This window comes from Halovibrio variabilis (genome assembly GCF_007991175.1).
GTDB lineage: Bacteria > Pseudomonadota > Gammaproteobacteria > Pseudomonadales > Halomonadaceae > Vreelandella > Vreelandella variabilis.
Map to the genome: position 1 here is coordinate 172,595 of NZ_BJXV01000009.1, position 57,671 is coordinate 230,265.

The 57,671-nt window shown below is 57.8% G+C and carries 48 protein-coding genes and 1 tRNA gene (1 of these 49 cut by a window edge); 22 read left to right on the forward strand and 27 right to left on the reverse strand.

Annotated features, from left to right (window positions below):
• Positions 1-113: 113 nt before the first annotated feature.
• The 3 genes from HVA01_RS09055 to prfB form a co-directional block, all read right to left on the reverse strand.
• Positions 114-500: a hypothetical protein gene (locus HVA01_RS09055; protein WP_146874988.1), complete on the reverse strand. Its 387-nt coding sequence runs from the start codon at positions 498-500 to the stop codon at positions 114-116.
• Between the two features lie 95 nt (positions 501-595).
• Positions 596-2,107: a lysine--tRNA ligase gene (lysS, locus tag HVA01_RS09060; protein WP_146874989.1), complete on the reverse strand. Its 1,512-nt coding sequence runs from the start codon at positions 2,105-2,107 to the stop codon at positions 596-598.
• A gap of 33 nt (positions 2,108-2,140) precedes the next feature.
• Positions 2,141-3,239 (reverse strand): peptide chain release factor 2 gene (gene prfB, locus HVA01_RS09065; protein ID WP_146874990.1). Its coding sequence is split into 2 segments (ribosomal slippage): positions 2,141-3,163 and positions 3,165-3,239, totalling 1,098 coding nucleotides; the frame shifts between segments, so codons are not numbered across the junction.
• 242 nt (positions 3,240-3,481) lie between these two features.
• Between prfB and HVA01_RS09070 the strand changes: the two genes are divergently transcribed.
• From HVA01_RS09070 to HVA01_RS09085, 4 genes are all read left to right on the forward strand, one after another.
• A complete protein-coding gene (locus HVA01_RS09070) occupies positions 3,482-5,056 on the forward strand; it encodes a peptide ABC transporter substrate-binding protein (RefSeq protein WP_146874991.1) in 1,575 nt (524 codons plus the stop codon).
• 81 nt (positions 5,057-5,137) lie between these two features.
• Complete coding sequence (gene oppB, locus HVA01_RS09075; protein WP_146874992.1) at positions 5,138-6,067, forward strand: oligopeptide ABC transporter permease OppB; 930 nt, start codon at positions 5,138-5,140, stop codon at positions 6,065-6,067.
• A complete protein-coding gene (locus HVA01_RS09080; protein ID WP_146874993.1) occupies positions 6,060-6,938 on the forward strand; it encodes an ABC transporter permease subunit in 879 nt (292 codons plus the stop codon). The genes oppB and HVA01_RS09080 overlap by 8 nt, the downstream gene beginning before the upstream one ends.
• Before the next feature lie 34 nt (positions 6,939-6,972).
• The gene (locus HVA01_RS09085) at positions 6,973-8,586 is read left to right on the forward strand and encodes an ABC transporter ATP-binding protein (RefSeq protein ID WP_146874994.1); all 1,614 of its coding nucleotides are present in this window, start codon (positions 6,973-6,975) and stop codon (positions 8,584-8,586) included.
• Between the two features lie 67 nt (positions 8,587-8,653).
• Here the strand turns inward: HVA01_RS09085 and HVA01_RS09090 are convergent, their stop codons facing one another.
• A complete protein-coding gene (locus HVA01_RS09090) occupies positions 8,654-9,967 on the reverse strand; it encodes an OmpP1/FadL family transporter (RefSeq protein WP_146874995.1) in 1,314 nt (437 codons plus the stop codon).
• A 273-nt stretch (positions 9,968-10,240) separates the two neighbouring features.
• Here HVA01_RS09090 and HVA01_RS09095 point away from each other — a divergent pair, with 273 nt between their 5' ends.
• Complete coding sequence (locus tag HVA01_RS09095) at positions 10,241-10,669, forward strand: MerR family transcriptional regulator (protein ID WP_146874996.1); 429 nt, start codon at positions 10,241-10,243, stop codon at positions 10,667-10,669.
• Positions 10,670-10,758: 89 nt separating this feature from the next.
• Complete coding sequence (locus HVA01_RS09100) at positions 10,759-13,269, forward strand: heavy metal translocating P-type ATPase (protein ID WP_146875058.1); 2,511 nt, start codon at positions 10,759-10,761, stop codon at positions 13,267-13,269.
• Positions 13,270-13,343: 74 nt separating this feature from the next.
• Here the strand turns inward: HVA01_RS09100 and HVA01_RS09105 are convergent, their stop codons facing one another.
• The 11 genes from HVA01_RS09105 to ffh form a co-directional block, all read right to left on the reverse strand.
• Positions 13,344-13,973 carry a YitT family protein gene (locus HVA01_RS09105; protein ID WP_146874997.1) on the reverse strand — a complete coding sequence of 210 codons (630 nt, stop codon included), beginning with the start codon at positions 13,971-13,973 and terminating at the stop codon, positions 13,344-13,346.
• 42 nt (positions 13,974-14,015) lie between these two features.
• Entirely contained in the window at positions 14,016-15,839 is a 1,824-nt protein-coding gene (locus HVA01_RS09110; RefSeq protein WP_146874998.1) for a single-stranded-DNA-specific exonuclease RecJ, read from the reverse strand.
• A 7-nt stretch (positions 15,840-15,846) separates the two neighbouring features.
• On the reverse strand, positions 15,847-17,235 hold the full coding sequence (gene thrC / locus HVA01_RS09115; RefSeq protein WP_146874999.1) for a threonine synthase: 1,389 nt from the start codon (positions 17,233-17,235) through the stop codon (positions 15,847-15,849).
• 5 nt (positions 17,236-17,240) lie between these two features.
• A complete protein-coding gene (locus tag HVA01_RS09120) occupies positions 17,241-18,557 on the reverse strand; it encodes a homoserine dehydrogenase (RefSeq protein ID WP_146875000.1) in 1,317 nt (438 codons plus the stop codon).
• Positions 18,558-18,704: 147 nt separating this feature from the next.
• On the reverse strand, positions 18,705-19,505 hold the full coding sequence (locus HVA01_RS09125; RefSeq protein ID WP_146875001.1) for a DsbC family protein: 801 nt from the start codon (positions 19,503-19,505) through the stop codon (positions 18,705-18,707).
• The gene (xerD, locus tag HVA01_RS09130; protein WP_146875002.1) at positions 19,480-20,361 is read right to left on the reverse strand and encodes a site-specific tyrosine recombinase XerD; all 882 of its coding nucleotides are present in this window, start codon (positions 20,359-20,361) and stop codon (positions 19,480-19,482) included. The genes HVA01_RS09125 and xerD overlap by 26 nt, the downstream gene beginning before the upstream one ends.
• A 157-nt stretch (positions 20,362-20,518) precedes the next feature.
• The gene (rplS, locus tag HVA01_RS09135) at positions 20,519-20,875 is read right to left on the reverse strand and encodes a 50S ribosomal protein L19 (protein ID WP_146875003.1); all 357 of its coding nucleotides are present in this window, start codon (positions 20,873-20,875) and stop codon (positions 20,519-20,521) included.
• A gap of 173 nt (positions 20,876-21,048) precedes the next feature.
• Positions 21,049-21,810: a tRNA (guanosine(37)-N1)-methyltransferase TrmD gene (gene trmD / locus HVA01_RS09140; protein WP_146875059.1), complete on the reverse strand. Its 762-nt coding sequence runs from the start codon at positions 21,808-21,810 to the stop codon at positions 21,049-21,051.
• An 86-nt stretch (positions 21,811-21,896) separates the two neighbouring features.
• Positions 21,897-22,466, reverse strand: coding sequence for a ribosome maturation factor RimM (gene rimM / locus HVA01_RS09145; RefSeq protein ID WP_146875004.1), 570 nt, complete (start codon positions 22,464-22,466; stop codon positions 21,897-21,899).
• A 59-nt stretch (positions 22,467-22,525) separates the two neighbouring features.
• Positions 22,526-22,774, reverse strand: coding sequence for a 30S ribosomal protein S16 (rpsP, locus tag HVA01_RS09150; RefSeq protein WP_007111767.1), 249 nt, complete (start codon positions 22,772-22,774; stop codon positions 22,526-22,528).
• A gap of 284 nt (positions 22,775-23,058) precedes the next feature.
• Positions 23,059-24,486, reverse strand: coding sequence for a signal recognition particle protein (ffh, locus tag HVA01_RS09155; protein ID WP_146875005.1), 1,428 nt, complete (start codon positions 24,484-24,486; stop codon positions 23,059-23,061).
• 244 nt (positions 24,487-24,730) lie between these two features.
• Here ffh and HVA01_RS09160 point away from each other — a divergent pair, with 244 nt between their 5' ends.
• Positions 24,731-25,528: a cytochrome C assembly family protein gene (locus tag HVA01_RS09160; RefSeq protein WP_146875006.1), complete on the forward strand. Its 798-nt coding sequence runs from the start codon at positions 24,731-24,733 to the stop codon at positions 25,526-25,528.
• A 104-nt stretch (positions 25,529-25,632) separates the two neighbouring features.
• Positions 25,633-26,907, forward strand: coding sequence for an HlyC/CorC family transporter (locus HVA01_RS09165; protein WP_146875007.1), 1,275 nt, complete (start codon positions 25,633-25,635; stop codon positions 26,905-26,907).
• Between the two features lie 30 nt (positions 26,908-26,937).
• Here HVA01_RS09165 and HVA01_RS09170 read toward each other — a convergent pair whose 3' ends face one another.
• Positions 26,938-27,564: a 1-acyl-sn-glycerol-3-phosphate acyltransferase gene (locus HVA01_RS09170; RefSeq protein WP_371860141.1), complete on the reverse strand. Its 627-nt coding sequence runs from the start codon at positions 27,562-27,564 to the stop codon at positions 26,938-26,940.
• Positions 27,565-27,617: 53 nt separating this feature from the next.
• On the reverse strand, positions 27,618-28,232 hold the full coding sequence (locus tag HVA01_RS09175; RefSeq protein WP_146875009.1) for a TetR/AcrR family transcriptional regulator: 615 nt from the start codon (positions 28,230-28,232) through the stop codon (positions 27,618-27,620).
• A gap of 215 nt (positions 28,233-28,447) precedes the next feature.
• On the opposite strand from HVA01_RS09175, the gene HVA01_RS09180 reads away from it, so the two are divergent.
• Both HVA01_RS09180 and HVA01_RS09185 read left to right on the forward strand, forming a co-directional pair.
• Positions 28,448-29,134, forward strand: coding sequence for an SOS response-associated peptidase (locus HVA01_RS09180; protein ID WP_146875010.1), 687 nt, complete (start codon positions 28,448-28,450; stop codon positions 29,132-29,134).
• Positions 29,134-31,998, forward strand: a complete 2,865-nt coding sequence (locus HVA01_RS09185) for an insulinase family protein (RefSeq protein ID WP_146875011.1) — start codon at positions 29,134-29,136, stop codon at positions 31,996-31,998. The genes HVA01_RS09180 and HVA01_RS09185 overlap by 1 nt, the downstream gene beginning before the upstream one ends.
• A 32-nt stretch (positions 31,999-32,030) precedes the next feature.
• On the opposite strand, the gene sbcB is transcribed toward HVA01_RS09185, so the two are convergent.
• From sbcB to minC, 4 genes are all read right to left on the reverse strand, one after another.
• Positions 32,031-33,524 carry an exodeoxyribonuclease I gene (gene sbcB, locus HVA01_RS09190; RefSeq protein ID WP_146875012.1) on the reverse strand — a complete coding sequence of 498 codons (1,494 nt, stop codon included), beginning with the start codon at positions 33,522-33,524 and terminating at the stop codon, positions 32,031-32,033.
• A 94-nt stretch (positions 33,525-33,618) separates the two neighbouring features.
• The gene (gene minE / locus HVA01_RS09195) at positions 33,619-33,870 is read right to left on the reverse strand and encodes a cell division topological specificity factor MinE (protein ID WP_146875013.1); all 252 of its coding nucleotides are present in this window, start codon (positions 33,868-33,870) and stop codon (positions 33,619-33,621) included.
• Positions 33,867-34,685 (reverse strand): septum site-determining protein MinD, encoded by an 819-nt coding sequence (minD, locus tag HVA01_RS09200; protein WP_146875014.1) that lies wholly within the window; start codon positions 34,683-34,685, stop codon positions 33,867-33,869. Before minD ends, minE begins: the two co-directional genes overlap by 4 nt.
• Positions 34,686-34,842: 157 nt before the next feature.
• A complete protein-coding gene (minC, locus tag HVA01_RS09205; protein ID WP_146875015.1) occupies positions 34,843-35,589 on the reverse strand; it encodes a septum site-determining protein MinC in 747 nt (248 codons plus the stop codon).
• A gap of 226 nt (positions 35,590-35,815) precedes the next feature.
• Between minC and HVA01_RS09210 the strand changes: the two genes are divergently transcribed.
• On the forward strand, positions 35,816-38,632 hold the full coding sequence (locus HVA01_RS09210; RefSeq protein ID WP_146875016.1) for a DUF349 domain-containing protein: 2,817 nt from the start codon (positions 35,816-35,818) through the stop codon (positions 38,630-38,632).
• A gap of 96 nt (positions 38,633-38,728) precedes the next feature.
• Here the strand turns inward: HVA01_RS09210 and phbB are convergent, their stop codons facing one another.
• On the reverse strand, positions 38,729-39,475 hold the full coding sequence (gene phbB, locus HVA01_RS09215; protein ID WP_146875017.1) for an acetoacetyl-CoA reductase: 747 nt from the start codon (positions 39,473-39,475) through the stop codon (positions 38,729-38,731).
• A 272-nt stretch (positions 39,476-39,747) separates the two neighbouring features.
• Between phbB and HVA01_RS09220 the strand changes: the two genes are divergently transcribed.
• A tRNA-Met gene (locus HVA01_RS09220) sits at positions 39,748-39,824 on the forward strand.
• A gap of 279 nt (positions 39,825-40,103) precedes the next feature.
• On the opposite strand, the gene iadA is transcribed toward HVA01_RS09220, so the two are convergent.
• Genes iadA through HVA01_RS09235 form a run of 3 tightly spaced genes read right to left on the reverse strand, consistent with a single transcriptional unit; the run spans position 40,104 to position 44,748 of the window.
• Complete coding sequence (gene iadA / locus HVA01_RS09225) at positions 40,104-41,270, reverse strand: beta-aspartyl-peptidase (protein WP_146875018.1); 1,167 nt, start codon at positions 41,268-41,270, stop codon at positions 40,104-40,106.
• Positions 41,267-43,903 carry a cyanophycin synthetase gene (gene cphA / locus HVA01_RS09230; RefSeq protein ID WP_146875019.1) on the reverse strand — a complete coding sequence of 879 codons (2,637 nt, stop codon included), beginning with the start codon at positions 43,901-43,903 and terminating at the stop codon, positions 41,267-41,269. The genes iadA and cphA overlap by 4 nt, the downstream gene beginning before the upstream one ends.
• The gene (locus HVA01_RS09235; RefSeq protein ID WP_246129564.1) at positions 43,900-44,748 is read right to left on the reverse strand and encodes a cyanophycinase; all 849 of its coding nucleotides are present in this window, start codon (positions 44,746-44,748) and stop codon (positions 43,900-43,902) included. Before HVA01_RS09235 ends, cphA begins: the two co-directional genes overlap by 4 nt.
• A gap of 351 nt (positions 44,749-45,099) precedes the next feature.
• On the opposite strand from HVA01_RS09235, the gene HVA01_RS09240 reads away from it, so the two are divergent.
• Together HVA01_RS09240 and HVA01_RS09245 are read left to right on the forward strand one after the other, a co-directional pair.
• On the forward strand, positions 45,100-46,401 hold the full coding sequence (locus HVA01_RS09240; protein WP_146875021.1) for an ATP-grasp domain-containing protein: 1,302 nt from the start codon (positions 45,100-45,102) through the stop codon (positions 46,399-46,401).
• A 41-nt stretch (positions 46,402-46,442) separates the two neighbouring features.
• Positions 46,443-48,485, forward strand: a complete 2,043-nt coding sequence (locus tag HVA01_RS09245) for a CocE/NonD family hydrolase (RefSeq protein WP_146875022.1) — start codon at positions 46,443-46,445, stop codon at positions 48,483-48,485.
• A 30-nt stretch (positions 48,486-48,515) separates the two neighbouring features.
• Here HVA01_RS09245 and HVA01_RS09250 read toward each other — a convergent pair whose 3' ends face one another.
• Positions 48,516-48,857: a YbjQ family protein gene (locus HVA01_RS09250; protein ID WP_146875023.1), complete on the reverse strand. Its 342-nt coding sequence runs from the start codon at positions 48,855-48,857 to the stop codon at positions 48,516-48,518.
• Between the two features lie 383 nt (positions 48,858-49,240).
• On the opposite strand from HVA01_RS09250, the gene HVA01_RS09255 reads away from it, so the two are divergent.
• The 3 genes from HVA01_RS09255 to HVA01_RS09265 all read left to right on the forward strand — a co-directional run bounded on the left by HVA01_RS09255 (position 49,241) and on the right by HVA01_RS09265 (position 51,606).
• A complete protein-coding gene (locus HVA01_RS09255; protein ID WP_146875024.1) occupies positions 49,241-49,894 on the forward strand; it encodes a DUF1523 family protein in 654 nt (217 codons plus the stop codon).
• Between the two features lie 218 nt (positions 49,895-50,112).
• Entirely contained in the window at positions 50,113-50,565 is a 453-nt protein-coding gene (locus tag HVA01_RS09260; RefSeq protein ID WP_146875025.1) for a tellurite resistance TerB family protein, read from the forward strand.
• A 63-nt stretch (positions 50,566-50,628) separates the two neighbouring features.
• Positions 50,629-51,606, forward strand: a complete 978-nt coding sequence (locus tag HVA01_RS09265) for a calcium/sodium antiporter (RefSeq protein ID WP_146875026.1) — start codon at positions 50,629-50,631, stop codon at positions 51,604-51,606.
• 51 nt (positions 51,607-51,657) lie between these two features.
• On the opposite strand, the gene HVA01_RS09270 is transcribed toward HVA01_RS09265, so the two are convergent.
• Complete coding sequence (locus tag HVA01_RS09270; protein WP_146875027.1) at positions 51,658-52,848, reverse strand: TerD family protein; 1,191 nt, start codon at positions 52,846-52,848, stop codon at positions 51,658-51,660.
• 554 nt (positions 52,849-53,402) lie between these two features.
• Here HVA01_RS09270 and HVA01_RS09275 point away from each other — a divergent pair.
• The 5 genes from HVA01_RS09275 to HVA01_RS09295 form a co-directional block, all read left to right on the forward strand.
• Positions 53,403-53,981, forward strand: coding sequence for a TerD family protein (locus tag HVA01_RS09275; protein WP_146875028.1), 579 nt, complete (start codon positions 53,403-53,405; stop codon positions 53,979-53,981).
• A 169-nt stretch (positions 53,982-54,150) separates the two neighbouring features.
• Positions 54,151-55,320, forward strand: a complete 1,170-nt coding sequence (locus tag HVA01_RS09280) for a phosphoribosyltransferase domain-containing protein (RefSeq protein WP_146875029.1) — start codon at positions 54,151-54,153, stop codon at positions 55,318-55,320.
• The gene (locus tag HVA01_RS09285) at positions 55,317-56,075 is read left to right on the forward strand and encodes an HAD family hydrolase (RefSeq protein ID WP_146875030.1); all 759 of its coding nucleotides are present in this window, start codon (positions 55,317-55,319) and stop codon (positions 56,073-56,075) included. Before HVA01_RS09280 ends, HVA01_RS09285 begins: the two co-directional genes overlap by 4 nt.
• A complete protein-coding gene (locus tag HVA01_RS09290; protein WP_146875031.1) occupies positions 56,072-57,208 on the forward strand; it encodes a cysteine protease StiP family protein in 1,137 nt (378 codons plus the stop codon). Before HVA01_RS09285 ends, HVA01_RS09290 begins: the two co-directional genes overlap by 4 nt.
• A protein-coding gene (locus tag HVA01_RS09295; protein ID WP_146875032.1) for an aldolase/citrate lyase family protein crosses the window boundary here: on the forward strand, positions 57,208-57,671 show its 5' portion. 409 nt of this gene lie beyond the right edge of the window; the window shows 464 of its 873 coding nt (coding positions 1-464); its start codon is at positions 57,208-57,210; the stop codon falls past the right edge of the window. Before HVA01_RS09290 ends, HVA01_RS09295 begins: the two co-directional genes overlap by 1 nt.

Below are 57,671 nucleotides of genomic sequence, written 5' to 3' on the forward strand. Positions count from 1 at the left end.
AAACGGCCAAGCGTCTAAAACCAACTGACCAACACAATGAAACCGGCCTAAGCCGGTTTCGAAGTGCGCTGTTTAGCTTACTTAAAATTTAGCTTACTTAAAATATTAGCATGCTAATCCTGCTCGCTGTCGAGTAGTAACGCATCATCGACTTCTGAGATTTCCAGGGGTGTTTCGTCGTCCAGGTCAATCGCTAGATAGCTGTGTTCGACGCGCACAAATTCCTGAAATAGCGCCCAATCCAGTTTATCCGGCCACTGGCGCTCGTCCTCTTCCCAAGCGCGCAGCTCGGTCTCGAGGATTGCCACGTAGCGCTCGCGCACAAAGGTTTCCAGCGCTTCAGGCGTATCCATTTCAGGAATCAGGTAAATGGTACTTTCACGTTCGACGTCGTCCAGGGTCAGGTCGTCATCTCCCATGGTGGGTTCCAGCGCGTTGATCCAGTCCACAAAGGGCTGGGTCGGCCTGACGCTCAGTGCGGAGCGGTTAAGCAGTTTCATGGGATTCTCCTCGCCGTCGAAACGTTGATCATTATGGGCGCTATAATGCGCCCTTACCAACTTTTCATCCGCTATCTGGCTAGATAAGCGTAGGTTTAGCCTACTTCAGGGCGCATTGCCGGAAACAGCAGCACATCACGAATCGAGGCGCTGTCGGTAAACAGCATTACCAGGCGGTCAATGCCGATGCCCTCACCGGCAGTAGGCGGCATGCCATACTCCAACGCGCGCACGTAATCGGCGTCGTAATACATCGCTTCCAGATCCCCGGCGTCCTTTTCCGCAGACTGCTCACGGAAGCGCTCGGCCTGGTCTTCGGCGTCGTTAAGCTCCGAGAAACCATTGGCGATTTCGCGGCCACCGACAAAGAACTCAAAACGGTCAGTGACGAAGGGATTCGCGTCATTGCGCCGTGCCAAGGGGCTGACTTCCGCTGGGTACTCGGTAATAAAGGTCGGCTGATCGAGCTTCTCCTCGGCCACCGCTTCAAAGATTTCCGTTTGCACCTTACCCAGGCCCCAACTCGCTTTGACCTTAATGCCGAGCTTTTCCGCGGTGACAGCTGCCGCGTCCAGCGAATCCAAATCGCTGTCGGCAATACCCTCACCATGATCAAGAATCGCCTGGCGCAGCGTCAAACGGGCAAACGGTTTGCCGAAATCGTAGCTGGCGCCCTGATACTCAATCACCGCACTGCCCAGCACTTCTTCGGCCGCGGTGCGCAGCATGGCTTCGGTCATGTCCAGCAAGTCGCGGTAATCCGCATAGGCCCAGTAGAACTCCACCATGGTGAACTCTGGGTTGTGACGGGTCGAAAGCCCTTCGTTGCGGAAATTGCGGTTAATTTCAAACACTTTTTCGAAGCCGCCCACCACCAGCCGCTTGAGATACAGCTCCGGCGCAATACGCAGATACATGTCGATATCAAGCGCATTATGGTGGGTGATAAAGGGACGCGCTGCGGCACCGCCAGGGATCGGCTGAAGCATCGGCGTTTCTACTTCCATAAACCCGCGGGCTTCAAAGAAGCGGCGCATGGAGCTGATCACCGCGGCGCGGGTTTCAAATACCTTGCGCGACTGCGGATTCATGATCAGGTCCACGTAGCGCTGGCGGTAGCGGGCTTCCGTGTCGGTGAGGCCGTGGAACTTATCCGGCAGCGGGCGCAGGCTCTTGGTGAGCAGCTGCGCCTCTTTCATCATCACGTACAGATCGCCCTTGCCGGATTTATGCACCGGACCATGGGCGGCGACGATATCACCGATATCCCAGCTTTTAACGTCTTCCAGCACTTCAGCAGGCAGGCCTTTTTTATCCACGTAGAGCTGGATTTGCCCGGCCACATCCTGAATCACGATGAAAGGCCCGCGTTGGCGCATCACACGGCCCGCCACCGAGGCGTGGTGGTCCAACGTTTCCAGCTCGGCCTTGTCTTTATCGCCGAAGGCGTTTTGCAGCTCGACGGTTAGGCTGTCGCGGCGAAAATCATTGGGAAAGGCACTCTTGCCCTGCTCAGCAGCACGCTCGCGGCGAGTGGCAAGCTTGGCTCGGCGCTCGGCGATCAGGTGGTTTTCGTTATCGAGAGAAGACGCGTCTTGGTTCGCCATGGGGCACCCTGTTCATGTTCAAACGCTAAAAAATTACAAGCCTTGCTTCAAGCTGGCGACGATAAATTGGTCAATATCCCCGTCGAGCACTTTTTCGCAGTTGCTGGATTGCACGCTGGTGCGCAAATCCTTGATGCGCTGATCATCAAGCACGTAAGAGCGGATCTGACTGCCCCAGCCGATATCGGCCTTGGAGTCCTCGGCCTCCTGCTTGGCGGCATTGCGCTTTTGCATCTCGTGTTCCCACAGCCGCGCTTTCAGCTGCTTCATGGCAAAATCGCGGTTGGCGTGCTGGCTGCGTTGCCCCTGGCAGGCCACCACGATGCCGGTCGGCTCGTGGGTAATCCGCACCGCTGAATCGGTGGTGTTAACGTGCTGACCGCCCGCGCCGCTGGAGCGGTAGGTATCAACGCGCAAATCCGAGGGATTAATCTCCACCTCAAAGCTGTCATCAATTTCCGGTGACAAAAACACCGAGGCAAAGGAGGTATGCCGACGGCCGCCGGAATCAAACGGGCTTTTGCGTACCAGCCGGTGTACGCCGGTTTCGGTGCGCAGCCAGCCAAAGGCGTAATCGCCCTGGATATGCACCGTGGCCGACTTTATACCCGCCACGTCGCCGGCGGAGATTTCGCTGATATCGGCTTTGAAACCGTGGCTCTCCGCCCAGCGCAGGTACATGCGCAGTAAAATATTGGCCCAATCCTGCGCTTCGGTACCGCCAGAGCCGGACTGAATTTCCAGGTAGGCGTTATTTTGATCCATTTCGCCGGAAAACATGCGACGAAATTCCAGCTTTTCTAACGCCGCCTGCATGCTATCCAGCTCTTTGCGCACTTCATCAACCGTGCTTTCGTCGTCTTCCATTTCGGCAAGCTCAAGCAGATCCCGGCTATCGCCCAAGCCCTGTTCAAGGTCGTCAATGGTGGCCACGATGGCTTCGAGGGAGGCGCGCTCTTTGCCTAACTTCTGCGCGTAGTCTGGATCGTTCCAGACATTGGGGTCTTCCAGCTCGCGGGTGACCTCTTCTAGCCGATCTTTCTTTTCGGCATAGTCAAAGATACCCCCTAAGAACGGCTGTCCGCTCAGACAGGTCCTTGAGCTGGTTGTGAATCGGATTAGTTTCCAACATGGAATCGCCCTTGCTTGGTCTGCGCCGGATCGTAAAAGGTGTATCGATCCGAAAGCGCACAGTGTAGCGAAATTGGCTGCCAACAGCCATGCGAGCCTGTCGGGCGTAACGCCTTCAGTATCGAAATTGCGCATAGCTGCATGTTTAATTTCTTATAGACGCCTGCTTTTCAGCGATGCTAATACTTAACTAGCAAGCAAATAGTCAAACAACCGTATTAGAACAATATTGGAGGGATCAATATGCTAAACACTCGCACTCTCGTGGGCTCTATAGCGCTGGCGTTAAGCGCCGCGGCCCCTCTCCAGGCGGACACGCTTCGCTTAGCGATTATGGGCGAACCGGCCTCGCTCGACCCGCATAAAATCAGCGGCACCTGGGAAAACGACGTGGTGGGCGACCTTTTTGAAGGGCTTGTCACTGAAGCCGCCGATGGGTCGCGTATCCCCGGCGTTGCAGAGTCCTGGGAAGTCTCCGCTGACGGCACCGTGTATACCTTCACATTGAGAGACGACGCCAAATGGTCGGACGGTGAACCCGTCACTGCTGATGATTTTGTATTCGCCTTTCAGCGCATTTTAGCGCCAGCCACCGCCGCTAATTACGCCTATTTGCTGTATCCGGTTAAAAACGCCGAAGCCGTCTACGCGGGCGACGCTGAAACAAGCACGCTGGGTATCGAGGCCTTAGACGCGACCACCCTGCAAATAACCCTTGAACGTTCAACGCCTTACTTTTTAGACCAGCTCTCCCACTATACCGCCTACCCGTTGCCCAGCCACACGGTAGAGACGTACGGCAACGACTGGTCACAACCAGACAACATGGTCTCAAATGGCGCTTTTCAGCTAGATGAATGGCAGTCACAAACGCGTATAACGGCATCGCGCAACCCTTACTTTCACGACGTTGACAACGTCGCCCTTGAAGAAGTCGTCTACTACCCTATCGAAGAGCGCAATACGGCACTAAACCGCTTCCGTGCCGGCGAAATCGATATTGCCCGGGAGTTCCCCACCCAGCGCTACGACTGGCTGATGGATAACCTACCCGAGGCGGTTCAGGTAGCCCCTTACCTGGGCATCTATTACTACGCTTTCAATACCCGCAATGGCCATCCAACGGCGGATCCGCGAGTGCGTGAAGCCCTCAGCCTCGCCGTCCGCCGGGAAGTCATTACCGACCAAATACTGGGTACCGGCGAGGTGCCTGCGTATAGTTTCGTGCCGCCTAACGTCAGCCATTACGAGGCGCCCACGCTTAGTTTCGCCGAGCTTTCTCAGGATGAGCGACTGGAGCGCGCCCGGGATTTGCTGCAAGAAGCGGGCTACGGCCCTGATAATCCGCTAGAACTCATGCTGCGCTATAACACCAGCGAGGATCACCGCAAGGTCGCCATCGCCCTTGCCGCGATGTGGAAGCCCCTTGGCGTTGAGGTTGATCTGTTTAATTCAGAGGTTGCCGTTCACTACTCGGATATTCGTCAGGGTGACTTCGACGTTGCCCGCGCAGGCTGGATCGGTGACTACAACGACGCGCAAAACTTCTTAAGCCTGTTGGAAAGCAACGTGGCGAATAACTACGGCGCCTACAGCTCGGCTGAATTTGATGCGTTGATGAGCGAGGCAGCCAATACCCAAGACATGGATGCCCGCGCCGAACTGATGGCCGAGGCTGAAGCCATCGCCCTTGAGGATAGCGCAACGTTGCCCATCTATTACTATGTCTCGCGCAACCTTGTCAGCCCTGACCTGGAGGGCTGGGAAACGAATATTGAGGATATCCACCGCTCACGCTGGATTCACTTTGACAATTAATTCCCGTTAATTCGTCGTTCTATACCACGACTGACTGCCGCTACATCCTCAGGCCCCTGGCCTGAGGAGCGAGGCCCGATAATGCTCAGCTACACTCTTAAACGCTTACTGCAGGCGATCCCGACGCTATGGATTGTGATTACCCTGTCGTTCTTTTTAATGCACCTGGCGCCCGGCGGGCCTTTCGACGGCGAGCGTCAACTCCCGCCGGAAATAGAGGCCAACCTACTGGCCTCGTACGGCCTGGACAAACCCGTTTGGGCGCAATATTTCACCTATATGGGGAACCTACTTCAAGGCGACCTGGGCCCCTCGTTTAAATACAAGGATTTTTCGGTCACTGAACTCGTCGCTCAAGGCTTCCCTGTCAGCCTTGAATTGGGTATGTGGGCGATCGGCCTAGCACTTCTGGTGGGGATTCCCATGGGGGTGATTGCCGCACTTAAACGCAACTCTACCGTGGACTATATGGTCATGGGCACGGCGCTGGCCGGGGTGGCCATTCCCAACTTTGTGATTGCCCCGCTACTGGCGCTGGTATTCGGTGTCTTTCTCGCCTGGTTACCGGTCGGCGGCTGGAACGACGGTCATTGGAAAAACATGATTCTCCCCGTTGTAGCGCTCTCTATACAGCAGATTGCGTATATTGCGCGGATGATGCGCGCCAGCATGATCGAAGTACTGGGCAGCCATTTTGTTCGCACGGCCCGCGCCAAAGGCCTTAGCGAGATCGCCGTGATCTTTCGTCACGCCCTGCGTCCGGCAATGCTCCCGGTTATCTCCTACCTAGGGCCCGCCATTGCTGGGATTATTACCGGCTCGGTGGTGATTGAACAGATTTTCGGTATTCCCGGCATTGGCCGCTACTTTGTCCAGGCTGCGCTCAATCGCGACTACACCCTGGTGATGGGCACGGTGGTTTTTTACGGCGCTCTGATTGTCCTTTTCAACCTAATTGTCGATTTACTCTACTCGGCTCTGGACCCGCAAATTCGCTATGATAATGAATAATGCAACCTCGGCCCCGCCGGTCGCCAGCAACAGCCTGGGGCGTGAAGCCTGGCGGCGGCTTCGCCAAAACAGTGCGGCGACCGCTAGCCTGGTACTCCTCATCATTATTGCCCTGGCCTGCTTATTGGGCCCCTGGCTAACCCCTTGGGCACTTGATGAAGTGGACTGGAACGCCTTTTTAGCCCCACCCAGCATCGAAAGTGGCCACTACGCCGGCACTGACGCCAACGGCCGCGACTTGCTCACACGGGTATTTCACGGCGGGCAAATTTCGCTCTCGGTGGCCTTGGTGGCAACCCTCGTTTCCCTGGTTATCGGCGTTCTTTACGGTGCGATTGCGGGTTACGTGGGTGGCCGAGTCGACAACCTGATGATGCGCTTTGTCGACATCATGTACTCGCTGCCGTTTATGTTTATGGTGATCCTGCTGATGGTGGTGTTTGGGCGTAACATCCTGCTGATCTACGCCGCCATTGGCGCCGTTGAATGGCTCGATATGTCGCGCATTGTGCGCGGACAGGTACTCGCCTTAAAACGTCGCGAATTCGTAGAAGCCGCCCATGCGCTGGGCGTCAGCAGCTTTAAGATCGTCACACGCCACCTGATTCCCAATGCCATTGGGCCGGTGATTATCTACGTAACCCTCACCGTCCCCAAGGTCATTTTGCTGGAAAGCTTTCTCTCCTTTCTGGGCCTCGGTGTTCAAGAGCCCCTGACCAGCTGGGGAGTACTGATTAGCGAGGGCAAAGACATGATGGAAACGGCGCCGTGGATGCTGATTATCCCCTCTGCCTTTCTAGCCATCACGCTGCTGTGCCTAAACTTTCTCGGCGACGGTCTGCGTGACGCCTTAGATCCCAAAACTCGCTAATAAAAGACGCGCTAGCAAAACGCAAGGAATCTTCATGTCACAGCCATTATTGGAATTCGACCGTCTGCGGGTCGACTTCGACCTTCCCAATGGCACCGTTACGGCTGTCAAAGACGTTAGCTTTACCCTTCGTAAAGGCGAGACGCTGGCGTTAGTCGGCGAATCGGGCTCGGGCAAGTCGATCACGTCGACCGCCGTGATGGGGCTACTCCCCGAGCTGGCTCGCGCCACCGGCACCATTCGCTGGCATGGCGGCTCGGGCGATGAAAATTTACTCACCGTCAACCGTAAGCGCCTGCGGGCCATCCGCGGCAACGAGATCTCAATGATCTTCCAGGAGCCGATGACCTCGCTCAACCCCATGCACCGCGTGGGCAGGCAGATTCGTGAAGTCCTGCATAAGCACACGCCCTTGCGGGGCAACAACGCGTATCTGCGGGTAGTGGAGCTACTCGAACAGGTGGGGATTCCCGAGCCCAAGCGCCGCATCGACAGCTATCCTCACGAGCTATCCGGCGGCCAACGCCAGCGGGTAATGATTGCCATGGCGCTGGCTTGCGAACCGCAGCTGCTGATTGCCGATGAGCCGACCACTGCCCTGGATGTCACCGTCCAGGCGCAGATTCTTGCGCTGCTGAAAGACCTCCAGGCCCGCTATGGCATGGCGATCCTGTTTATCACCCACGACCTGGGGGTTGTTCGTCACTTAGCTGATAGCGTGTGCGTTATGCAACACGGCGAAATCGTCGAAGCCGGGGCCACCAAGGCGCTGTTTCAAGCGCCTCAACACCCTTACACCCAGATGCTGATTGACGCCAATCCCAGTGGCCATAAGGCAGCCGTTCCCGACTCAGCGCCCGTTCTGCTCACCGCGCAGCACATTGGCGTTCGCTTCCCGATCACAAAACGCCTGTTTGGCCCCAACCGCTATTTTGAAGCGGTGAAAAACATCGACCTCACGCTGCGCAAAGGCCAAACCCTAGGCATCGTAGGCGAATCCGGGTCAGGTAAAACCACCCTAGGCCGCGCACTTCTTCGCCTGGTAAAAAGTCACGGCAATATACATTTCGATGACATTGACGTTGGCCAACTTGACCGCGCGGGCATGCGCCCGCTGAGATCGCGTATGCAAGTGGTCTTTCAAGACCCCTTTGGCTCGCTTTCCCCACGCATGACGGTGGGCGAGATCATTGGTGAGGGGTTGCGCGTTCATCAGCCGCTGCTAAGGCGCGCCGAACGCGACGACCAGGTTATCCAGGCCCTTGAAGAAGTCGCCCTGGACCCAGCTCACCGGCACCGCTACCCCCATGAATTTTCCGGTGGCCAGCGCCAACGCATTGCCATCGCTCGGGCCCTGGTCGTTAAGCCCGAGTTTCTGCTGCTTGACGAACCGACTTCGGCCCTCGACCGTTCGGTGCAAATGACCGTGATTAAGCTGTTACGCGATTTACAGCAGCGCCACGGGTTAACCTACTTATTTATTAGCCATGACCTTGCCGTGGTGCGCGCACTGGCCGATGAGGTCATCGTGATGCGCCAAGGCGAAATCATTGAGCAAAACGACACCCAATCGCTGTTCAACGCCCCCCGCGAGACGTATACCCGCGAACTGATGCGCGCGGCTTTCCTGGACAGCCCAGCGGCATAGGCGGCAGCACGCTATTAACCAAAAAACCCGGCCGAGGCCGGGTTTATCGCTACTGCTGATTAGCGCATTAGAAACGGTAGGTCAGCTGAGCACCGAAGCCGTGGGCTTCGTTTTTGTAGTCGGCTGAGTAGGTTGAAGTTATTGTACCGCCAGCATCAGTACGGCTTTGGTCAACTTGGGTGCTTCGCTCTGTTAAATAAGAGTAAGCCACATCAATCGTCATGTCCTCAGTGGGGCTCCAGCCAGCACCAAGAGAGAATATCCGACGGTCATCAGACGGAATACGTGCACTGCGGAACTGGTCACTGGTTGGAGTTTTGTCCAGTGTTACCCCAGCACGAAGGACAAGCTGTGAGTTCCATTGGTACTCACCACCCACAGCGTAAGCCCAAGCATCTGAATAATCCTGCTCTTCAAACGTAATGGTTTCCCCACGTGGACCGGTTACTAAAATTTCATCAAAACGATCCCAGCGAGTCCAAGATGCACCAAACATCAGTTTCAGCTTCTCACTCATTTGCTGAGTAACTGAAAAGTTGATTGTTTCAGGCGTATCCAAATCCAGTTGAGCACTTTTATCCTGGCTCTCACCAGTGAGAGGGTTTACATAGACATTGCCATCAGAATCTACAGCCTTATAGTCACCCTCCAGGGTATAACTCACCTTTGAACGGTAGGTAAGACCTAATGTTGTTTCGGGAACAGGCCGATAAATAGCACCTATATTGTAACCAATCCCATCGTCTTCCCCATCAATGCGAGCATCAAGCTCTTGAAAACCTGTAGGTGTTGCACCTGTAAAAGTAAACGTCGGCACCTGCCGCTTGAGCTCACCTTCCACTCGATTAAACGTAACCCCGGCGCCCACTGAAAACTGATCATTAAAACGATAAGACACCGTCGGCTGGGCGCTCATGACTGTTAGCTCGGTATAATTACCAAGGTTTCGCCCGATAAATCCATCTTCGTAATCTGTTTTAGAGCCAAAGGGCGCATAAACACCGAAGCCAAACGCTAATTGTTCGTTCACCGGATGTGCATAGAAAGCATAGGGAATTAACGTCCCTGGGACCATATCGCCTTCGCTACTTCCTGTCACAGGTGCGCCATTGCGTGTGGCGCTAGCATTATCGATATCACTATTGACGTTTAGATATGTCCCGCCTACAGAAATTTGCGCTCGATCCAAGAAAGACATGCCGGCAGGGTTGCCGTAAACAATGGTCGCGTCTTCCACATTCGAGCTTCGCCCGGCGTGGCCATAGCCCTGCCCACTGACGCTCTGCTCGTTGATTTGATATCCGCCCGCGTGTGCTTGGCTGGCGAAGGCGGCGGCTGTAATAGCAGCGGCCAGGGTGAGCTTATTAAATTTATTATTCATAGTGGGCCTCTCTTCCCGATGATCCAGTGGATAACGTCGATCCACCCTCATTATTTTACATGACTGTTTTCTCGCAACTGGGCCAAAGGTTCAAGGGCAAACGCTCGTTTTATTTCATTTTTGACTTATACATTAGTCGCACGGTCGTTTTAAATCAGTGTTTTAGTCATTTTAGCGGTTCCATTACGCTACGCTTGACCTATGGGTTACCCATAGGTTTTACACTAAATAAACACATTAGTATCCCAGCTATTGATCCTGGCGAGGACCGCTATGAAAGTGAACGAGCTTGCCAAACGCGCTGGCGTCACCGCTGAAACCGTACGCCACTATGCTCGCGAACAGCTACTAGCCCCCGAGCGCCATCCGGATAACGGCTACCAGCTGTTCTCAGATACCGACTTAGAGCGGCTACACTTTATTCAACGAGCACGCAAATTAGGTTTTAGCGTGGCGGAAATTCGCGAAATACTCGCCCACGCCGACCAGGGCGACTCACCCTGCCCGCTGGTTCGCGACCTGCTGGCTAGCCGCCTGCCCCAGGTTCGGGCCCGCATCGCCGAGCTCGAAGCGCTAGCCCAGCGCATGGAGCATGCCCTCGCCAGCTGGCAAGACATGCCCGACGGCACCCCAGACGGTCACAGCGTGTGCCGGCTGATTGAAAGCTTTCCCGATGCAGCGCCCGCGAAGGAGACACCATGAGTGACACTAACGCCTCTACTAACGCCCCTAATACAGCGCGTCACATCGCCAGTGGTGACCCGACGCCTACCACCCGCCATGTGCCGGACATGAGCTGCCAAGGCTGCGTAAAGCGTATGCGCGAAGCCATTCAGCAAATCGATCCTAATGCTGATGTCACAGGTACGCCTGACGATAAACGCCTGGAGGTCACCTCCCGCTTAGCGGATGACCAGCTTGACCAGGTATTGGCCGAGGCAGGCTATCCGCCAGCGGAGGCGGCTTTGGACGAAACAACCCCAGAAGCAACAGCCCCGGCAGAAACAGCAAAGCAACCCGAGACCGCGGCACCCGCTGATGCTGAAAAGACCACAAGCGCCCATCGCCAGGGCCAGAAGCAGCGCCTGGCGATTAGCGGTATGACCTGCGCCAGCTGCGTTAAGAGCGTTCAGAAAGCGCTTGAGCGTACTGAGGGCGTCGATACCGCCAGCGTCAATTTTGGCAGCCACTCCGCCCAGGTGTTTGGCAATGCTAAGCCCCAGGCGTTGGTCGCCGCCGTGGAATCGGTGGGCTACGGAGCGGAGCCCATCGTCGATATGCGTGAAGCCGAACGTACCCGCGCCGAGCGGGATGCTAAGACCTACCAGCGACGGCTGCGTGGCAGCGCGATCTCGCTGGCCCTGGCGATCCCCTTGATGCTGAGCATGTGGTTTTTTCACCCTCACCCCGTGGGGCTGGGGCGTGTTTACTGGCTGGTGATTGGCCTGCTCACGCTGGGCATTATGGCCTTCCCCGGGCGGCACTTTTTCGTTAACGCCTGGAAGCAGTTCAAGCACCATCAAGCCAATATGGATACGCTGGTGGCCATGGGCACCGGCACCGCCTGGCTGTACTCCACGGCGGTAGTGCTGTTGGCGCCCTGGCTACCGGACATCGCTCAGGGCATCTATTTTGAAGCCTCAGCCATGGTGATCGGGCTGATTCTGATCGGCAATGCCATGGAGCTGCGCGCCCGGGGCCGCACCAGCGACGCCTTAAAGCGCCTGCTAGACCTGCAGAGCCCCACAGCGCGAGTGATACGCGACGGCCAAGAGCAGGAGGTTGAGATTGATGCCGTGCAGACTGGCGACCAGGTACGGGTGCGCCCCGGCGAGCGCTTGCCGGTGGACGGTGACGTTGTTGAGGGCCAAAGCCATATTGATGAGTCGATGCTTACCGGCGAACCACTACCGGTAGCCAAGCACGTCGGTGATGAGGTCAGCGCGGGCACAGTGAATGGCCGCGGCGGGCTGGTCTACCAAGCGACCCGAGTGGGCACCGACACCCGCCTGGGGCAAATTACCGAACAGGTCGCCAGCGCCCAGAACTCGCGCCCGCCGATTGGCGAGCTCGCCGACCAGGTTTCCAGCGTGTTCGTCCCTTCGGTGATGATTATTGCCGTACTCACCGCCCTGGCGTGGTTCAATTTTGGCCCTGCCCCCGTGGTGATCCATATGCTGGTCACGGCAACAACGGTGCTGATTATTGCCTGCCCCTGCGCACTGGGCCTGGCGACGCCGATTTCGACCATGATCGGCGTTGGTAAAGCCGCGGAACACGGCGTGCTGGTGCGCAGCGGCGAAGCGCTGCAAACCGCCAGCAAACTCACCACGCTGGTCGTCGATAAGACCGGCACGCTCACCCAAGGCAAGCCCAGCGTCACCGATGCACAGATGTTTGACGTCGAGCAATCTACCGCGTTGGCGTTGGTGCACGCGCTGGAGCGCGGCTCCGGACATCCGCTGGCAGCAGCGTTAATGGCCTACGTGGATGAGCACAACGCTGAACCGGCCGAGATCCATGATTTCGACAGCGTGACCGGTGGTGGGGTAAAAGCCCAAACCAGCGACGGCCGTGCACTGCTACTCGGCAATGCGCGCCTGCTGAAAGAGGCCGGCGTGGATCTTACAGCGGGTGAAGAGCAGGCCCGCGCTCTTGAGGAACAGGCCCGCACGCTGGTGTATCTAGCGGTGGATGGCAAACTTGCCGCCCTGTTTGGTATCAGCGACCCGCTTCGCCACGACACCTTGGCCGCGATTAAACGCCTGCAAAAAGACGGCTTAACCATTGTGATGTTAACCGGTGACAACGAGCACACCGCCAAGGCCATTGCCCAGGAAGTCGGCATTGATGAGTACCGCGCGGGCCTGCTACCCGAAGACAAGCACGCCGAGATCGAGCGCCGCCAACAGGCAGGGGAAATCGTTGGCATGGTGGGCGATGGCATCAACGACGCCCCCGCGCTGGCCCGGGCGAATGTCGGCTTTGCGATTGGCCAAGGCACCGATGTGGCCATCGAGAGCGCAGGCATCACGCTAATGCGCGGCTCGCTGCATGGCGTAGCGTCAGCGATAGAGATCAGCCGCGCCACGCTGCGCAATATCAAGCAAAACCTGGTGGGTGCGTTTGGCTATAACGTGCTGTGCATCCCCATCGCCGCCGGAGTGCTCTACCCGCTCACCGGCACGCTGCTCTCACCCATGATCGCAGGTGCCGCCATGTCGCTGTCATCGATTACCGTCGTCAGTAACGCCAACCGCTTACGGCTATGGACATCACCCAGCCAGGAGGACGACGCATGAGTATATTGATCAACTTGGCAGGCCTGGGACTGATCGCACTGATTGTGTGGTGGTTCTGGCTTAGATAGATGTTTCTAGCTAACCCCAATATAACGCCCTGGCTTATGGTTAAGGGCGATGATTAGGTTGAGGGTCAGCGCCCCCAGTACCGAGTAGCCCACACGATCCAGTGGCAGCTGAGTCAGCGCAATCAGCAGAATGACGCCATCGATGGCTAGTTGAACATAGCCTGCGCGCAGGCCGTGTTTATCCTGCAGGTAGAGGGCGAGGATATTGATACCGCCGAGGCTGGTGCGGTGGCGAAACAGCATCAGCATGCCAATGCCCATCAGCGCGCCGCCCATTAAGGCGGCGTAGAGCGAAGGCACGTTGGCAAACTGCACCCAGCCTTGGGTTAACTCTGAAAACAGCGATACCAAGCCGATGGCGGCGAAGGTGCGCAGGGTAAAACTCCAACCCATGCGTTTAACCGCCAAGTAGTAAAACGGCAGATTAATGGCAAAAAAGTACACCCCAAAGCCCCAGCCGGTGACACTGCTGGTCATATAGCTCAACAGCAGCGCCAGGCCCGCCGTACTGCCGGTGAGCAGCACCGCATGGGTGTAAAAGGTGACGCCCAGGGCGACAAAGAAAGTGCCCAGTAGCATCGCCATGACATCTTCATAGGGGCGATGTTGATCCTTGGGTAAATCTTCCACGCGCATGGGGCGTCCTTACTTAGTTGTTAAGGTTATAAAGCACGTCGTTTAAATAGCGCTGGCGTGCTCGACCATCAATTGCAGCGTCTCGCGGCCGCGCCAGCGGTTGCGATTGAGCTTATAGGCGCAGTGTAGCGTATCGCCGACGCTAAACCCGGGCAGTTCCCCCGGCGTTAAGGCGCGAAACCAGATCGCTTTGCAGGTCACCGGGCCGGTGGAGAGCTCCAGCATCAGGTGGGCGCCGTCGGCGCCCACCGGGCGCAGCGCTTCGACGATAAAACGTCCTTCAAACAGCGGCGGGTCGAATTCGCGCCCGTAGGGGCCGAGCGTTTCAATCTCTTGCAAGGTGGTCAGCGATAGCTGCGCCGTGGAAAGCTCTCCATCGGTCCATAAACGCGGATAGAGCGCCCGACCGCCTAGTTGCTCGCCGACTGCCTGCAGGAAAGCCGCCTTGAAGGCGTCAAGCTGATCCCGTGGCACGCCCACGCCTGCCGCGCCACTGTGACCACCAAAGCGCGGCAGCGCCTGAGGGGCAATCTCATAGGTGCGCTGTAAGGCATCGCGTAGGTGTAAGCCATCAATCGAGCGGCCTGAGCCGGTGAGCATGCCCGGCGCCGATGCCTGGGTCAGCACCAGCGCCGGGCGCCCGTAGGCCTGCACCAACCGCGACGCGACAATCCCCTGCACCCCGGGGTGACCATCTTCCAACAGCACTATCACGGCAGGCTCATCGGCGCTTAACGCACTCACCGCCAGGGCGCGCGCCTCTTCGGCCATATCGGCCTCAATGGCTTTGCGGGACTGGTTATCCTGATCCAGCACGTCGAGCTGGCGATTGGCAACGCCATCGTTCTCGGCGAGCATAAAGTGCAGCGCCGCGTAGGGGTCGTCCAGCCGCGAGCGGGCGTTGATGCGCGGCCCCATCTGAAACGCTAGCGTCTCGGCGTTAAACGGCACGCTGTCAGCACCCAGCCGTGTGGCCATGGCACGCCAGCAAGCGGCGTCCATGCGGTTAATCAGCGTTAAGCCGTGATTGACCACCGCGCGGTTGGCGGGGCTGCCGCCCAGCGAAACGCAATCCGCAACCGTACCCAGCGCTACGTAAGAGAGCCAGGGCGACAGTTTGGGCGTCGACGCCGAAAGCGCGCCCCACTCGATCAGCACGCCACGGGCGAGTGACATCAACAGCCACGCCACCATGCAGCCGGCGATGGTTTTGTCGGGGTAGTCGCAGTCGTCGCGAGTGGGGTTAACGCAGGCGTAGGCGGAGGGGGGCGGCCCTTCAATCGGCAACGCATGGTGATCGCTGACCACCACATCAATACCCGCGGCTTTTAAGCGCGCAATGCGCGGCTCATCACTACTGCCACAGTCGGCGGTAATCACCAGGGTGGGAAACGGCTTTTGCGCCAGGGCACGTTCAACCAGCGGCAGGCTAATACCGTAGCCGTCGTGAATACGGTGGCCAATCAGGCTATGCAGTTTGCCTTCCGGCACCCCAAACAGCTCTACCAGGGTGCGCCGGATCACCACGTGAGAGGTGATACCGTCCACGTCGTAATCGGTAAGAATACCAATCGACTCACCCTCTGCTACCGCCTGAGCAATACGCTCGGCAGCACGGCGGCCATCGGCAAGTTTCTCCGGGTGGGCCAAATAGCGCAGGCTAGGCGAGATTAATGGCAGCAGTTCGCCGCTGTAGCCGGGTAAGCGGGAGGCCAACAGCCGCGCCTGCAGTTCACTCAGCCCTTCCGCCTGGGCACGAACGTAGAGCGCCTCGTCAACGGGACGAGGCTCTAAACGTGGCTGGATATTGCTATGGGCCGAGCTATGGACAGAGCTATGAATAGTGCTATGGGACAAATCGGTCATCTGGGTCTCAACGTCGATTTTCCACGACGTATTGCTGCACGGCGGCAAGCTCGGCGGGCAGCACGGTGTAGCGCTCTTCGCGCTCAATGAGGTCTTCCATGTGCGGCGGTAGTGGCACACCCGGGAAGCCCGCTTTCACCACCGCTTCGGCGAACTTGGCCGGGTGCGCGGTGGCCAGGGTGATCATCGGCGTTGACTGATCAGCACGGGCGCGCTCGGCGGCGCGGTAGCCGGTGGCGGTGTGCGGGTCGAGCATTTCACCGGTGCGCTTATGGGCATCGCGGATCGCTTCCAGAATCGTCGCATCGTCCACGCTGTAGCTGGAAAACTTCTCGCGCAGCGTGGCCAGCGGCGCATCCGCCAGGGCGGTGGGTTCCTGCTGGAAGCGCTCGAGCAGCGCTGCCACGGCCAAACCGTCGCGATCGTAGGCGTCAAACAGCAGGCGCTCGAAGTTAGAAGACACCACGATATCCATGGAAGGCGCCAGCGTCGCCGCCAGCTCTTTTTTGGAGAAATCGTTAGCGGTGAGCGTGCGATGGAGAATGTCGTTGGCGTTGGTGGCGATGATGAACTGCTTCACCGGCAGGCCCATTTTGTAGGCCATATAGCCCGCAAAGACGTTGCCGAAGTTAGCCGACGGCACGCAGAAGCTCACTTCACGGTGCGGTGCACCCAGGGCCACGCCCGAGGCGATGTAGTAAACGATCTGGGCCATAATGCGCGCCCAGTTGATCGAGTTTACTGCCACCAGACGGGTACCGTTGAGGAACGACTGGTCGGCAAAGCTGGCTTTAACCATTGCCTGGGCGTCGTCGAAATTGCCTTCAATGGCAATATTAAAGACGTTATTGGCCAGCACCGAGGTCATCTGGCGGCGCTGCACTTCCGAAACCCGGTTGTGCGGGTGCAGGATAAAAATATCCAGGTTGTCGCAGTGGCGACAGCCTTCAATCGCCGCCGAACCGGTGTCCCCGGAGGTCGCGCCCATGATCACCGCGCGCTCGCCGCGCTTTTTGAGGAAATGATCCAGCAGGCGGCCCAGCAGCTGTAGCGCTACGTCTTTAAACGCCAGCGTTGGGCCGTGGAACTGCTCAAGCAGGAAGTGATTGGCATCAAGCTGTTTGAGCGGCAGCACCGCGTCGTGGTTAAAGGTCGCGTAGGCCTCGGTGACGATGCTCTGGAACGTCGCGTCGTCGATCTCGCCGTTCACAAACGGCTTCATTACTCTGAACGCGATCTCGGCGTAAGAAAGCCCGGCCATGTCGGCAAGCTCGTCGCGGGAGAACTCAGGCAGGGTTTCCGGCACGTAGAGCCCGCCGTCGCTGGCCATTCCCGTGAGCACCACCTCTTCAAAGGAGAGCGCGGGCGCCTGCCCACGCGTGCTGATATAGCGCATCTGGGTTACTCCCCTTCGTCCAGGCTTTCCACGCGAATACGTGTCACGGGGCCGGCAATATCCGCCATGGCTTCGATTTCGCGAATCGCTTCATTCATCTGCTTCTCTTTGGTGCGGTGAGTAAGCAGAATGATGGGCACCAGCTCGCCTTCGGTGGCCTCTTTCTGAATCAGCGCCTCGATGGACATGCCCTGCTCGGCAAGGATGGTCGCCACCCGCGCCAAGACGCCAGGGCGGTCTACCGCTAGCAGACGCAGATAGTAGGCGGTGGTGATGTCTTCCATCGGCATGATGGGCAGCTGGCTAACATCTTCATCAATCCCGCTGAACGCCAGGTAAGGCACCCGGTAGTGGTGATCGGTGGAGATATCGCGCGCCACGTCGAGTAAGTCGGCCACTACCGCGGAGGCGGTGGGCTCGGCGCCCGCACCGGCGCCGTAGTAAAGCGTCGGTCCCACGGCATCGCCCATAATCGCAATGGCGTTTTTCACGCCGTGGACATTGGCCAGCAGGCGTTCTTTGGGAATCAGCGTGGGGTGAACGCGCAGCTCCAGCCCCTGATCGGTGCGCTTGGAAATGCCCAGGTGCTTGATCACGTAGCCGAGGTTGTCGGCCTGTTCGACGTCTTCGGCGGTAATCCGCGAAATGCCTTCGGTGAAAGCTTTTTCAAACTGCAGCGGTACGCCGTAGGCAATCGAGGCCAAAATAGTCAGTTTATGCGCCGCGTCGATACCTTCCACATCAAACGTTGGATCGGATTCGGCGTAACCCAGCGCCTGGGCTTCGGCGAGCACGTCTTCAAACGCCCGGCCCTCATCGCGCATGTGGGTAAGAATGTAGTTGCCGGTGCCGTTGATAATGCCCGCCACCCATTCGATACGGTTGGCCCCCAGGCCCTCACGCAGCGATTTGATCACCGGGATGCCGCCAGCAACGGCCGCTTCAAAGGCTACGATGACACCTTTTTCGTGAGCGGCCTTGAAGATTTCATTGCCGTGCACCGCAATCAGCGCCTTGTTGGCGGTAACCACGTGCTTGCCGTTGGCGATAGCGGTGAGCACGAGTTCGCGAGCGATATCGTAGCCGCCGATCAGCTCCACCAGGACATCGACATTGGGGTTAGTGGCGACCTCAAACACATCAGAGGTGGCATTGATGCCGGTAATATCGCAGTCAGGATGAACACTGCGGTGGGCCACCTGCTCAATCACAATAGGGCGGCCAGCACGACGCGCAATATCGTCGGCGTTGCGGGTCAATACGTTAAGGGTGCCGCCGCCAACAGTGCCTAAACCACAAATACCTACTCTTACCGGTTTCAAAATATTTCCCCTTTATTGTCGCGCACCTGATGGTGCTGGCCTTAAATACGGTGTAATTCGAGCTTAAAGAGGGTTTTAAAAGCGCTCTTTAAGACCCTATCTCAATACTATTTCAGCGGTTTGTAGCGTCACATCGTTGCGACGCTATTAGTCTTCCAAGCCTAACATGGCGGAGAGCCGCTCGGGGGGCACAAATCCCGGCACTAGCTGCCCATTGGGCAAAATAATTGCGGGCGTACCCTGCACGCCGAGTGCCTTGCCCAGCTCGTACTGTTCTGCCACAGGGTTGTCGCAGTTCCCGGCGCTTGCAATCGACCGGTCTTCTTTGGCTTGGGTCATCGCTTCACTGCGGTTATCCGAGCACCACACCTGCTGCAGCGTGGCGGCGGCTTGGCTTCCCATGCCCGCGCGGGGAAACGCCATATAGTGAACGGCGATACCGCGTTCGTTCAACTCTGGAATGGTGTCGTGTAGGCGCGCGCAGTAGGGGCAGCTAGGGTCGGTAAACACCGTCACTGTTGCTTTCGGTTCATCGGCGCCGCGAAAAACCACCAACTCACTTTCAGGCACCGCTGCCAGCGTATCGGCACGCGCCTGGTTCTGCTCTTGCTCGGTCAAATTGACCAGCCCATCATCGCCATTTTCGTACAGGTCGCCGACCAGGAAATAGCTACCGTCAGCGTTGGCGTAGAAAGACTCGCCGCTCTCTAATCGCACGTGATAAATGCCGTCCATGGGCGTCTCGCTAACCGCCTCCACCGGCATTCTCTGGCCATTGACGCTAAGCGATTCCGCCAGTCGTTCAGTGACATCATTGGCCTGGGCAGCGGCGGGGATCAAACTGGCGGCCGCTAACCACGTGACCATCGTCAAAGGAGTGAGTAAAGGCGGTACTAAAAAACGGCGTTGACGCATCATCAATTCAACCTCGTGGGTGATGTTCTGCATGTAGATTTTCCAAGCGCGCCTGGGCGACATGGGTATAAATTTGGGTCGTCGACAGGTCGCTATGACCCAGCAGCAGCTGTACGACCCGCAAATTGGCCCCATGATTCAATAAATGGGTGGCAAATGCATGGCGCAATGTATGGGGCGACAGTGGCCGGGTGATTCCCGCGGTGATCGCATGGACTTTAATGCGGTGCCAAAAGGTTTGCCGGGTCATGGCTTTATCGCCCCGGCCGGGAAACAGCGCCGGGCGGGTTGGATCCTTCATCAGTGCCAGCCGCGCGGTTTGCATATAGTGCGCCAGCCAATCGGCGGCCTCCTCACCCATGGGCACCAGGCGGTCTTTGTCGCCTTTACCGCGCACCCTCACCACGTTTTGGCGCAGGTTAACCGCATCGCCGGTGAGCCCCACCAGTTCAGAGACACGCAAGCCGCAGGCGTATAATAACTCCAGCATGGCCCGGTCGCGGACGCCCAGTGGGGTCTCGGTATCCGGGGCCATCAACAGGCGCTCTACCTCGTTTTCTTCCAAGGTATTAGGCAAGCCGGGTATTACGCGCGGCAGCTTGATATCGGTCAGCGGATCGCTTTCCACCTGATGGCTTAAGCGTCCCCAGCGGTAAAAGCTGCGCAGCGTCGACAGTAACCGGGCATTGCTGCGCAGCTGATAGCCATCTTCCCGGCGGCTGGCTAGCCACTCGCTTAACCGCTCAGGCGGTGGTGCCAAGAGGGCTTCGCCGTGGCTCTCCAAGTGCGTTTGCCAGGCGGTCAAATCACGCCGATAGGCCGCTAACGTATGGTCGCTGGCGCCCTGCTCTAGCCAGAGAGCATCTAAAAATGCATCGATAACGCTCATACGTTAGCCACCTTCAGCCGCTTTTACTCAGCGACATAAACATGCATTTAGATAAAAAAACCCCGCCCCGCAAAGCGGTGACGGGGTCTTGGTATCCGGGCGCGACGCGTATAGGAACTTACCTACCAAGTACAGCGCGCCCGAGGAACAGTGGCGTTTAAGCCAGCTTTTCCTTGATACGAGCAGAACGACCGCTGCGCTCGCGCAGGTAGTAAAGCTTGGCTTGACGCACGTCACCGCGACGCTTGACTTCAATCGAGTCAACCAGCGGGCTGTAGGTCTGGAAGGTACGCTCAACGCCAACGCCGTGAGAAATTTTACGCACGGTGAAGGCGGAGTTCAGGCCACGGTTACGCTTACCGATCACCACACCTTCAAATGCCTGCAGACGCTCGCGGGCACCTTCTTTTACTTTTACCTGAACGATAATGGTATCGCCGGGGGCAAAGGGAGGAATTTCCTTGCCCATTTGCTCAGATTCGATCGCCTGGATCACTTTGCTTTTACTGCTCATCATCATACTCCTGAATAACGTGTTGGCTTGACCGCTCAATCATGGGTGGCGGAAGCCGTGATCCCGGCGCTCGAAACGAGCTACGCGGGAGTCGTTATGGGTGACACAGGTGCGTAGACTGACCGCCTTAATCGCCCTGCACCGCCGCTCTGGTCTTAGTAGTTGAAAAATAACTACTTAGTGGACAGAGCGTGTTCCTCGATAAACTCGTTCAACAGCTTGCGCTGTTCGGCGTCTAACGGTCGGCCTTCCAACAGGTCTGGACGGCGTTGCCATGTACGGCCTAGTGACTGCTTTAACCGCCAGCGCTTGATGGCCGCGTGATTACCGCTTAGCAGCACATCCGGCACCTGGCGCCCGTCAATGATTTCTGGACGGGTATAGTGCGGGCAGTCTAACAGCCCGTCATTAAACGAGTCTTCGACAGCGGAATCCTGATGGCCCAGTACACCGGGAATCAGCCTTGCCGCTGCATCGATCAACACCATCGCTGGCAGCTCACCGCCGCTCAGCACATAGTCGCCAATCGACCACTCTTCATCGATGTCACTCTCCACCACGCGCTCATCAATGCCTTCATAGCGCCCTGCCACGACCACTAACGGCCCGGCGGAGGCCAGTGCCTGAACGCCCTGCTGATCCAACTTACGCCCCTGGGGCGATAGATAGATCACCGTCGGCACTAAGCCGGTGGCTTGTTGCGCCCGCTCACGGGCTGCAAAGATCGCTGCGCGCAGGGTGTCGACTTTCATCAACATGCCTGGACCACCGCCATAGGGGCGGTCATCGACGCTGCGGTGGCGGTCAGTGGCATAATCCCGCGGGTTCCAAAACTCCAGTGCGATACGCTGTTTTTCTACCGCCCTGCCGACCACGCCCTGTTGCGTTAGCGCGTCGAACATGTCGGGAAACAACGACACCACGCCGATCCACATCGCTGGCGATACTACTGCATTTTCACTAAGCACCGGCTCTGTTGAGGCGGTCGATTCATCACTGCTCAAACGGGTCATAAGGTCGGTCAAAACTCAGGGTCCCAATCGACGACCATACGGTCCTCTTGAGGACTGATTTCGACAATGACATCGTCTGGCAAAAATGGCAGCAGCCGCTCACGCTTGTCGATTGACTCAGAATCACCGCGAACCACCACGACATCGTTGGCGCCGGTTTCAAACAGGTAGCTGACCCGTCCTAGCCGTTCGCCGGCCTGAGTGAAGACCGCTATGCCTTCAAGCTCATGCCAATAATACTCGTCGTCGGCAAGCTTAGGCAGTGACTCTTTGGGCATCAAGATGTCCGTTTGGGCTAACGCTTCAGCGCCGCTACGGTCATCGACCCCTTCCAGTTGCACGACAATGCCTTTGCCCTGACGACGCCCCTGAACAATGCTGATGCGCTTAAGGCCTTCGCCTTGGCGCAGCCACCATTCCGGGTAGTCTAGAATGCTGTCTATCGGGCTAGTGTAGGAGTAGACCTTGAGCCAACCTTTCACCCCATAGGGGCTGGTCAGCTTGCCTAGCACCACATGCGTGTCGTCAGTTTGGCTTAGTTCTTGGCCTAGTTCTTGACTCAGTTCAGAACGCGTCATTGACGACCTCAGCTAACCCAGCATTCATCTTGTTTACACAACCAATCCTACAAGCAGGCTCAAGCCTGTTTGCGTGCTTCTTTTACCAGCTCAGCAACGCGGCCAGAAAGCTGGGCGCCTTGGCTCTGCCAATGAACAACGCGGTCTAGGTCAACGCGCAGACGCTCTTCCTGACCACGGGCAACCGGGTTGAAAAAGCCGATACGCTCGATGAAGCGACCGTCGCGAGCGTTACGCGAGTCGGTAACGGTCAGGTGGTAAAAGGGACGCTTCTTGGCGCCACCACGGGCCAAACGAATGGTAACCATACGATAACTATCCTTCGGTTGAGGTTACGAGAGTGTGGTTATAGCGCAAGCCGCTATCGGAACACTCGTCGTGCTGTTTTCTTGGCGCTAAGCGTGCGTCATAAAGAAACTCGCCTAGTACCATTAAGGCCTTCACTGAGCGCTGCGACCGCGACGTTTTTGACGTATTTGGGCAACACCCACGCATGAAGAGGCCGCATTCTACGCAAATGCGCTCGGCTTGGAAAGCCTGACAGCCAGAAAACTCTTAGGCCGTCAACCTTACCCAGCGAGCTGGGCGTGAATTAGCGCCGCGGCAATCCACCGGAGCCGCCCATACCGCCCATGCCACCAGGGCCGCCCGTTCCTCCTGGACCGCCCGGGCCACCGCCGCCCATCATGCCCGACATACCGCGCATCATTTTCTGCATGCCGCCTTTTTGGCCTGCCTTTTTCATCATCTTCTGCATCTGCTTATGCTGCTTGAGCAGGCGGTTCAGATCAGGGACTTGCAGCCCTGCACCGGCGGCAATACGACGCTTGCGCGAGCCGTTGATAATATCCGGTTTGTGGCGCTCTTTCGGCGTCATCGAATTAATCAGCGCCTCCAGCTTGCCAAGCTCCTTCTCAGGGCCAGGGCCTTGGGCCATTTCAGCCATCTGGCCCATACCCGGCAGCTTGCCCATTAGGCCACCCATACCGCCCATCTTCTTGAGCTGCTGAAGCTGGTCGCGAAAATCTTCCAGATCAAAGCCATCGCCCTTTTTGACCTTCTTGGCCAATTTGTCGGCTTTGGTTTTATCAACCGTTCGCTCGGCTTCTTCGATCAACGACAGCATGTCGCCCATACCCAGGATGCGCGAGGCGACGCGGTCTGGGTGGAACGGCTCCAGGGCGTCGACTTTTTCACCGACCCCCATAAACTTGATCGGCTTGCCGGTAATGTGGCGGACGGAAAGCGCCGCACCGCCGCGGGCATCACCGTCGGCTTTGGTGAGGATCACCCCGGTCAGCGGCAACGCTTCGCTAAACGCCTTGGCGGTATTGGCGGCGTCCTGGCCGGTCATGGCATCGACGACAAACAGCGTTTCCTGGGGTGAGACCGCCGTATGCAGCGCCTGAATTTCCGCCATCATGGCGTCGTCGATCGCCAAGCGGCCAGCGGTATCGATCAGCACTACATCGTGAAACTGGATCTTGGCGTGCTTGATCGCCGCTTCGGCAATCGCGACCGGCTGTTGGTCAGAGCGCGAGGGGAAGAAATCCACCGCGACTTCTTTGGCCAGGGTTTCCAGCTGGTCGATGGCCGCCGGGCGGTAAACGTCGGCAGACACCACCAATACTTTCTTTTTCTCGCGCTCGCGCAGGTAGCGGGCCAGCTTGGCCACCGAGGTGGTTTTACCCGCGCCCTGTAGGCCGGCCATCAATACAACGGCGGGCGAGCCTTTAAGCACAAAGCCGTCGTTGGCTTCGCCCATGATCGCTTCCAGCTCTTGCTGAACGATCTTGACGAACTGCTGGCCTGGCGACAGGCTTTTGGACACTTCCTGCCCGACCGCCCGTTCGCGTACGCGCTCGATAAATTCCTTGATGACCGGCAGGGCTACATCGGCCTCAAGCAGGGCGCGGCGCACTTCACGCAGGGTGTCTTTAATATTGTCGTCGGTCAGGCGGGCCTGACCCTTAATCGACTTTAACGTCTGGGAAAGACGCTCACTAAGATTCTGGAACATGGGGCCTCTCTGCCTCCGTCACTGCCGTTGGCGCGTACGCCCTGGACTAATAGTAAAAAGATTATACGCGCTCATGCTTTGAGTCTCCATGGGGTGCATTCAGCGCCTATGGCTATTTTCGTGCGTTTACCCTGCTGGGCGACGCCGCTTGGATTCGTTATAGTAGTTGGATATTTTCGTCATCATCACACTTAATTCGTTTATTTATTCACAGCAACGCGCTGCAAGGCGCACGGATAGCATCATGCAGGCGCTCCCTTTCGCCACGATTGCTTTTGTTCTTTACGTTGCCGCTGCCATTTGGCAAGGCATGACCCTGTTCCGGCGGGTGCCGCCCCGCCAAGGCATGGTGCGCCTGCTCGCTGTACTGGGCTTACTGTTGCATATTCCTGTGGTGGTCAAGCTATTGGGCCAATCCCCCGGCCTGCTGCCAGGGTTTACCACCAGCGCCACGCTATTCATGGCGGTCGCGGTGAACGTCGTGTTGGTGGCCAGCCTGTTCAAACCGGTGCTTAACGCCGGCATTGCGCTGTTTCCGCTGGCGGGTATCGCCCTGATGGCCGCCACATGGCTGCCCAACCAAGGCGGCCAAACCGGCCTGACGCCGGGCATTTTACTGCATGCGATAAGCTCTGCCCTGGCCTTTGCCGTATTAGCGATTGCCGCCGTTCAAGCCGTGCTGGTCGGCCTGCAGAATCAGGCGCTACGCCATCATCATATTCGCGGCATTGTGCAATCGTTACCGCCGCTGACCACCATGGAGCGGGTGCTCTTTGAGCTGGTGTGGGCGGGCATCATTATGCTGACGCTTTCCATCGCGAGCGGGCTTATTTTTCTGGACAACTTCTTTGCCCAGCACTTGGCGCACAAAACCGTGCTGTCGCTATTGGCTTGGGTGATTTTTACCACGCTGCTAATCGGGCGTTACCGCTTTGGCTGGCGCGGCATGCGCGCCGTACGCTGGACGCTGGGCGGCTGCGGCTTGCTGATACTGGCGTATTTTGGCAGCAAGTTCGTGCTTGAGGTTGTACTCAATCGATAGCGACTCAACCGCTAACGGGGCGAAAACGCTCCTTTGGTTGTCTTGACACACCACTCGCGACCTTCTACAAATCGAGCCTAATCCGCCACAAAGGACCTTTCGACTTGAGCGACGACTTCCCTCTGGGGTTACTGTTCGGCCTGCTAGCCTTACTGATATTGCTTTCTGCGTTTTTCTCCAGTTCTGAAACCGGCATGATGTCGATCAACCGCTACCGTTTGAGCCATCAAGCCAACAGTGGTGACCGCAGAGCCAAACGAGTCATGCGTCTGCTCGCTCGCCCAGACCGGCTTATCGGCGTCATTCTAATCGGCAACAACTTCGTCAATAATCTGGCCGCCTCGATTGCTACCATTATCGCCATTCACTTTTTTGGTGAGGTGTCCGGCCCGGCGATCTCTACCGCCCTGTTGACCATTACCATTCTGATTTTCGCCGAAGTAACCCCCAAGACCTACGCCGCCATCAAGCCCGAGCGAATCGCTTACCCCACCTCCTACGCCCTTGAGCCGATGTTAAAGTTGCTCTACCCGCTGGTGTGGCTGGTGAACGCCGTTTCCAACGGCTTATTGCGATTGATGGGCGTTAAAAGTGTCGATAGCGGGGGTGACAGCCTGACCCGCGACGAGTTGCGCACGGTGGTCCATGAAGCCGGCACGCTGATCCCCTACCGCCACCGTGCGATGCTACTGTCGATCCTCGACCTTGAGAACGTCACCGTTAACGACATCATGGTGCCGCGCCACGAGGTGCTGGGTATCGACCTGGATGATTCCCTCCAAGATATTCTGACCCAGATCCGCACCAGCCAGCACACTCGATTGCCTGTGTATAAAGGCGATATCAACAATATTATCGGCATGCTGCACCTGCGCAACGCGGCACGCTTTCTCTCCCGCGACGAAGTCACCAAGGCATCGATTGTACAGGAGGCCCGCGAACCCTATTTCATTCCCGAATCCACACCGCTACATACCCAACTGCTCAACTTTCAGAAGCAGAAACGGCGTATCGGCATTGTGGTGGACGAATATGGCGACGTGGATGGCCTGGTCACCCTGGAAGATATTCTGGAAGAGATTGTCGGCGAGTTCACCACCGACGTGTCCGAAGACGAGGAAATTCACCAGCAGGACGACGGCAGCCATGTGATTGAAGGCACCGCCACGATCCGTGATATTAATAAAATGCTTGGCTGGCAGCTGCCTACCGATGGGCCCAAAACGCTCAACGGGCTGATTCTTGAGCACCTGGAGTCCTTCCCCGAGGGCCCTGTGTGCCTGCAGATTGGCAATATGCGCATGGAGATTCTGGAGATTCGCGACAACCTGATTACCTCGGCGCGCTGCTGGCAGCAGCTCAGAGTGCCGCGCCGTTAGGTACCATTAGCCCGCACACCAAGCACGTTACTATAGCAAAGACCGCGCTTTTCGGCGGCCAGGAAGATCCTGATCTGCCGCCGCTTTTAACGCCCTGACCCGGGCTTCGAGAAACCGCCGTAGCGCCATATCATCGGCTTCAAGGCGATTGAGCGGCGGCCCAAAGCGTAAGCTCACCGGCGCTCGAAAACGCCTGGGGTACTTCTTAAAGGCTTTGCCGCCATAGTGGGAAGTCCAGGAGCCCCATAGGCCTGCCAACCCCACTGGAATCACCGGCACGTCGTCCCGGGCCAGTATCGCCTCCAAGCCGCGCCGAAAGGCATGTATCTCACCATCCGGCGTTAGCCTTCCCTCGGGAAACACCATCACCACCTCGCCATCGCGCAGCGCCGCGCTGACGTCATCCAGGGCGCGCCGTAAAGCGCCCGGGCTGCGTCGCTCGGACTCAATGGGAATCGCGCCAACCAATTGAAACCACCACTTAAGCCACGGTGAATCAAAAATCGGCTGGTCCATGACAAAGCGCAGCGGCCTGGGGCTAGCGCCGCCGAGTATCAGGGCATCCATAAAACTGACGTGGTTGCAGACCACCAGTGCCGCCCCCTGCCGGGGGATGTGTTCACGGCCGTGTACCTGCAGCCGATAGCACAGCCGCATTGAGATAAAAATCAGCCCACGCAGCACTTTGCGGGCCACCTTGACCCACCCGCTCACGACCCGTCCTCATGATGACGCAAGCCAGCCAGAATAGTACTCATCAACTGATCCAGTAGCTCTTCGACCTTCAATTGCTGGCCTTGCCAGTAGCCCAAACGCTCATTAAGCCCGAGCTGAACCAGCCCGTGCACGCTGCCCCATAGAGTACGCCCCAAACAGCGTGCTTCAAGATCATCCAGCGCAGGCTGATAAGCCTTGAGCGACGCTTCCACTTGGGTAAACAGCGCTTCAATCAAATCGCTCTGACGCTGATCAAGCTCGCCTTCTTGGGCCAGCGGGTAATCAAACAACAGCTGCCAGCGGTAGCAGTCCTGCTCGGCGAAAAACCAGTAAGCGCGCGCCAGCGAGCGCAACCAGGGTTCCGGGTCATCGTCGGCCAAGCTGGTAATGGTATGCTGTAAGCGCGCCAGGGTTTCAACGTTGACGTGCTGCAATAAGTTATTAAAGCTGCCATATAGCTTAAGCAGCGTGCTGGGAGCGCAGCCGACGTCTCTGGCCAGGGCACGCAGTGACAGACCATGGACTGGCTGCTCAGCCAACCACTCATCACAAGCGTGCATGACCTGCGCATGGAGGGCATCGGGCGCATGCTGTCTAGGACGGGCCATGGCGATCTCTTAGGTCAACGGCAAACAAAAAGGAGGGCCTCACTGCACTTTAGCCAAAGCAGGGGATACGATAGGATACCTTACATCGAACACTGTTTTCGACACTAAAACACACCATTTCGTGCTTTATTGCGCGACATCCCCGGCTATCCAGGGTCACTTCCTCGACGATTCTGCTTAATTTCCAGGAAGATTCTAATCAACAGGAGATAGGTATGACGGGGCGATTGCATGTGCAAAATCTACCGCTGACCCGTTTATTACCCACACTCACCAACGCTGAACCGCTGGTGGAGTCGCCCAACCTGGCGCCACGGCGGCCTATCTCGGCGATTCGCCTTGAACAGGGGCAGTATCGGCTAGCGTCGCTTTTCTGGGGCCTGACGCCGCCCTGGCTGGAGGTGCTGGACCACGCGCCCCACTGCGCCCGGGCCGAAACCCTTGAATCACGGCCGATGTTTCGCGACGCCTTTAATGCGCGCCGCTGCGTGATTCCGGTCAGCGGCTTCTATGTCTGGAAAACTCAGCCGCGTAGCAAGCAGCCCTATTTAGTCACCCAGGTATCCCGCGCACCGCTGCTGCTGGGGGCACTATGGTGCCGCTACCACACCACGTTAACGGCGTTCACCGACTCCGCCGCACTGATCACCGTGCCCGCTAACCTGCTATTATCACCGTTAACCGACCGCTTACCGGTCGTCATTCCCGACCACGCGCTGAGCGCGTGGCTCAACCCGGATACCGACCCCCAAACGCTTAATTCGCTATTATCCCCCGCGCCGTTGGAACTGTTGGGCGCTTTTCCGGTATCTAAGCATGTCAATAATCCTGCCTATCAGGCATCGAGCTGTGCCCACCCGACTGGGTCGATGCTGCGCTGGGCTGTGTCTCAGGAGCCGTAATGTTACGATCCACTTGTTTGAAACGCTGGCGCCACCTCCCCGCGTGCGCACTGCTGGGTGTTATCGCCAGCAGCGCCATGGCGCCATTCGCGTTAGCCGCTAACGATGACGCCGTTGCCGACGCTGTGGCTGACACTGTCACCCCCATCACTAGCCCTTTTGATAGCCGCGACTACCGCGTTCTGACGCTTGAAAACGGCCTTGACGTGCTACTCGTCAGCGACCCGGAGGCGGACAAAGCAGCGGCCTCCATGAATGTACGCGTAGGCAGCGCGCAAGACCCCGACGATCTTCAAGGGTTAGCGCATTTTCTTGAGCACATGCTGTTCTTGGGCACCGAACCTTATCCAGAACCTGACGCTTACCAGCGCTATATTTCCAATAATGCGGGCTCTCACAACGCCTTTACCGCCCAGCAGGACACCAACTACTTCTTCGACATTGAGCCATCGGCACTGCCCGGTGCCCTTGACCGTTTCAGCGAATTCTTCATCTCGCCGCTGTTTAACGCCGAGAAACTTGAAAGCGAGCGCAATATCGTTCATTCGGAGTATATGGCGCGTATTCGTGACGAGTCGCGGCGGGAAAACGATGTACTTAACCAGTTGCTTAACCCTGAAAACCCCACCACCGGTTTTGCCGTAGGTAGCCGTGAGACCTTGGCCAGCCCGCCAGAAGGCGAAGCGAACCTGCGCGAACGGATCATCGAGTTCTACCACCAGCACTACGGCGCCAACGTGATGAACCTAGCGATTGTGGCGCCACAGCCGTTGGATCAGCTCGAAGAGCTGGTCGCCGAACGCTTTGCCGAGATTCCCGACAACAATTTAAGCGTCCCCACCGTTGACGTCCCGCTGGTGGAAGACGATACCCTACCCCTTTATATTGAGCGACAGTCGTTGAAGGATCGTCGTCAGTTGCGGTTCTACTTCCCGGTGCCCGACCCCACCGACGACTACCGCACCAAACCGGCTCAGCTTATCGCTCATCTACTGGGCCATGAAGGTGATGGCAGCCTGCTAGCGGTGCTGCGCGAGGCTGGGCTCGCCGATGGACTTTCCGCAGGTGTCGGCCGCAGTGATGGCAACCAAGCGCTATTCACTGTCTCGATCAGCCTGACACCGGCAGGCGCCGAGCGCCTGGACGATATTCAAGCGACCCTGTTTGCGGCCATTGAGCAACTACGCAACGACGGCCTCGCCGCTTGGCGCTACGAAGAACAAGCCAAACTCAGCGAGCAGAATTTCCGCTTTCAGCAACAAGGCGCCCCGCAGCAGGAAGCCACCCGCCTGGCCATGAACCTATCGCGCTACCCAGTGGAAGACGTGCAGTACGCGGCTTACCGTATGGATGGCCCCGACACAGAGCGTCAGCAGACCTATCTGGACGCCTTAACCCAAGACAACATGCTGCGCGTTTACTCCGCGCCGGATGTCGAGGGCGACAATGTATCGCCGTGGTTCAATACCCAGTGGCAAAAACAAACGCCCGACCAGCCGGGCCAGGCCCTTAGCGGTTTGGCGCTCCCTGGCCCCAACCCCTTTATTGCCAGCGATTTGACGCTGCTAGAGGGCCAGGACGAGCAGCCTAGCCGGCTGATCGACACGCCTTCATTTACCGCTTGGCACATGCAGGTTGCCCGCTTTGATACCCCGAAAGTTGAGTGGCGGGTCAGCCTGCAAAACCCCACCGCCAGCTACTCGGCTGAAGAGGCAGTGCTCACTCGGTTGCTCGCCAGCTGGCTCAACGACAGCCTCAACGAATCGCTCTACCCTGCGTGGCTGGCGGGCCAGTCCTTTAGCGCCTACCCCCACGCCCGGGGCATCACATTATCGTTCTCAGGCTGGCGGGATGGCCAAACCCCGCTGATTGAACAGGCCCTTGAGCAGCTAAAAAGCGCCAAGATCACTGACAACGCCTTTGAGCGCGTGCGTTACCAGCTGCAGCGCGAGTGGCGCAACGCCTCCCAGTCGTCGCTCTATGGCCAAGCCAGCCGTACTTTAGGCGAAGCCTTGCTGACCCCGCAGTGGTCTACCGCTGAGTTACTCGCGGCCAGTGACCGTTTTGACCGCGGCCACCTGGAAGACTTCCGCCAACGCTTTTTAGATGCTCTGTACGTCGATGCCATGGCCGTTGGCAACCTCGACGAGACGCTTGCCCGCGATCAGACACAGTTGATGCGTGGTGAGCTAACGCCGCGGCTGACCCGCAACGATATTGCCAACCTAACCCCCCTCGCCGTTAGTGAAGAGCACCGCGTGCTGCACCCCCACAGCGCGCGGGAAGAATCGCTGGTACTGCGCTATCTGCAAGGTCGCGATCAAACGCTGCAGGAGCAGGCCACGACCAGGGTCATTGCCAAGTGGCTGGAAACGCCGTTCTATCAGCAACTGCGCACCGAGCAGCAGCTTGGCTACATCGTTAACGCGGGCTATTCGCCGCTGCTTGAAGCCCCGGGCATTGCCCTCATGGTGCAATCTCCCGACGTTGAAAGCGGCACGATTGCCGAGCGGATGGAGTCGTTTCTAGACGAAGCCAGCCAACGCCTTGAACAACTGAGCGACGAAGACCTGACATCTTACCGCCAAGCGGTATACGACCAGTTACGCGAGCGCGACACCAGCCTTTCAGGCATGGCCAACCGCTACTGGCAGGCAACAGCGCTGGATGAAGTACGCTTTGACCGGCGCGACCAACTGGCCGAGCAGGTGCTTGAAGTGAGCACGGAGGATATGCAAAACCTTTGGCCAGCGCTACGCGAGCGCACCCTGGACATCCGCTTTAATCCTGGTGATGAACCCAGCGATATCAGCGCCTACCGGGAAGCCCGCTCGCCCCTGCCCAAAGTACGTGAAGGGAACTGAACTCCCTGCAGGAATGATCTAAGGGCACCGGCTCAGGCGTCAAATGCCTGGGCCGGCATCATCGCCTCCACAAACATCACCACCTCTTCCAAAATCTGGCGCTCGCGATCAGTCAGCGTTTGCTGATTGTACTGGGCAATTTCCCGCGCAAACGCCTTTAGCGTAAAGCCCGCCAAGGCCGGATCGTTAATACGCGCCCAGCGAAATGCCTCCCACTGTTCTCGCTCTTCGCCTTCCAGGGTCTCGGGGTAGCTGCGTGCGCGATAGCGAAAGAGCATCTCTTCCAGGCGTGGGTCTTGAAACGCAAAGCGCTGCCCGACCAAGTCCCACGGCTCCATCTCGCGCACCCGCTCCATCTGCTGACGATCAGCGGCGGAGAAAAAGCTGCCCGAATAGAGCATTAGATCCGGATCCTGTGGCGCATCGTCGTAACCTGCACTAAACACCTCTGCGACCTTAGCGGCGATACCACTAGCATCGCGCAGGGTTTTCCAGTGCTGTCGGCAGGCGGTGACGTCCAAGCCTAGGCGGGCAACGATGGTGCCGTACTCGCCTTGATGGGGCCCTTCAACGTCTTTCAAGGCGCTGGCCGGAAAAACCACCGGGCAGCGATTAATATGGATGACCTTTAGCGGAATACGCGCATCGCCTTCGGCTAAATCCTGCTGACTGACAAATACCCGCTCACGAATTTGCGCCGCCGGCATGCTGAGCAAATCACTGGGATCAACGCTTAAATCGTAGACGATCACCCCGTTGGGGTTAGTCGGATGCTCGGCCAACGGCATGACCAGGGCGCTACAGCCCCGGCTGGCGGGGTAACGACGCGAAATATGCAGCAGCGGTTTGGCGTTGGGCAGGTCAAGCTGCTTGGCCACCGCGCGTTTACCGCGCAGGCCAAGTAAATAATCGAACAGCTTGGGGTTGCGCGCTTTGAGTAAGCGCGCCAAGGCGATGGTGGCGCGCACGTCGGCGACCGCATCGTGGGCGCCCTCGTGGGCAATACCGTTGGCCGCGGTCAGATGTTCAAGCTTGAAGCTGGGCGCACCGTCGTCGCGCAGCGGCCACTCAATGCCATCCGGGCGCAGCGCGTAAAAGGCGCGCACAACGTCGATTAAATCCCAGCGGGAATTACCGTTTTGCCACTCGCGAGCGTAGGGGTCGAGTAAATTACGATAGAACAGATGGCGGGACACTTCGTCGTCGAAACGCAGGCTGTTATAACCCACCACACAGGTGCCCGGCTCACTCATATGACGCTGAATCTCGCCCGCGAACTCCGCTTCAGGGAGGCCGTGGCGCTGGGCTTTTTGAGGGGTAATACCGGTAATCAAGCAGGCGGCAGGATGAGGCAGGTAGTCATCGGCGGGTTTGCAATAGAGCTCGACTGGCTCACCGATCTCATTGAGTTCGGCATCGGTGCGCAGTGCGGCGAACTGAGCGGGCCGATCGCGACGCGGGTCCGCCCCGAAGGTTTCATAGTCATGCCATAGAAAACTGGCAGGGGCAGCATTGGGTGGCGCCATGAATAAACACTCCGCTGGGCAATGAAAAGCCCAAGCCTAGCACACCCGCTGCCCCTTTCGCCCCGCCTTCAGTTCATGGACCTAGCCAAGAGGCTCAACTTCTGGGTAGCGTAACGTTAAGCTCCAGCACCGAACAGTTGTCTTCGCTGTCCAGGGAGATTTGAATAGCGTCGTCGTCCACGTGCACGTAACGGCGAATAACCTCAAGCAGCTCGCGCTCCAGCATCGGCATATAGTCGGGCTGGCCGCGCTGGCTACGCTGGTGCGCCACAATAATTTGCAAACGTTCCTTGGCTACCGAGGCGGATTTCCTGCGCTCACGCTTCAAGAACTCCAGCAGTTTCATCGACGACCTCCCCCGAACATACGGCTTAGCAGACCTTTGCGTTGCAGCTCGTGGAAACGCAGCGGCATGTCCTCACCTAGCAGGCGCGATACGGTGTCGCTATAGGCTTGGCCCGCATCGCTGGAGATATCGTGGGTCACCGGTACGCCCTGATTCGAGGCGCGCAATACGGCGTCCGACTCCGGAATCAACCCCAGCAGATTAATCGCCAAAATTTCACGAATATCGTCCAGCGTCAGCATATCGCCGGAGGTCACTCGCTCGGGGTTGTAGCGAGTGACCAGCAGGTGCTCCTTGATAGGATCTTCACCCTGCTCAGCGCGGCGAGTTTTAGAGGCCAGCAGCCCTAAAATACGGTCGGAATCACGCACCGACGATACTTCAGGGTTGGTTACCACGATGGCCTCGTCGGCAAAGTACATGGCCAATTGCGCGCCGCGCTCGATACCGGCAGGCGAATCACACAGAATATAATCAAAATCTTCTCTTAGCTTCTCCAGAATTTTCGCCACGCCCTCTTGGGTCAGAGCATCCTTATCGCGGGTTTGGGAAGCCGGCAGAATAAACAAATTCTCAACGCGCTTATCACGGATCAGCGCCTGGTTAAGCACCGCCTCGCCTTGAATCACGTTGACCAGGTCATACACTACGCGGCGCTCACAGCCCATGATCAAGTCGAGATTACGCAGACCCACATCAAAATCGATCACCACGGTTTTCTTACCGCGAAGCGCAAGCCCGGTGGAGATGGCCGCCGCACTGGTGGTTTTACCGACCCCTCCTTTACCAGAGGTCACAACAATTATCTTGGCCAAAAGTCACTTCCTTCTTGAAGTCGTTCGTCGCGAGCGCAGGTCATTGGGCGCTCTGCGCAAAACGGGAACGTCAATGTCATCAACATGCCGTACTGTAACGGATAGTACCTGCGGCGTCGCTAGGTATGAAGCACCAACGTCACCTCATGTTAACACCTTACCCTAAGGGCTTAATTTCCAGCTGCTCTTGGGTAAAGTGAACTTCTGCAGGCTGGCCTCGCAGCTGTGCATCAATATCTTCCGAGCGCTTATAATTGCCCGCCACCGATAGCAGTTCAGCGGCCAGTTCACGGCAATAAATACCCGCCTCGGCATTGCCATGAATGCCGGCCAGCGCACGGCCACGCAACGCGCCATAAACGTGGATACTGCCTGCCGCCAGCACTTCCGCCCCGGCATTCACCGCGCCAATCACGACTAAATCGCCATCAGCAGCGCTGACTTGCTGCCCCGACCGCACGGTGCCGCGGTAGAGCCGTGTCGCGACCGCTGGCGCTGGCGTTTCGCTCATCGTGTCTTCACGGGTGACTTCATGTACCGGCGAGGTGTTAACACTTTCCAGCGCCCGTGTCCGCGCCTCTGCCACCGGGGGAAACCAGCCAAGCCCTAATGCCCAAGCCGACTGACGTACCGGCTCGCTGCCACCGCGCACTGCCACCGGCAACAGTTTATGGTCACGGCACACGGCACAAATGCGCTCAAGGGCTAAGTGGGGTTCATCGAGTTTTTCCACGCTGAGCACAACCGGTGTATGCTGAAAGAAAGCGGGAGACTGGGAAAGCTTACCGGCTAACTGCTGCCGGATTTGCTCCGGGTCAGCACTGTTGAGCTCCATGACGGTCATCGGCAGCATGCCGCCCTTGAAGGCAAAGGCCACTGCGGCACTATCCACGTTAAGGCTCATGGCCGAACTCCCTGTCATGTTTAGATAAGATAAAGGTAGCGTACCATCACGCATTGCGTATTTTAGCAACGCTGCCATTCAGAAACAGTAATAGTGTGGTCTAGAAAATAACCGCTTACCACAGCATAGTAATGCCAAGCTAAGCGACAGCAGCGATGACTGCAACCGCCCAGTATTCGAAGACTGATTTTTTTCACGCTACGCACCTCCTACAGCAGGATGATCCATGCACGGACTGTTAAGACGCCTGTTCGCACCTCGGTGGCAACACCCCGACCCAGCGGTGCGCCGCCAGGCCCTCGAGCGACTCGACCCTCAGCAAAGCGAACAGCGCCAGGCGCTGCAGTCGCTCACTCAAGATAGCGATAGCCAGATTCAGCTCGCCGCGCTGCTGGCTCTGGATGACTGCGCAGGCTTAGTCGACGCTTACCCGCACCACCAGCAGGATGAAGCCTGGTTTAATGCCGTTTGCCAACGGCTAAGCGGACGCGAAGGCGATACCGACCTGCCGCAGCGCCAAGCGCTGGTCGAGCGTATTGAGGACCCGCGCGTACTCAACGCGCTGGCATTGCAGGGCGACAACCTCGATTTGCGCTTGATCGCACTGAGTCGGCTCACTGATGAGAACGATTTGATTCATCAGGCCTGTCACAACGGTGTGGCCGCCGTTCGCCATCAGGCAGCCGAACGCATTGGGGACGAAGAGGGCCTTAAACGGTTATTGAAAGAGGCGCGCCGCGACCGCCAAGTGGTGCGCTTGGCGCGAGAACGTCTCAATCGTTTACGTAGCGATGCGCAGTGGCTAGAAGCCGAGCAACAGAAGCGCGAAACGCTCCTGACTCAACTTGAACAACACGCTCGGGCACCCTGGGAGCCACTTTATGGCGGGCGCTTTCGCCATCTTCAGCGCCAGTGGGAACAGCTGACGCAACCGCCGAACACTGAGCAGGACCAGCGCTACCACCAAGCGCTACTCAACTGCCGCAAAACGCTACACGACCATGAGACCCAAGAGCAGGCTCGCCAGCAAAGCCTAGCGCGCCGCGACGAAGCCGACAGCACGCGCGAGCAGCTGCTCGAAGGTCTCGAAGAGACCCTCGACGGCCTGCGTCACGCCACGACCATTACCACCCAGGATATCGACAGCCTACGCGCCCAGCGTCACCTGCTGGGTCAACGCTGGCAGACACTTTCCGATATGCACCCGCCTAGCGATGCCATGCGCCAGCGTTATACGCTCGCCATTCAACGCTACGACCAATGTTTAGAGGCCTGGCAACGCTGGTGCGCCGTCAGCGCTTCCGTTGAAACCGCCCTGGCGAATGGCGATCACTCAAGCTTGGCCGCGCAGGTTGCCCAGTGCCAGTGGCCGCAAGCGCTAACTCCGCCGAGCCTGCTGGCCCGCGCTCAAGCAGTGCTAAGCGAAGCAGACGCCCCGACAACGCCGCCAGTGGAAGATCAAGCCACGCTGGACGCCCACGCAGCCGAGCTCGACACGTTTGAGCATCTGCTAGAGCGCGGCGCCTTTAAAAGCGCCAGCCGCCTGCATCAACGCCTTAAACAGCGCATCGAAACGCTCGAAAGCCCCGCCGCTCAACCGCTCAAAGCGCGCTTAAAACAGTTAGCCGCGCGGCTTGCTGAGCTGCGCGATTGGCGCGGCTTTGTCGCCGGACCGAAACGCGAGCAGCTGTGTGCCAGTATCGAAGCGCTTGCCGATGATCAGTATATGGAAGAGGAGGCACTCGACCGCCACCACCGCCAACTGGTCAAAGAGTGGAAATTGCTGGGTGATGCGGCGGCCAACCGCGAACAGTCCGCTCGTTTTCGCAGCGCTTCTGACCGCATTCACGAACGCCTTGCCCCCTGGCGGGATCGCTTAAGCGAACAGCGCGAGGCGAATCTACAAGCCCGCGAAGCACTGTGCGAGCAGCTTGAAACCCTGCTGGACCAGCCCGCTGAGGACGCCGACCCCGACGTTCTACGGCAAATTCGCGACAAAGCCCGCCACCAGTGGCGCTACCACAGCCCGGTGCCCCGGGAGCGCTCTGAGGCCGTTGGGCGGCGCTTCGGCACTATTCGTCACCGCTTGCAGACCTTAATTGACCAACGTGCCGAAACTATCGCCGCACAAAAGCGTGAACTGATCAGCCAAGTGGCCGCGCTGCGCAGCGATGACAGCCAACCGTTGGCCCAGCGGATTCAGCAGACCAAACAGTTGCAGCAAAAGTGGCGCGCGTTAGGCCGCGCCCCCAAAGGCGAAGAACAAACGCTGTGGAGAACCTTTCGCCACGAATGTGACCAGCTGTTTGCCCAGCGCGATGCGCATAAAAATGAGCAGGCCGCGCGCCAGCAACAGCAGCTTGATGAGATGCAAACACTGATCGACCAAATGGATAGCTGGCAGCCTAGCGACGCCAGCGAAGCGGCCACCCTGGACCGCTTCCTTGAGCAGGCCAATCAGCTAGAGCCGCTGCCCCCTAACCGGCGCAGCGAAGGCATGCAACGTCGCATGAGCGGTATTGTGCGCGCGCGTCGAGAACGTTTAAACCGCCTAGCGGTCGCCGATACCGTTCAGCAATGGCACGCCATCATGCCGTTAGTGAATGCCCACTTGGCCGCTGACCAAGCGTATCTCGACGAGGGGGTCGCGAGCGATGTGGACGCACAAACGGTGCTCAGCGCATCGCTGCCGGCGGTCTTCAACGAGGCGCATAACATGCGCAACCAGCAGCGCCATGCGGTCGCCGTGCCACTATCAGCCGCTGACCATGCCAACATCGCCGATTCACTCGCCCGACTTAGAGTACGTCTCTCCATGCTGGCGCTGGGCAGTGTGCGCCAAAGCGATGAGCCGTTGCGCCTTGCTATTCAGGTAGAGCGTTTGAATGAAGGCTTTAACCAAACGCACAGTCGCGATCAAGAGGTGACCGATATCCTGGCAGCACTTCTGGCACTAGGACCGATGCCTGCCACGCTATGGCACTCAGAAGTCGAAGACTTGGACAGTCTGCTGAGTCGGCTCGCGCGAGTTCCGCCACCTTAGTGAGGTAATTTACTAACGACAACGGGAGGCTTATTGCCTCCCGTTTGCCTTTCTCCCCCCGAACAGGGGAGAAGGCCTCTTGGCCAGTGGGCGCCACTAGCCCATAAACTGACCGCCGTTAATATCAATGTTAGCGCCAGTGATAAACCCTGACTCTTTGTCGGCTAAGAAAGAGACCAGACGACCAATCTCCTCAGGCGTGCCATAGCGCTTTACTGGAATGGTTTCCCGAATTGCTTCGCGCACTTTTTCTGGAATATTCATAATCATGTCGGTGGCAATGTAGCCGGGCGAGACAGTATTAACGGTAATCCCTTTGGTCGCTGTTTCCTGCGCCAGCGACATAGTCAGGCCGTGCATCCCTGCTTTCGCAGCGGCGTAGTTGACCTGGCCAAACTGGCCTTTACGCCCGTTGATGGAAGAAATATTGATAATCCGACCATAGCCATTCTCAAGCATCATCTCGATCACGCTACGGCAGGTGTTGAAAACGCTGTTGAGGTTGGTGTCGAGCACTTCGTACCACTGCTCATAAGACATTTTCTTCATGGTGCCGTCACGGGTAATGCCCGCACAGTTCACGAGCACACTGATAGGCCCATGCTTGTCATGGATTTCTTTAGCTCCTTCTAGGCAGGCATTATGGTCGGCAAGGTCGACACCGGACAGTTCGATAGTGTTGTAACCATCGGCGCGCTGGGTTTCTAGCCAGGTTTTGGCCTTGTCGGGGTTACGGTAACCCGCGACCACCAGATATCCCGCATCTGCCAACGAACGACAGATGGCCGTACCGATACCACCAGTTCCACCAGTTACCCAGGCGACGGGGGCTTGATTGGCCATTGACTAACCTCCCTGATATGACAAATGACTTGGATTACAAAGCACGCACATTGCGCCACAAGCCATTGTGAATAAGCGCGGTTGCGCCTGTATTACCCTGATGCATCGTTTGCTTGAGCAATGCACCAACATAAGCTTGTTGTTATCGCTACCTAAAGCATAGCTGTACTTTGCCCATGTTGCAGCAGGGTGCGTAGATCCGCCATCAGTCGAACGTGTTAATCACCCTATTGACTTCGCACAAGACTTCTGTAGAATACGTCACAAGTTGATGCGGGGTGGAGCAGTCTGGTAGCTCGTCGGGCTCATAACCCGAAGGTCATCGGTTCAAATCCGGTCCCCGCTACCATATATAGAGAAAGCCGTTACCGAAAGGTAACGGTTTTTTTGTGTTTGAAGTTTGGGAAGAAGACTCAGAAAAATCGTCAGGCTCAGCGCTTTAAACCCCAGAAGGTCATCGGTTCGCTTTTATTTCAACGTCGGCGGTCCCCGCTACCCTATATAGAGAAAACCGTTACCGAAAGGTAACGGTTTTTTTGTGGCTGAATTTTGTGGGGATGACACACGAAAAGTCGGGTTCAGCTCTTTATCACCCATCGGTTCGCCTTATAAAGTCACCAGTCCCCTTCTAGCTGCCCACGTCATAAACACATTTCCCCGCCACGAACGTCTGCTGCGGTTGAAGTTCGCTGTCGAGTAGCGCCACATCGGCATCGAAGCCGATGGCTATCCGCCCCTTGCGGTCATGTAACCCAAGCACCCGGGCCACGCTGGTGGAAATGATCCCCAACGCTGACTCAAGTGGCAGCACGCCTTCACGCACCAGGCGTTGCCAATCTGCAATGAGCGCCGTGTTCCGAGCCACCTTCATGCCCAGATAAACACCTTGAGTATCAAACTCGGGCAAACTGCCGTTGCAGTCGGAACTCATGGTAATGCGCTCAGGGGGGACGCCGCGTTCGAGTAGCCGCAACACAGCATCAAAGGCTGAGAGACCGTCGCCGGGTTCTTCAAAGGCGGTGACGTCGACACAGGCGTTGAAGGCGAGCGCATACGCTGCCGCTTCCTCAAGCAAAGCGGGATGGCGATTGACATGGGTGGGGATCACTTGATCGGCGGGAATCTCGGTGTCAGTCAGCAGTCTGCGCAGGGGTTCCAGCCCTCGCTTACCGTCACCGAGATGGAAATGGCAGATACCCCGCTTGCCAGCCAGCATAGCGCCCACCCGGGTATCGCTGACCAGGCGTTCGATTTCATCCTGGCGTGGCTGGCTGGAGCGATGGTCCGAAATGGCGATTTCGCCCAGGCCGATCACTTCAGGTATCCAGGCCAGGTCGCGCTGGATATCACCGGTTAGGGTGGGCGGCGGAACGCGATAAGCACCGGTGTACATGTAGGCCGATATACCCTCGGCTTTAAGCCCACGCACCTTGGCCAGCAGGTCCGCCGGGGAACGGCTGATACTGTCGGTGCCCAGCACCCCTACCACCGTGCCAATCCCCATCGAGGCGATCTCATGGGCGGTAATTTCCGGGCAGCGGGTACCGCAGCCGCCTTCGCCACCGCCGCCGGTGACGTGAACATGCTGGTCGATAAAAGCAGGCACGGCGGTGAGATGGCGCGCTTCCACGACTCGGATGGGCCAGCCCGCCGGGATCTCAAGATCACGCCCAAGGGCGGCGATACGGCCGTCGGCGATCAGGATGTCGTTGGTTTCGAGCAGCTCCGGAGCGTAAATACTCCCCACCCGCAACAGGGTCAGTAGCCGGTCGTTCTGGGCACCCGCGGTCATCATGACGCCTCACCGTCGGGTGTCGTGGCAGCGGCTGACTGGAAGCGGCGACCCCGGATACGTTCAATGGCACCCTCGACATCGTCGATCAGCAATACCAGCAAGTCGCCTTCACTTGCCTCATTAAAGGCTTGTTCCACAGCCTGCTGCTCTTCCATGATGACCTCGACCCGGCAACCACCTGGTATTGATTCGGCGCCTTCGCGTAGCAGGCGGGCAGCCTCGCCAGGTGTGCGGCCTCGGGCATCGGTCTCGTAGATAAACACAACATCGTGCATCTTGGCGAGCAAAGTCCCCAGCGTGAACAGGTCTTCGTCGCGACGATTGCCCGGGGCGCTGGCCACGCTGATCCGCCGACGGGCCGGGATGCAGCCAACCAGCTCGCTCAGGGCCTCCAGCGCCGGTACGTTATGGCCGTAGTCGATCAGCACCTTCATGCCGTCCGCATCGATCAGGTTGGTACGCCCGGGGTTCTGCCCCGGCGTGGGGTGGAAGGTCTGCAGGCCCATTTGGATATCGGCGATGGACAGCCCCAGGGCATAGGCGGCGGCGCTGGCTGCCAGGGCGTTGGCCACATTGAAACGCGCATGACCTTCAAAGGTGATGGGCACGTCCACTACCGGAATCACCTCGGCCTCGACATGGCCCTGGCGCATCACGATGCGTTCGTTGTGGACGGTAAAGGCGACGCCCTGTTCGCGGACATGCTGTCGGACGGGGCGGGAATTGGGGTCCAGGGTGAAGAAGATGATATCGCCCCGGGCCCACTCCTGACCTTCCAGCACCCGCGGGTCGTCAGCATTGAGTACCGCTGTGCCGCCCTGGCGGACGGCGTCGATCACGACGGTTTTACACCGCGCCAGCTCATCCAGCGTATGGATATCGTGCTCGCCCAGGTGGTCGCTGGCGATATTGAGCAGCACGCCCACGTCGCACTCGTCGAAGCCCAGGCCGCGACGCATGATGCCACCGCGGGCGACTTCCAGCACGGCACACTCGACCGTGGGCTCGCGCAGCACGATCGCCGCCGCCTGAGGGCCGCTATAGTCGCCGCGCAGTATCACATGGTTGTCGATCTCAATGGCACCGGTGCAGGCCATGCCCACGTTGCGTCCCGCCTGGCGCAGCAGGTGTGAAAGCAGGCGTACCGTGGTGGTCTTGCCGTTGGTGCCGGTCACCGCCGCGATGGGAATACGCCCGGTGGTTTCGCTATCGGGAAACAACATGTCAATCACCGGGCGGCCTACATCACGACCCTCGCCGTGGGTCGGCGCAAGGTGCATACGAAAGCCCGGCCCGGCGTTGACCTCGACCACCGCGGCCGATTGCTCCTCAAGGGGCTTGGTTAAGGTTTCGGCGAGTAGGTCGATGCCAATGATATCCAGCCCCACTAGCCGCGCGATGCGCTCCGCCACGTAGCGCACTTCCGGGTGAACATCGTCGGTAACGTCCGTGGCCGTCCCCCCAGTGCTAAGGTTGGCCGTGGGCTTGAGAAAGACGATCTCGTCAGCGGGTATCACGCTCTGCAGGGTCAGGTTCTGTTGACCGATCAGCCGACGCGACTGGTCGTCCAGTTGGATCTGGGTGAGCAGGTTCTCGTGGCCGATGCCGCGGCGCGGGTCGCGATTTTCCTTATCGACCAGCGCCTGGAGCGTGGCGACGCCATCGCCGACCACGTGGGCCGGGCGACGCCTTGCGGCCGCCACGAGCTTGCCATCAATGACCAGCAGGCGATGATCCTCGCCGCGGATGTACTGCTCGACAATCACCGTGGGATTGCGATGAGAAGCAACATCAAAGGCATCACGCAGCGCCTGATCGTCCTCGATATTGGTACTGACCCCGCGGCCATGGTTGCCGATCACCGGCTTCACCGCAACGGGGTAGCCGATGGCGCGGACGGCGTCCAGCGCCTCGTCGAAAGAAGCACACACCCGCCCTTGGGGCACAGGAATCCCGGCATCGCCCAGGACCTGTTTGGTCCACTCTTTATCGTCGGCGATGCCGTGGCTGATAAGGTCCGTGTGGCCGGTCACCGTTGCCTGGATGCGCTGCTGTCGGTGGCCGTGACCAAACTGGATATAGCTGTTTTCCTCGCTCAAGCGGGCATGAGGAATGCCCCGCTGAGTCGCCGCATCAACGATGGCCGCCGTTGAGGGGCCCAGCATATGGGCGTCGCGCACTTTCCTGAGGCGCGCCAGAATGACGGGCAAATCAACCGCTTCGCTGAAGAACAAACGTTCGACGAGGCCGACCGCTTCGACGCCCGCCGCCAGACCGCAGGCCTCGTCCCGGTAGCGATAGACCACGTTGTAGATACCGGTGTCATAGCTGTCGATGGTCTTGCCGTAACCCACCGAGAAGCCAATCAGGTTCTGCAGCTCGATGGCCACATGCTCGACGACGTGACCGGCCCAGGTCCCCCGCCCCAGGCGTTCCAGAAAGCCACCGGGGCGCCCCACCGAGCAGCGGTGCTCCTGAAGGGTCGGCAGCAGCGTTGTCAGCCGCTCGACGATGCCAGGGACCAAGTCGCTCGGCCGCTCCTCGAGTTCACCGATGTCCAGGCGCATGAAAATGGCCGGATAGCGGCTATAGTAGTTCGGGCCACGTAGGGCCCTGTGCTCGAGAATGTTCATCGGTTCTCCGCGAGAATCGCGCTGAGTTCGTGGGGCACAAGATAGCGCCGAGCCTCGATATCAAAGCCGTGGCCGCTGACCAGTGCGTGCAGGATCATGTGTTCAACGGCCACGGGTTCGCCCATGGCGAGGTCGGCAATGTTCGAACTGGCCAGGTCCCGGCTATCGATAAGGATGACATGCCCCGGGCCGATGGCTTCGAGAATCCCGTGAGGGTGAATGATCACGGCGGCATCCTCGCCCAGGCCCACCCCCAGGTGTTCGGGGTTGCTGGCGCCGACCTCCATCAGTCGCGTGAAGCGCCCACGCTCGAGAAAGTGGCTGTCGATGATCAGGTCATCAACAAAGTTCAGGCCAAAGGTCAGGTTAACCGCGCCCTTGCGCAACGCATCCGCGGCGGCGCCGTTGTAGATCATGGTACCCGGCATGGCCGCCGCGCCCGCGCTGGTTCCGGCAACCACGGCGCCTTCCTGCAGGCGTTGGCGGATCGCCGTCAGCACCGGCGAGCCACCGAGCACATTGGTCAGGCGCAGTTGATCACCGCCGGTAAAGAAGATCAGGCCGCTCTGCTCGATCAGGCGCACCGTATCCGCATCGGCGGCTTCCTGGCGGTCGCGTATTTTCAGCTCATGAACTTGACTTGCGCCCAAGCGGGAGAAGGCCGCTTGGTATTCCGGCAGGACCTGGTCGGGGATACCGCTGGCCGTGGCAATGACCGCGACCACCTGATTACCTTCGGGGATTAGAGAAAAGACCTTCTTGAGGATTTCAAGATCTGAAGACCTGTCCTCGGCACCGCCGATGGCCACGAGGTGGCCGGATGCCGAGAAAACGGGAGAAGCCATATTCCTTTCGCCGCCCAGCGACGCTTTTGAGAAACACGGGATCATTACCGATACCGGCAACAATGTCGCATCGCATGATTGTTAACCATGACCTCACTTATAACAGTTGGAAACTTGCCTAGCCAGATTAATCATGGTCCCCCGGCTGACCACCACGTTAATAACGCAGTGACGTTCCAGCGCGCTTACATATTAGCCAAACGCTCCCAGGATAACCCGCTATACTCCGAAAAGCGGCCTTCCTCACGCCTAGCCTGTCGATCAGGCCAGGCAAGCCTCATACCCTCTCTGATGCCTTTTGCATCTGGGTAGCGAGGACTGAGAAGACCGAGCTTTCGCCAGGAGGCGATTATGCGCAATCGGAATATTTTTGTTGTTGGGCTGGATGAACTGAATCGTCAACGGCTTGCACATTTACGTGGGGCTGAACATTACCGGTTCCATGGCGTGATCGAACCAGAGGAAGTCAATGATACGGAAATCTTTCCTATCGAAGATATGCTGGCCAGCGCCGAAACCCAGCTGAAAGCATTTGGCGAGCCTATTGATGCCATTGTGGGCTATATGGATTTCCCCGTTTCGACCATGCTGCCGCTGCTCTGTGAGCGACTGGGCACGCCGTCGACCAGCCTTGAAAGTTTGCTCAAATGCGAGCACAAGTACTGGAGTCGGCTCGTTCAGAAAGAGGTGATAGGCGACTACATTCCCCGCTTCACCGCCTTTGACCCTTTCGACTCCGACGCCCTTCAGCGTATCGGCGAAGCCGGGCTGTATATGCCCTTCTTCGTCAAACCGATCAAATCCTCAGGCTCGCGACTGGGTTTTCGCATCGAAAGCCCCGAAGACTTCGCCTATGCGGTAGAGCGGCTATGCGAGGGCATCGGGACGATTTCAGAGCCGTTTAATTACGTGCTGGAACATGCCAACCTGCCGAAAAACGTCCGCTCGGTCGACGGTGGCCACTGCATGGCGGAAGAGATCATCGGCGGCTGGCAGTGTACGGTCGAGGGCTATGTCTTCCAGGGTGATGTTGTCCCGTATGGCATTGTCGACTCGATTCGCTACCCGCAGGTGCTGAGCTTTTTCTACTACCGCTATCCGTCGCGCCTTCCCCCGGCCATTCAAACCAAGATGCAGGACCTGACGCGTCAGATCATGGCCCATATCGGCTATGACAATGCGGCCTTCAACGTCGAGTACTTCTGGGATGAAGTGCAAGACCGCATCTGGCTGCTGGAGATCAATACCCGCGTCGCGCAATCGCACTGTGACCTGTTCGAAAAGGTCGACGGGGTCAGCCATCAGCAAGTGACGGTGGACCTGGCGCTGGGGCAGTTGCCCGACATGCCGCACCGCCAAGGGGAATTTAAAGTCGCTGGGAAGTTCTTTTATCGGGTATTCTTCAGCGACGCCACCGTTAGCCAGGTTCCCAGTGCCGAGGCGATCGAAACGCTGCAGCAGACGTTTCCCGGCACCGTGATCACGCTCCAGGTCGAGGCCGGCATGCGCTTATCCTCCCTGTCAGAGCAAGACAGTTACAGCTATGCCCTGGCGTACGTGTGGATGGGCGCAGACGACGATATCGCGCTGGAAGACAACTACGCGCGGCTTGCCGAGCAGCTCCATTTCGCTTTTGAAGACATCATCAGCTGACAGGGTTGCGTCGTTTTACACAAACGTTAAGGAGCAGGTCCATGCGCATCGTCAGCGATTTTCCCCGCAACGTGCAGGAAGAAGAAAGCTGGATCACGCTGGCCGATGGCTGCCGGCTGGCAGTCCGTATCTGGCGCCCGGTGGATGCCGAGAGTGACCCGGTACCCGCCATTCTTGAGTACCTGCCCTATCGTAAGCGCGACCTGACGGCGATGCGCGACGCCCAGACACACGCTTATTGGGCTGGCCACGGGTACGCCGGGGTGCGGGTCGACATGCGCGGCAGCGGCGAGTCGGACGGCGTGCTGACCGATGAATACCTGCAGCAGGAGCTCGACGATGGCGTCGAAATCCTGCAGTGGCTGGGTAAGCAACCCTGGTGTACCGGTGACGTCGGCATGATTGGCATCTCCTGGGGCGGTTTCAACGGCCTGCAGATCGCGGCGCTACAGCCGCCCGAGCTGAAGGCGGTTATTACGCTGTGTTCCACCGACGATCGCTACGCCGATGATGTCCACCACATGGGGGGCTGCCTGCTGGGCGACAACCTCTCCTGGGGCTCGACCATGTTCGATGGCAATACCTGCCCCCCCGACCCGCAGCTAGTCGGTGAGCGCTGGCGTGAGATGTGGATGGAGCGTCTGGAACACAGCGGGCTGTGGCTGTCGACCTGGCTCCAGCATCAGCGCCGCGATGACTATTGGAAGCATGGTTCGGTATGCGAGGATTTTTCCCTCATTCGCTGCCCTGTTTATGCCGTTAGCGGCTGGGCCGATGGCTACTGCAACGCCGTGTTCCGCCTGCTTGAGGGGCTCGACGTGCCGCGCAAAGGCCTGGTGGGGCCCTGGTCGCACAAGTACCCCCACCTGGGCGTTCCCGGCCCGGCGATCGGTTTTTTGCAGGAAACGCTACGCTGGTGGGACTATTGGCTGAAGGGCAAGGAAACGGGGATCATGGACGAGCCCATGCTGCGCGTGTGGATGCAGGACTCAATGCCGCCATCGGCCCGCTACAAGGAGCGCCCAGGCCGCTGGGTCACGGAACCGAGCTGGCCGTCGCCGCGGATCGAGCCGAAACACTTCCGGCTGACCAGCGGTCACGACCTGCTGCCTTTAGTGCAGAGCCCCGCCGGGCTGGGCGCGGACGTCGCGGTACCGCTCAGCATCCGTTCGCCGCTGTCAGTAGGCCTGTTTGCCGGTAAGTGGTGTTCTTATAATGCGCCACCTGATTTACCTCATGATCAACGTGACGAGGATGGCGGTGCGTTGATCTTCCAGACCGCCGGCCTTGATCAAGCCATTGAGATATGCGGGCAGCCGATTGTCGAACTCGACATCGAAGCCGATCAGCCGGTGGCGATGGTAGCGGTCCGGCTCAGCGATATTGCCGAGGATGACAAGGCCACCCGAATTTCCTACGGCCTGCTCAACCTGACCCACCGTGACAGCGACGAATTTCCCCAGCCCCTGGAGCCCGGCAAGCGTTACCGCGTGCGCGTATCGCTTAAGCACATCGCCCAGAAGTTTCCCGTCGGCCACGCCATTCGGCTGTCGCTCTCGACCAGTTACTGGCCGTTGGCCTGGCCGTCGCCGGTTCCCGTCAAGCTGACCGTGCACCCAGGGGGCTGCCAGTTGATCCTGCCCAGCCGCGAACCGCAGCCCCAGGAAGAAGCGGCGCTGCCCGCGTTTGGCGAACCGGAAGGCGCACCGCCACTCGCCGTGAGCCTGTTACAGCCCAGCCAGGAAACCTGGCGGGTGATACGCGACCTGGCCCAGGACCAGACCACGCTTGAGGTCATCAATGACGAAGGCATCTTCCGTCTCGAGGATATCGATCTCGAGCTCTCGTCACGGGTGACTGAGCGCTACACCTATTCTTACGGCAACTACGACAGCCTCAGCGGCTGGACCGAGTGGGAACGTCGTTTCCGGCGCGGTGACTGGGAAGTCCGCAGCTTGACCCGCACCTTGATGACATCGAATGCCACCAGCTTTCGCTTGCGGGCGACTCTGGATGCCTTCGAGGGCGACAGCCGGGTTTTTTCCAAAAGTTGGGACGAGGAAATCCCGCGCGACCTGGTTTAAGCCGATCGAGACGCCAGACGTTGAGCAGTATTACGCTTTCGTCACCTTCACCGCGGTTCCTGTAGCAACCAAGAACAGCATCGACTTACCGCCGCCTGAAATCTCGCTGTAATCAAGGTCAATGCCAATCACAGCGTTAGCGCCCATCTGAGCGGCCTCTGCGCGCAATTCATCAAGGCAAGCAACGCGCGCATCACGCAAGGCGTTCTGAGATGATTTATTGCGACCGCCAAAGAAGTCGCGAAAGCCCGCGAACATATCCTTTAACACGTTCATGCCGAACACACACTCAGACGAAACAATATCGATATGGTCGGTTACTCGGTAGCCTTCAAGGTGTGACGAGGTGGTAAGAATCACTTGCTGCGACATAGATAGGTGCCTCGTTATCGGTTAATGGGTCCTGCATTCAATAAGCGCGTTCTGCATTGGCTGACTGGCTAACTATGCAGAGGCTGTCGCCTGGTGGCAATGGAAACCTTCTGAGTCGCCTTGCTGCTTTTCGCCCTTGACAGCGGCTTCCGGTGCCACTCTGCTGCCTGCTGATTCGGTCGGGGCAGAGTTGCCGACGACGCTCACGAATGTCATTATCACTGGCAGCTCAAAAGCGATTGCACTGATGGTCAGCCAATACACTGTCGATTTGCTGTGCCCATCACAGAAAACCTGCCAAAGCCTTACCGCCAAGCCCAATAGACATCGCGCTGGATAGGCACTGGTCGCTACAAACACCTTGACCCTAAGGGAAATGATCAATGAAACGCCTTGGATATGCCCTGGTTGGCGCTGTTTTGATCGCAGTCGGCGCCGCTTTGTACTATGCCCTGCCGCAGGTTGATGTCGTACGCCTGATTGGTACCGATGTTAAGCGGGTCGATACCCAGCAGAACAACGTGGACAGTGAATCCGATGGCTCCGTCAGCACCATGGATGTGTACTTTATCCTTGCCGAAAACCAGCAAGGTGATCCGCGCAATTATCGCAACGAAGATGCACTTTTGTACGGCAAATTCGATAGCTCCGACCTGCACACGCGTGCCCGCTCGATTTCACAGAACGAGGATAACCTGGTGGCCGTTCGGCATTATGGATGGCGTATTCCGATCTTCTCGATGTTTCCGAACGCCGTGAAGGTCTGGCAGGTCGAGCCGGGCTACCGTCACTTTCCGCTGTTCAACATCGTTGTCCTGACCTTGCTGGCATTGGGGGGAGTTTATGTCGCCTGGCGGGTTCGTAGCGCGGTCCGGCAACGGCATGCCCGTCGCGAGGCAGCGCGCGCCGAACGAGAAGCTCAAGCAGAGCAGGCACGTGTTGCCAGCCGTAACAACGATGACAGTCAGCGCGCGCGTGATGATTTCCTGTCGGGCAGTGACAGCTCCGGGCATCAGGAAGACAGAGGATCATCGTGATGGAACGCCACCGGCCATCTGGTCGACGAGACGAAAGATGCTGCGTTGTGTCACTATACGCTGACTGATCAATGCCTTCATACGGCGTCGTTATGGCATCAACGACTACCGCACGCCATGCTAAGTATCCGCCTTGCGGATCTTATAAAGACGCTGGATAGGCTATCTGATCAAGCCCCCTAAGTTTCAATGTTTCATTATCAAACTGGAGAAGCAACATGGCACTTGATTGGCTAAAAGAAAACGTTACTAAGGCACGGGAAAACCTGACGGCTGAGGTAGCGAAGTTCAAAAACCGTACCTTTATGGAAGCAATTGTCTCCGGCTGTGCGCTCGTAGCCGCGGCTGACGGCTCAGTCGATGCCTCAGAAAAACAAAAGATGGCCGCTTTTCTGGAGCGCTCGGACGAGCTGAAGCACTTCGACATCCGGCAGGTGATTGAAGTGTTCAACAAAGCCGTTGGCGATTTTGAATTCGATCATGCCATCGGCAAGGCCAATGCACTGCAAACCGTCGGCAAGGTACGCGGTAAGGAAGATCAAGCCCGAGTCATTGTCCGTGTCGTGTGCGCTATCGGTGCGGCCGATGGGGATTTCGATGCCGACGAGAAAGCCGTGGTACGAGAAATCGCCCAGGAGCTTGGCCTCAAGCCTGAAGAATTCGATCTATAACCCCTTCCACCACACAAACCGTCGTCCTCTCTTTTCGCCGTTGTTTATTTTTCAGGAACCAACATGCACGAACTCAGCACCTACCAACTTTCCCTGATTGCATTTGGCGCAATCGCTTTTGGCGTTTGGATGCTGATCAAGGGAGGGGATTGGACGGTCGATAATGCCGTGACGGTGGCCGGACGGTCGGGATTATCAAAGCTTTTCATTGCTGCCACCGTTCTGGCGTTCGGCACCTCAGCGCCGGAACTTTTCACCTCTGTCAACGCCAACCTGTCTGGTTTTCCCGGCATTTCGGTTGGCAACGTGATTGGCTCAAACATTGCCAACGTATTGATGGTGATTGCGGTGTCAGCCCTGATTGCACCTGTCGTCTTCAGACGCGCCGATGTAGGGCTGGACACGGTCGTCATGCTGGTCGCCACAGCAGGCATGACGGCGGCGGTAATTGCCGGCACTCTGCCAGCCTGGGGAGGTCTGGTGATGGTTATCGTGCTTGCCGGTTACGTGTTCTACCAGTACAAGGCGAGCAAGCTCGACGTAGACGAAGTGGAAGAGCACGATGCCGGCAGCCGTTTTCCGGGACTTATGCTGCTTGTCGGTATCGTCACCCTGCTGATCGGATCCGAGATTCTGGTTCAGGGAGCGGTTGCCGGAGGGATCGCCCTCGGCGTGCCCGAAGCCGTAATCGGCATGACCCTTATTGCCTTCGGCACCTCGCTGCCTGAATTGACCGCCTGTGTAGCTGCCGCTCGCAAAGGCCAGAACGACATGATCGTAGGCGGCATCATTGGCAGCAACATCTTCAATATTCTCTCGGTATTGGCACTGTCTGCCGTCGCCAAGCCTTTGCTGATCGATCCACGTTTTGCGTCCTTCGACATTTACGCCGTCGTGCTTGTAACCCTTGTTTTTGCGGCCTTCCTGCTCTTCGTAGGTAAGATCGGCCGTATAGCAGGCGGGATCATGGCAGCGTGCTATATCGCCTTCATTATCGCGCAGTACACGGTGGCTGACAGCGTACTGGCGGCGACGCTCTGAGTTAACGTATCGACAGATTGCGCAAAAGGAGGCCCGTAAGACTCGGCGTCGTTACTTAGTGCTCGCTTTCCACTGGAAGCCAAAACCATAATGGTTATCCGCTGGCTTGTGACTGCCGAAGTAGTTCACCTCTTTGGAAATATTCAGGGCCCCGTTTTGGTTCTCCAGCATCGCAATCACACAGAAGTTCTCGTTTTTACCGCTGGCGTCCATGCGGATTTCGATTTCAGGCTGATCAGGCGCTTTGATCGATACGCGTCCGTTGGTCTGCGCCCAGTTGGCAACGCCTTCATAAATGAAGGCAAAGATCATCACACGCTTGATGTCACCCCAATGCTGGCCATTCAGGTATAAGTTCTCGCCTTGGTTCACTGACCCCGTGCGATCGTCGCCATCAAGAAAGATATAGGGCGCCCTTTCCAGGCTGCCGAAGTTATTACCAAGGGCTTGAACAATCCCTTTGGTGCCGTCTTTAAACTCGAACATACAGCCAAGATCAAGATCGACGCCCCCCTGCTTGCCGCCCAGTAACGATCCAAATAGGCCTTTTTTGCTGGCGCCCGCCCCGGCGGTTTGATCCCAGTTGAGGTTCACATGGATTTTGCCAAACGTGGCTGATTTTTTCTCAAGCGAAATAGTGTCGCCCTTTTTATCCAGGGTGATCTTGCTGAGATTAATCGATAGTTTCTCCTGGGGTTTGGGAGGGGCGGGGGCCGGTGTTGGCGTGGGAGCTGGCTTGGAATTACTGTCGACATCGACGCCAAAATGCTCGGCAAGCGGCGCCATGCCGCCAGCAAAGCCCTGGTCCACGACCTTCACTTTCCACTCGCCGTTGCGACGGTACAACTCGCACACGATGAGCGACTTCTCCTGGCGGCCAGTGCCTTGCCCACTGAATTCAAACTGATCAGCGTTACCCTTAAGGTCAAAACGGTAGCCGCTTGACAACGCTGATAGCCCAGGCTCAACGGTGAGGACGAAGGCTATACGCTCAAGGTGGCCGGGCACCTTGCTCAGATCTACCGAAAATGTCGACCCATCTTTTTGTTCTACGCCACCTGACGGGTGCTTGGGTTGGTTGAAGAAGATGAAGTCATCATCGCTCGACACCTTACCGGTGTTAGCCAGCAGAATGGCTGAGGCGTCTAGGCTAGCACCTTGGTCGTTTCCCACGGCGAGACTAAACGTAAGCTGTGCGTCATTAAGTTTGGCGTTCTGCCCTGCAATCAGTTGGGTACCCATCAATTATTCTTCCCTTAACAGCGTCGACAATCGTCTAATGAAATGTTGCCGAGTGATTGATTCATTTAATGTTTACGTTGAGTGACTGCACCACCTTAGCCACATACACACCTACTTGTCCCACCCTTAAATACCTTACACCTTACGATGCCTCAGGGTTTTCAAAATTCAATTTAACGTACGTTGAACGTACCAGGAAGGTCTAATGCATTGCCGACGCTGAGCCAGCTCGAGGGCATAACCACCATTCGTCACGTTACGACGCAACTCACGGCTTATTGTGCTGTCATGAAGACAGGGCGCCTGGCGACCTATCGCTGGCTCAAACCTACCCCAATACAAGCGAGAATCTGGTATCGTTGGGGCTGGATCAGCAATCGGTATCCCATGGTCGTCAGTGGGCTTTACAAGGACGATGGCTAATAACGCTTTGCAGCCAAGAACACTAGTTTTGCTGGTGACTTCTACCCAGTTAAGGTCTGCGACAAGACCTTTCTAGGGCTAAGCGTGTGCTTAGCCCGTTTCTCTCGCAACTAATGATGAGGCACTAACACATGTCAATTTCGCTCTCCAAAGGCGGTAACATTTCGCTGAGCAAAGAATCACCCGGTATCAAGCAAATCCGTATCGGCCTGGGTTGGGATCCTCGCGTCACCACCGGTCAGGACTTTGATCTAGATGCCAGCGTTTTTCTACTCAATAGCGATGGCAAGTGCCGCAGTGATAAAGACTTCATTTTCTACAATAATCTAAAATCTGCCGACGGTTCTGTTGAGCACACCGGCGATAACCTCACGGGTGAAGGCGAAGGCGATGATGAAGTCATCAAGGTCGACCTATCCACGGTGCCCGCTGACGTCGACAAAATTGCTATCACGGTCACCATCCACGATTCCGCTGCACGTGGCCAGAACTTCGGTCAGGTTGATAACGCCTTCGCTCGTGTTATCAATGAAGACAATAATCAAGAAGTCGTTCGTTACGACCTGTCAGAAGATTACTCGATTGAAGATGCCATGATTTTCTGTGAGCTTTACCGTAACAACGGCGAATGGAAGTTCCGCGCCATCGGTCAAGGCTTTAGCGGTGGTCTGGGCGACCTCGCCTCCAAGTATGGCTTAAGCGCCTCTTAAACGAGCGTAAGAGTGGGAGCGGAGACTCCCACTCATCCAAGCCACTTACCCTAACGCGACTTTTAAATGACACTAGCTTCCGGTGTTGAGCGATGTTTGTTCTGAAAAGCTGTTTCTGGCGCGATCAAGTGGTTTTTCAGAGCCTATACACTGATTGGAATACTGTTCTATGAGCACGCAAAGAGCGATTAAAGACATCCAGGCCGGACGGCTGACGCTTATATTGACCGAAAATGGCCACCGCCTTAACGAATTAATCGCCTTTGCGTCGCGGCTAAACCCTCGTCGCGGCTACCTGTTCGTATCCCGCGTGTTGGGCAAGCATATACCAGTGCGGCCCTCTAAAATGGACGCCATTCATGCCGAGTTAGCGCAGGCCATCCAGTTACGCGGCCATACCGCTTATGTGGTGGGCATGGCGGAAACAGCCGTCGGTTTAGGCGCCGGCGTTGCCCGCCATCTTGGCAGGCTGCATGAGCATAGCGTTTTTCATCACACCACTCGCTTCCTGGTGCCTAATCCCTGGTTACGCATCCGCGAGGCACACTCACACGCTGATACGATGCACATGGCGCGCCTGGAAGGCGATGCGCTAGATGCCGTCCAAACGACTGAGGATCTTGTGCTCGTCGATGATGAGATATCCACGGGCCGCACATTGGCGCAGTTAGCCCATTCGCTAATGGGCCAACCCGAACTTTCACGGGTTAAGCGTCTACACATTGTGTCGATCGTAAGCTGGCTAGACGCAACAGCACGCGCGCAATTGTTGTCACTGCTACCGTCGAATATCGAGATTCACTTCGTGCAGCTGATGGCGGGAACCTTTTCCTTCGCTGCCGACCCAGAATATCAGGTCACCCTGCCTGATAATGTTGATGTCGATTTCTGCAATGCACTTTCCACACAGTCAGCCACACAGTCAGCGCCACTACCACTGGAGCGACAGGGGCTTTACGGCATGCTGTTTGATGCCGACGAGGCAGTACTGGAAGACGCATTTCTCTCGCGAAACCTTCAAGTCAACAAACCCCATGTGGTGTATGGCATGGGGGAATTCTTAGATACCCCCTTTCGTGTGGCCCTGGCGTTAGAAACGGCCGGTATGGATGTGCTGTTTCAAAGCTCTACACGCTCACCCATCGCCTTGGGCGATGAAGTGGCGAATCGGCTTGAGCACCCCGCTCCCGGCGATAGCAATAAAACCCACTTCCTTTACAACGCACCGCTACAGCGTGAGCCATTGGCCTTTGATGGCATCGGTCAGCCGCATTTAAGCCAAGCGCTTGAAGCCGCCCACCGTCTGCATGTTGACGGCAAACAGGAGCAAGTGGCATGAGCCGGGGCCGACTGATCCTGCTGACAGATCTCGACGATACGCTGTTCGCCAGTGAGCGGTCATTGCCCGACAACGCTGAGCGCGTTCAGCTCGCGGCCGTCGATGGCGACGGCGCCCCGCTTTCGTTTCAGACCCATCAGCAACGCATGCTGTGGGAGCTGTTCAGTGGCGCGGCCAATGTGATTATTCCGGTGACGGGAAGAACCAGCTATGCGCTGGACCGTGTGACGCTATCCTTTCCAAGAAAGTATGCCGTGGTCAGCCATGGCGCGCTGGTCACGTCTGAAGGCGACGTATTACCGGCGTGGCAATCCCGGCTGGCACCTCACGTGGATAATGCGCACCTGACCATTGGTCGGGCCTACGCTGACCTTAGCGAGGCGCTGCCAAGGGTAGCGCCGCACCTGCAGTTTACCTTGCGTCGGCTGGAAGACCTGTCAGTGCCGGTCTATTTGTCGATCAAGGCAACGGGAGCGCTGACTGTCGAGGCTCACGCACTACTCAATGAGGTTGCTCAGACACATGGGCTATCCCTTCATGCCAACACCCGTAATGCCGCGCTACGCCCTTCCTACACCTGCAAATCAGAGGCTTGCCGGTTTCTTCTCGAAGAGGTGCTGCAGCGTCAGCCAGAAGACACCGTCATCGCGCTTGGCGACAGCCTATCGGATCTACCTTTCATGACACATAGCGATTTGGCCGTGATGCCCACGCGTAGCCAAGTCTGGAACGCTGTTAAGGAACTCGCCCAATGACCGCAGTGGTCCCGTTTGCCCCCTTCTATGGCTCTTACCAGCCGGAGGACTGCCAGTTTCTGCTCACTCCGATAGTGCCAGAATACCTCTCGATTGAAGAGAAAGAGCACCGCATTCAAACAGGCCAAGCCCACTACAGTGAAATGATCCATCGTGAGGAAGCGCCAAGCCCACGATACTTGGCGTTATTCGAGACCCTTTGCGAGCGCTACGCCCCAAGACTAGCGCGTGAAGTGCGCCAGCTGGCCCACCAGTTGGTGACCGACCTGGGTGTTAGCGCCTCTCCCATTACGCTGGTCAGCTTGGTACGCGCTGGCACCCCGGCGGGCGCGCTACTGCGACGCGCCTTAGTGGATTATGAAGACCAAGCATGCCAGCACTACAGCGTCTCCATTATTCGTGATCGAGGCATCGACATCGCAGCGCTGGATTATTTGCTGGATGACGTGGGCGTAGATGCTAAGCGAATCGTATTTGTCGATGCCTGGACAGCCAAAGGCGTGATTACCCGTGAATTGCGTTCAGATATGTCGCGTTACAACACTGCCCGACGTGCCAAAGGTAAAAGCACCGTCGCTACCCGTTTGGCAGTCATTTCAGACATCGGCGGGTCGGCTGATTACGCGGCAACGTGTGAGGACTATGCCATTCCATCGGGCATTCTCAACGCCACTGTTTCAGGACTTGTATCGCGCTCGGTACTCAACCATCAAGTCCCTGAGGGTGCTTTTCATGGCTGTGTCCTCTATGCCGACTTAGCACCATACGACCAATCACAAGCGTTCATAGAGCGTGTCGCGATGCATTTATCGCAGCCGCTTGATGATGTTTCTCTACCAACAGAGGGCGAGCTCACGCGCCAGCGGTGCCTGATGCAAGAGATGCTCGCCCAGATCCAACGCCATTATCGCGTCGACGACATCAACTACATCAAACCCGGCATTGCTGAGGCCACACGCGTCATGTTGCGTCGCGTGCCGGCGCTGTTGATGGTGCGAGATACGGCCCACCCGGATGTTGAACATCTAATCCTGCTGGCTGAAGAAAAAGGCGTGCCGGTGGACGTATGCCCTGATATGCCTTTCCACGCCTGCTCATTGATCAAAGCGGTTACCAAGGCGGAGGCTATCTAATGGCGACTCCCCATTATGGCCAGCTCGGCGCCTCGCTCTATGTGCCCGCCACCCACAAATCGCTCGATCAGATTTTAGCCGTTGGCTGCCACGATGCACGATCGATCATCCTGTGTACGGAAGATGCGGTGGCACCCGATGCCGTCACCTGGGCCGTGCAGCGACTGATAAAAGCGTTGAAGACGGCCCCAGCCAAGGTGCCCTTTCTCCGCTTTGTCAGACCGCGTAACCCCTTTGTACTGCGCCAACTACTGGAGTCGTCTGATGCGGTGGCGCGCATCGATGGGGTGGTGATCCCAAAGTTTGACGACACCACCATGCCCGCATGGTGCGACGTGCTGGATCGCAATAAGCAGCTCGCCATCATGCCAACGCTCGAAACACCGGCGCTATTTCGTGAAGACAGCGCCATCGCCACCCTTAAAGCGGTGCAAGCCCTAGGTAACCCGGTCATCGCCCTGCG

Excerpts from the sequence above, each read along its gene's own strand:
- HVA01_RS09055 (WP_146874988.1), bottom strand. The coding sequence starts at position 500 with ATGAAACTGCTTAACCGCTCCGCACTGAGCGTCAGGCCGACCCAGCCC.
- lysS (WP_146874989.1), bottom strand. The coding sequence starts at position 2,107 with ATGGCGAACCAAGACGCGTCTTCTCTCGATAACGAAAACCACCTGATC.
- HVA01_RS09070 (WP_146874991.1), top strand. The coding sequence starts at position 3,482 with ATGCTAAACACTCGCACTCTCGTGGGCTCTATAGCGCTGGCGTTAAGC.
- oppB (WP_146874992.1), top strand. The coding sequence starts at position 5,138 with ATGCTCAGCTACACTCTTAAACGCTTACTGCAGGCGATCCCGACGCTA.
- HVA01_RS09080 (WP_146874993.1), top strand. The coding sequence starts at position 6,060 with ATGAATAATGCAACCTCGGCCCCGCCGGTCGCCAGCAACAGCCTGGGG.
- HVA01_RS09085 (WP_146874994.1), top strand. The coding sequence starts at position 6,973 with ATGTCACAGCCATTATTGGAATTCGACCGTCTGCGGGTCGACTTCGAC.
- HVA01_RS09090 (WP_146874995.1), bottom strand. The coding sequence starts at position 9,967 with ATGAATAATAAATTTAATAAGCTCACCCTGGCCGCTGCTATTACAGCC.
- HVA01_RS09095 (WP_146874996.1), top strand. The coding sequence starts at position 10,241 with ATGAAAGTGAACGAGCTTGCCAAACGCGCTGGCGTCACCGCTGAAACC.
- HVA01_RS09100 (WP_146875058.1), top strand. The coding sequence starts at position 10,759 with ATGAGCTGCCAAGGCTGCGTAAAGCGTATGCGCGAAGCCATTCAGCAA.
- HVA01_RS09105 (WP_146874997.1), bottom strand. The coding sequence starts at position 13,973 with ATGCGCGTGGAAGATTTACCCAAGGATCAACATCGCCCCTATGAAGAT.
- HVA01_RS09110 (WP_146874998.1), bottom strand. The coding sequence starts at position 15,839 with ATGACCGATTTGTCCCATAGCACTATTCATAGCTCTGTCCATAGCTCG.
- thrC (WP_146874999.1), bottom strand. The coding sequence starts at position 17,235 with ATGCGCTATATCAGCACGCGTGGGCAGGCGCCCGCGCTCTCCTTTGAA.
- HVA01_RS09125 (WP_146875001.1), bottom strand. The coding sequence starts at position 19,505 with ATGCAGAACATCACCCACGAGGTTGAATTGATGATGCGTCAACGCCGT.
- xerD (WP_146875002.1), bottom strand. The coding sequence starts at position 20,361 with ATGAGCGTTATCGATGCATTTTTAGATGCTCTCTGGCTAGAGCAGGGC.
- rplS (WP_146875003.1), bottom strand. The coding sequence starts at position 20,875 with ATGAGCAGTAAAAGCAAAGTGATCCAGGCGATCGAATCTGAGCAAATG.
- trmD (WP_146875059.1), bottom strand. The coding sequence starts at position 21,810 with ATGTGGATCGGCGTGGTGTCGTTGTTTCCCGACATGTTCGACGCGCTA.
- rimM (WP_146875004.1), bottom strand. The coding sequence starts at position 22,466 with ATGACGCGTTCTGAACTGAGTCAAGAACTAGGCCAAGAACTAAGCCAA.
- rpsP (WP_007111767.1), bottom strand. The coding sequence starts at position 22,774 with ATGGTTACCATTCGTTTGGCCCGTGGTGGCGCCAAGAAGCGTCCCTTT.
- ffh (WP_146875005.1), bottom strand. The coding sequence starts at position 24,486 with ATGTTCCAGAATCTTAGTGAGCGTCTTTCCCAGACGTTAAAGTCGATT.
- HVA01_RS09160 (WP_146875006.1), top strand. The coding sequence starts at position 24,731 with ATGCAGGCGCTCCCTTTCGCCACGATTGCTTTTGTTCTTTACGTTGCC.
- HVA01_RS09170 (WP_371860141.1), bottom strand. The coding sequence starts at position 27,564 with ATGCGGCTGTGCTATCGGCTGCAGGTACACGGCCGTGAACACATCCCC.
- HVA01_RS09175 (WP_146875009.1), bottom strand. The coding sequence starts at position 28,232 with ATGGCCCGTCCTAGACAGCATGCGCCCGATGCCCTCCATGCGCAGGTC.
- HVA01_RS09180 (WP_146875010.1), top strand. The coding sequence starts at position 28,448 with ATGACGGGGCGATTGCATGTGCAAAATCTACCGCTGACCCGTTTATTA.
- HVA01_RS09185 (WP_146875011.1), top strand. The coding sequence starts at position 29,134 with ATGTTACGATCCACTTGTTTGAAACGCTGGCGCCACCTCCCCGCGTGC.
- sbcB (WP_146875012.1), bottom strand. The coding sequence starts at position 33,524 with ATGGCGCCACCCAATGCTGCCCCTGCCAGTTTTCTATGGCATGACTAT.
- minE (WP_146875013.1), bottom strand. The coding sequence starts at position 33,870 with ATGAAACTGCTGGAGTTCTTGAAGCGTGAGCGCAGGAAATCCGCCTCG.
- minC (WP_146875015.1), bottom strand. The coding sequence starts at position 35,589 with ATGAGCCTTAACGTGGATAGTGCCGCAGTGGCCTTTGCCTTCAAGGGC.
- HVA01_RS09210 (WP_146875016.1), top strand. The coding sequence starts at position 35,816 with ATGCACGGACTGTTAAGACGCCTGTTCGCACCTCGGTGGCAACACCCC.
- phbB (WP_146875017.1), bottom strand. The coding sequence starts at position 39,475 with ATGGCCAATCAAGCCCCCGTCGCCTGGGTAACTGGTGGAACTGGTGGT.
- iadA (WP_146875018.1), bottom strand. The coding sequence starts at position 41,270 with ATGATGACCGCGGGTGCCCAGAACGACCGGCTACTGACCCTGTTGCGG.
- cphA (WP_146875019.1), bottom strand. The coding sequence starts at position 43,903 with ATGAACATTCTCGAGCACAGGGCCCTACGTGGCCCGAACTACTATAGC.
- HVA01_RS09235 (WP_246129564.1), bottom strand. The coding sequence starts at position 44,748 with ATGGCTTCTCCCGTTTTCTCGGCATCCGGCCACCTCGTGGCCATCGGC.
- HVA01_RS09240 (WP_146875021.1), top strand. The coding sequence starts at position 45,100 with ATGCGCAATCGGAATATTTTTGTTGTTGGGCTGGATGAACTGAATCGT.
- HVA01_RS09245 (WP_146875022.1), top strand. The coding sequence starts at position 46,443 with ATGCGCATCGTCAGCGATTTTCCCCGCAACGTGCAGGAAGAAGAAAGC.
- HVA01_RS09250 (WP_146875023.1), bottom strand. The coding sequence starts at position 48,857 with ATGTCGCAGCAAGTGATTCTTACCACCTCGTCACACCTTGAAGGCTAC.
- HVA01_RS09255 (WP_146875024.1), top strand. The coding sequence starts at position 49,241 with ATGAAACGCCTTGGATATGCCCTGGTTGGCGCTGTTTTGATCGCAGTC.
- HVA01_RS09260 (WP_146875025.1), top strand. The coding sequence starts at position 50,113 with ATGGCACTTGATTGGCTAAAAGAAAACGTTACTAAGGCACGGGAAAAC.
- HVA01_RS09265 (WP_146875026.1), top strand. The coding sequence starts at position 50,629 with ATGCACGAACTCAGCACCTACCAACTTTCCCTGATTGCATTTGGCGCA.
- HVA01_RS09270 (WP_146875027.1), bottom strand. The coding sequence starts at position 52,848 with ATGGGTACCCAACTGATTGCAGGGCAGAACGCCAAACTTAATGACGCA.
- HVA01_RS09275 (WP_146875028.1), top strand. The coding sequence starts at position 53,403 with ATGTCAATTTCGCTCTCCAAAGGCGGTAACATTTCGCTGAGCAAAGAA.
- HVA01_RS09280 (WP_146875029.1), top strand. The coding sequence starts at position 54,151 with ATGAGCACGCAAAGAGCGATTAAAGACATCCAGGCCGGACGGCTGACG.
- HVA01_RS09285 (WP_146875030.1), top strand. The coding sequence starts at position 55,317 with ATGAGCCGGGGCCGACTGATCCTGCTGACAGATCTCGACGATACGCTG.
- HVA01_RS09290 (WP_146875031.1), top strand. The coding sequence starts at position 56,072 with ATGACCGCAGTGGTCCCGTTTGCCCCCTTCTATGGCTCTTACCAGCCG.